This window comes from Pseudomonas sp. lyk4-R2A-10 (genome assembly GCF_030209075.1).
GTDB classification, from domain to species: domain Bacteria; phylum Pseudomonadota; class Gammaproteobacteria; order Pseudomonadales; family Pseudomonadaceae; genus Aquipseudomonas; species Aquipseudomonas glycinae.
The window spans coordinates 1-55841 of record NZ_JARVSR010000013.1 but is presented as its reverse complement, the minus strand read 5'-3'; the positions used below and the strand labels follow the sequence as shown (position 1 = coordinate 55841).

Sequence of the window (55841 nt, the reverse complement as noted above, 5' to 3'; positions counted from 1 at the left end):
TGTTTATGGTGGCGGTTTCTGTACCGTGACCGATCCGCGCTTCTTTTCCTATCGTCGTGCGCCTCGCACTGGTCGCTTCGCCTCTTTAGTCTGGCTTACCCGCTAAACTCTCTGATCTGCATCAACTCCCTGACGCTTGAATCTTCCAGAATCGACCGCATCTATAACGGTATCTGGCAGGTTTCTTTATTCAGGATGGTTTTTTAGGTCCGGCCTGCTCAAAAGGAAGGTGACCCATGCGTATAGACCGTTTAACCAGCAAATTGCAGTTGGCGTTGTCCGATGCCCAATCTTTGGCTGTCGGCCACGATCATCCTGCCATCGAGCCGGCGCATTTGATGCAGGCCATGCTTGAACAGCAGGGTGGTTCGATCAAACCCCTGTTGATGCAGGTGGGCTTCGACGTCAACAGCTTGCGTAAAGAGCTGACCAAAGAGCTCGATCAATTACCGAAAATCCAGAATCCGACCGGCGACGTCAACATGTCGCAGGATCTGGCGCGTCTGCTCAACCAGGCCGATCGTCTGGCCCAGCAGAAGGGCGATCAGTTCATTTCCAGCGAGCTGGTGCTGCTCGCCGCGATGGACGAGAACAGCAAGCTCGGGAAGTTGCTGCTCGGCCAGGGCGTGAGCAAAAAGGCTCTGGAAAATGCAATCAACAACCTGCGCGGTGGCGAGGCGGTCAACGACGCCAACCACGAAGAGTCGCGTCAGGCACTGGATAAGTACACCGTCGACCTGACCAAACGCGCCGAAGAAGGCAAGCTTGACCCGGTGATCGGCCGTGACGACGAGATCCGTCGCACCATTCAGGTGCTGCAACGCCGTACCAAGAACAACCCGGTGCTGATCGGCGAGCCTGGCGTGGGTAAAACCGCGATTGCCGAAGGTCTGGCCCAGCGCATCATCAATGGTGAAGTGCCGGACGGCCTGCGCGGCAAGCGTCTGCTGTCCCTCGATATGGGGGCGCTGATTGCCGGTGCCAAGTATCGCGGCGAGTTTGAAGAGCGCCTGAAAGCGTTGCTCAACGAGCTGTCGAAGCAGGAAGGGCAGATCATTCTGTTCATCGACGAACTGCACACCATGGTCGGCGCCGGCAAGGGCGAGGGCTCGATGGACGCCGGCAATATGCTCAAACCGGCCCTGGCCCGTGGTGAGCTGCATTGCGTCGGCGCGACCACGCTCAACGAGTACCGCCAATATATAGAGAAGGACGCGGCCCTCGAGCGACGCTTCCAGAAAGTGCTGGTAGACGAGCCGAGCGAAGAAGACACCATCGCGATCCTGCGTGGGCTCAAGGAGCGTTACGAGGTTCACCACAAGGTGGCGATCACCGACGGCGCGATCATCGCGGCGGCCAAGCTCAGCCATCGCTACATCACTGACCGGCAGCTGCCGGACAAGGCGATCGACCTGATCGACGAAGCGGCCAGCCGCATCCGCATGGAGATCGACTCCAAGCCGGAAGTGCTGGATCGTCTTGAGCGGCGCCTGATTCAACTGAAGGTGGAATCTCAGGCACTGAAGAAAGAAAGTGACGACGCGGCGAAGAAACGTCTGGAGAAACTCCAGGAAGAAATCGATCGCCACGAGCGTGAGTACTCCGATCTGGAAGAAATCTGGAACTCGGAAAAAGCCGAGGTGCAGGGCTCTGCGCAGATTCAGCAGAAGATCGAACAGTCCCGTCAGGAGCTGGAAGCCGCGCGCCGTAAAGGCGACCTGAACCGCATGGCCGAGTTGCAGTATGGGGTGATCCCGGATCTGGAACGCAGCCTGCAAATGGTCGACCAGCACGGCAAGAGCGAAAACCAGTTGCTGCGCAGCAAGGTGACCGAAGAGGAAATCGCCGAAGTCGTTTCGAAGTGGACCGGTATTCCGGTGTCGAAAATGCTCGAAGGCGAACGTGACAAGCTGATGAAGATGGAAAGCCTGTTGCATCAACGTGTGATCGGCCAGGACGAAGCGGTGGTGGCAGTAGCCAACGCGGTGCGGCGTTCCCGTGCCGGGTTGTCCGACCCGAACCGCCCGAGCGGCTCGTTCATGTTCCTCGGCCCGACCGGTGTCGGTAAAACCGAGCTGTGCAAGGCGCTGGCCGAATTCCTCTTCGATACGGAAGAGGCGATGGTGCGAATCGACATGTCCGAGTTCATGGAGAAACATTCCGTGGCACGGTTGATCGGGGCACCACCGGGCTACGTCGGCTACGAAGAGGGTGGTTACCTGACCGAAGCGGTACGGCGCAAGCCTTACTCGGTGATCCTGCTGGACGAAGTTGAGAAGGCGCATCCGGACGTGTTCAACATCCTGCTGCAAGTGCTGGAGGATGGACGTCTGACCGACAGCCATGGCCGCACGGTGGACTTCCGCAATACCGTGATCGTCATGACCTCCAATCTCGGTTCGATGCAGATCCAGGAACTGGTCGGTGATCGTGAAGCACAACGGGCAGCGGTGATGGATGCGATTTCCACCCACTTCCGTCCGGAGTTCATCAACCGCGTTGACGAAGTGGTGATCTTCGAGCCATTGGCGCGGGATCAGATCGCGGGCATCACCGAGATCCAGCTGGGCCGTCTGCGCAACCGTCTGGCCGAGCGCGAGCTGAAGCTGGAACTGAGCCCTGAGGGGATGGACAAGCTGATTGCCGTCGGTTACGACCCGGTCTATGGCGCACGGCCGCTGAAGCGGGCGATCCAGCGCTGGATCGAGAACCCGTTGGCGCAGTTGATCCTGTCGGGACGCTTCATGCCGGGCGAGACCGCAACCGGTGTGGTGGAGAACGACGAGATCACGTTCAACTGACACCTGCCGGTGGTGAAGTAAGGAAGGCCTCGCACTGCGAGGCCTTTTTTTTCGCCAGGCTGTTGAACTCAAAGGAAAAGGCTTGTAAAGTGCGCCCCGCAGTCAGTCACCAACACGGTTTCAGCTCACTGAGCAGAAATCTGAAATAAGTTGCAAATCATTAACTTGAAAGCAATTTAGGGGGTTGACAGAGGTGTTCTAGGTTGTAGAATAGCGCGCCTCAGACACACGAACGCAGCGATGCGAAAACGATGTCGAGAAGCTGCAAGTTTCACCGTTGTAAATTGAAATATGTAGTTCCGTGATAGCTCAGTCGGTAGAGCAAATGACTGTTAATCATTGGGTCCCAGGTTCGAGTCCTGGTCACGGAGCCAATTTCAAACCGGGGTATAGCGCAGTCCGGTAGCGCGCCTGCTTTGGGAGCAGGATGTCAGGAGTTCGAATCCCCTTACCCCGACCATTTTTGGGTCGTTAGCTCAGTTGGTAGAGCAGTTGGCTTTTAACCAATTGGTCGTAGGTTCGAATCCCACACGACCCACCATTTTTGAAACCAGGTAACACTGGGATCGAATCTTAAGATCAGAGGCCAAAAGCGCTGATCGAAGAAGGCGATCTTTGAAAGGTCGCCTTTTTTTTACCGGGGTATAGCGCAGTCCGGTAGCGCGCCTGCTTTGGGAGCAGGATGTCGGGAGTTCGAATCCCCCTACCCCGACCATATTAAAAATCCTCGTATCGAAAGATACGGGGATTTTTTTTGCCCTGCGGAAATGTTTCATTCAAGTCGTCATACAACTTGCCGATAGCCCGCTAACGAAAGGGGCCTGCCGCATCAAGCGCCCCTGAATTCTGCCAATACAAGAAAAAGGGCGTTCGTCATGTTGCTTCGTCAGTTGAATATTGCTCCCCGTGCCGCCTTGGGCTTCGCCCTGATCGCGGTGCTGGTGGCATTGCTGGGGGTGTTTGCGCTGGGGCAGATGTCGAGCATCCGCGACAGCGAAGTGGCAGTGGAGACTCAATGGCTGCCGAGCATTCGCGGCGGTGACGAGATTCGCGAGATCATGTTGCGCATTCGCACCATTTCCCTGCGCATGGCGCTGGATCAGGATCCGGCCAACATCGCCACCTACCGCAGTCAGATGGACACCCGCGACAGGGAACTGAGCGAGAAAATCGCCGCCTACGACCGGCTGGTGACCACCCCGGAAGGGCAGCAGTTGTACGATCAGTTCAAGAAAACCTTCGCTGCCTACCGCACCGGCATCGCCCAGTCGTTCACCCTCGCGGAGCAAGGCAAGCGCGATGAGCTGACCAAGCTGCTGCTGGTCGACATGAAAACCGTGGTCGACGGCTCCGGTAAACAACTCAATGACCTGGCAGACCTGTTCGCCCGTCAGGTCGCCGCTGAAAGCCAGAACTCTGCCGCCCACTACGAAACCTCGCGCACTATCGTGAGCTTGTTCATTGCTTTGGCGGCGCTGGCCACCGTCGCCTTGGCCATGTTGCTGACCCGCAGCATCGTCCGCCCCCTGAGCGCCGCCGTCGACGCCGCTGAGCACGTCGCCAGAGGCGATCTGACCCGTCCGATCGAAACTCACGGCAACGATGAGGTCAGCCGTCTGCTCAAGGCGTTGGCGACCATGCAGCAGAACCTGCGCGAAACCCTGCAGGGCATCAGTGGCTCGGCCACGCAACTGGCGACCGCTTCCGACGAACTGAGCGCGGTGACCCACGACAGCACGCAAGGGCTGCAGCAGCAGAACAACGAAATCGAACAAGCCGCCACCGCGGTCAACGAGATGACCACAGCGGTGGAGGAAGTCGCTCGCAATGCGGTGTCGACGTCCGACGCCACCCGCCAGTCCAGCGAGTCGGCGCAGTTGGGCCAGGAGCGGGTCAGTGAAACTGCTGGCGCCATCAACGCCCTGGCCAGTGAAGTCGAGCACACTGGTGAGTTGGTGCAATCGCTGGCCAATCAGTCGCAAGACATCGGCAAAGTGCTGGATGTGATCCGGGCGATCGCCGAACAGACCAACCTGCTGGCACTCAACGCCGCCATCGAAGCCGCGCGGGCCGGGGAGAGCGGACGCGGGTTTGCGGTGGTCGCCGATGAAGTCCGGGCGCTGGCTTATCGCACTCAGCAATCGACCCAGGAAATCGAGCAGATGGTGCAGGGCATGCGCAACGGTTCGAGCCTGGCGCTGGAGTCGATGCAGGCCAGTGCCTCGCGGGCGGCCACTACGCTGGTGCTGGCGGAGCGGGCCGGTGAAGCGTTGCAGACGATCACGGCCTCGGTAAACGAAATCCACGAGCGCAATCTGGTGATCGCCAGCGCCGCCGAAGAACAGGCGCAGGTGGCGCGGGAAGTGGATCGCAATCTGGTGAACATACGCGATCTGTCGGTGCGCTCGGCGGCGGGTGCCGATCAAACCAACGCGTCGAGCCATGAACTGTCGCAACTGGCCAACGCCCTGCAAGGCATGGTGCGACGCTTCCAGCTGTAATCGTGCAGGCGTGAAAAAGCCGCGCTTCTCGTCAGAGAAAGCGCGGCTTTGTTTTATCGGGCAGGCTGAGAAATCAGGCACCGTCCTGGTCTTTCAGGTGTTCGAACAGACCTTTGGGCATTTTCTTGCCGTTGGCTTCGAAGTTGGCTTTGACGTTGTTGTACGCCTCTTGCTCGTCGATGAAACCGTCGTGGTTGGTGTCGATCTTGTCGAAGTCGGACTTCGGAGCAACTTTCAGAAACTCGGCGCGCGAAACCTTGCCGTCGCCATCGGTGTCGGTCTTGGCCATCGACGCATCGCCGCATTTGCCTTCACCGCATTTGCCTTCCGGGGTTTTCACCGAGGTCTCGGCCGAAGCGACCATGTAGCCCTGGGCCAGCGGTTGCGCGGCGAATACCGAGCCGGACAGCATCAGGCCGCCAGCCAGTACGGCACCGACCAGGCCAAGGGAGTTTTTGCCGATTTTCGAAGTACGGGACATTGCATTCTCCTTCGGTTGCACAGCGCAACCACACGTTAAGGGCGATCAAGCCGGAGCAGGTGTGCTCGGGTGTGGCCATTAAGCTTTGGCGGTGTATCGCGTCTGTGTCGAGGAGCGGGGCGTTTGTAAGCGAAGGTGGGGAAAGCTGGGGCAGATACAGTAGAAAACAAAACACCGTGAGGGCGAGCCCGCCCCCACGGTGTTTTTACATCAGTGCAGCTTCAGGCGCGGCTCGGTGCCGCGTCCGATCTTGCTGCCGAGCATCAGCATCGCCGTGCGGAACGGCCCGTACAGCGCCATCTGGTGCATGCGGTACAGCGACACGTAAAACATCCGCGCCAGCCAGCCTTCGAGCATCACGCTGCCGGTCAGGTTACCCATCAAGTTACCCACAGCCGAAAAACGCGACAGCGAAATCAGCGAGCCGTAGTCGGTGTACTTGTACTCCGGCAAGGTTTTGCCTTCGATCCGCAGTTTCAGCGATTTGGCCAGCAGCGACGCCTGTTGGTGCGCAGCCTGGGCCCGTGGTGGAACGTTGCGATCGGAGCCCGGTTGCGGGCAGGCGGCGCAGTCACCGAAGGCGAAAATATTTTCATCGCGGGTGGTTTGCAGCGTCGGCAGCACTTGCAACTGGTTGATGCGGTTGGTTTCCAGCCCGTCGATGTCCTTGAGGAACGCTGGCGCGCGGATCCCGGCGGCCCAGACTTTCAGGCTGGCCTTGATCTCGTTGCCATCGGCGGTGATCAGGCTGTCAGCGGTGACCTGGCTGACCGAAGCGTTGGTCATCACGTTGACCCCGAGTTTCTCCAGAGTCTTGTGCACCGGCCCGCTGATACGTTCAGGCAGTGCTGGCAGCACCCGTGGCCCGGCTTCGATCAGGGTGATGTGCATGTTTTCCGGTTTGATCCGGTCCAGACCGTAGGCGGCCAGCTCATGAGCGGCGTTGTGCAGTTCTGCCGCCAGTTCGACGCCCGTGGCGCCGGCGCCGACGATGGCCACGCTGATCTGCTGGACCGCATCGGTCTGCCCGGCGTGAGCGCGCAGATAGTGATTGAGCAGTTGCTGGTGGAAACGCTCGGCCTGCTTGCGGGTGTCGAGGAACAGGCAGTGTTGCGCGGCGCCTTGGGTGCCGAAGTCGTTGGTGGTGCTGCCGACCGCGATCACCAGCGAGTCATAGGGCACTTCTCGCGCCGGCACCAGCTCAACGCCGTTTTCGTCGTAGGTGGCGGCCAGCTGGATCTTCTTCTGCTCACGATCGAGCCCGCTCATGCGCCCCAGCTGAAACTCGAAGTGGTTCCATTTGGCCTGGGCGACATAGTTGAGTTCGTCTTCGGAGGAGTTCAGCGATCCGGCGGCCACTTCGTGCAGCAGCGGTTTCCAGATGTGCGTGAGGTTCGCGTCGACCAGCATGATGCTGGCGGTGCCGCGTTTGCCCAGGGTCTTACCCAGACGGGTAGCCAACTCCAGACCGCCGGCGCCGCCGCCGACAATGACAATACGATGGGACATAGGGATAGCTCGCAAGGTTTTGAAAGGAAATCGGTGCAGCTACCCGAGCGAGCGCGATGCAGCTCATAGCGTCAGGTAACTGATTAAACGGCTCAACAGGCCCAGACCAATGGTCACTGCCAGCACCAGCACCAGGAGCATCCACGGCCGGAATGGCCGGCGCTCGACACGGTGTTGGGACAACTGCAGGTACTCTTCGACATGCTTCTGGTCTTCGGGGTTCAGGCGGCTGGTCATAAAGGCCTCGTCAGGTAGACGTTACTGAATGAGAACACGCTACAGCGGTTTTCAACCGGGATTGAACGCAGCATAGCCACTGTCCGGGACCGGTTCGACAGACACACTGTCCCCGAGGCGAATGATCCCGCTTTGTAACACTCGCGCGGTGATTCCGCCATGCCCGCGCACGGCCTGGAACGTTCCGGGGCCAAGGTTGTTTTGCAGACGCGCACACGGCTGGCACCAGCCTGTGGTTTCGAAAACTGCCTGACCAATGCGAAAGCGCCGCCCCTTGAGGCTGAACAGGTTGATCCCGCTTATAACGAGATTGCGCCGCAGATCTTCAGGCGTGACCGGTTGTTCGGCCGACCGGCCCATCAGGCCGCTGATCACGGCCAGATGTTCCCACTGAATCAGCGTCACCTGCCGCGCATTGCGCACACCGGTCCGCGCGTGGTCGCCGGTGAGCCCGGCTTCCAGCCGCGCTTCCACGGCGTCGAGCGCGAGCATCGGCCCCCGTGATTCGGGGCGCACGCCAATCCAGCGCACGCTTCCGGTCTGCGGAACATCCGCGATCAATTGTTGAAGTGGCGTCACAGGCTGATCCCTACATCGAACACGATACTGCGCCCCAGATTGCCGCGCAGGAAGTCCGGCGCGTCGGGATGGGCGAACAGCACCCGTGCAAAGGTCGGCCCGACCAGCGACAACGAGCGCCAGCCCTGACGCAGGTATTCGGTGGGCGGCGGAAAGTGGCTATTGAGGTCGAGCACTTCGCGCTTGAGGCTGGCGAAGGCAATGATGTCCAGCTCGCCGAGATCCATGCCGCGTTCCTTGTAGTTGTGCGCTTTCTTGCGCAAGGTCGGCGCCAGTCTCAGCAGAAATTCATTGGCCGGAATCCGCCGCGGCTTGGCTTCACGCCGCACCAGTTGGCTGAGGGAAAACGCACTGCGCCGACGTTGCAGCTCATCGCGCCATTCGTCGTTCAGCCGACGACCTTCGTCGAGGACGAAAAACACCTCGAAATTGGCGTCGCGAAACAGCACGTCCGGCGGCTCACCGGCCGGGGCGAATTCGTCGGCGCGATAAGGAATGTTCAAGCCTTGCAGCAGGCGCTGGCAGACCCAACGCTCACGCTCCCATTTGCGGGCATTGGACAGAAAGGCGTTGGCTTGCTCGGCCGCGATGGTCAGCAGGCGTAAATAATCTGAGTCATCCATAGGCCCAAGCTTAGCGTTCAATTGCGACAAGCAGAAAGCGTTCGCGCGGCAAAGTGCATCAGTAGGCAGTCCGGAGGGGCGGTGTAGACTGATGGCACCGTGTATCAACGTCGAATGAAAGGGGCTGAATGTGAAATTTCGCTGGCTGTTGTTGTTCGCTGTCGTTCCGCTGTGGGCCCATGCGCTGGAAATCGGCGAGCGGCTGGCACCCTGGACGCTGCTGGATCAGTACGATAAGTCGTTCACTCTCGATAACTCCACTACGACGCTGTTGGTGGCGCGCGACATGGACGGCGCGAAACTGTTCAAGCAAGCCATGGCGGATCAGCCCAAGGGCTATCTGGAGGCGCGGCATGCGGTGTTTGTCGCCGATATCCAGCGCATGCCGGCGCTGATCGCGAAGATGTTCGCCGTTCCGGCGATGCGTGACTACAGCTATCGAGTGCTGCTTGATCGCGAAAGTCGCGTGGCCTCTCGCTACCCCGGGGCCGAAGGTGCGGTGCTCTGGTTGCAGCTCAAGGACGGGCGCTTGCTGGCCCGGCACGAATACACCCAGGTGGCGGAACTGCGCGAGGCGCTGGAGCAGGCGCGCCCATGATCGGCGCCGAGTTGCTGTCGTCCGCAAGCCTGCTACTGGGGTGGCTGGTTTACTTGCCAGTGGTGATTTGGGCGATCTGCCGCGCACCGTGGGTCGAACTGTTCAGCGACAGCCGCCGTCAGCACTTGCTGTTCGGCACGGTGTTCGCGTTGTTTCTGCTGTGGCTGGTACGCAGGGATTTCGATACCGGCGTGTCTTACCACTTCATTGGCATGACGGCAGTGACGCTGCTGCTGGACTGGCCGCTGGCGATCGTCGGCGGACTGGTGGCGCAACTGGGACTGGTGCTGTTGGGGCGTCAGGATCTGGTGGCTGTCGGGGTCAACGGCGCCTTGCTGATCCTGTTGCCGGTGCTGATCACCGAGTGCGTGGCGATCCTGGTCGAGCGCGCCCAGCCGCGCAATCCGTTCGTGTACATCTTCTGTTCCGGTTTTTTCGCCGCGGCGCTGTCGGCGTTGTTCTGCCTGACGCTGAGCCTGACCTTGCTCTGGTACGACGGCCTCTTTGCCATGCCGGAATGGCTGGAAGATTTCATCGGTTACCTGTGGCTGCTGATATTTCCCGAAGCCTTCATCAACGGCATGGTGGTCAGCGCGTTGGTGGTGTTCTGCCCGGAATGGCTGGAGACCTTCAACCGCACCCGCTACCTTTCGGCGCCGTGGAAGGACGACGATCCCAAGTCTTGATCCACATCAAATCCACTCTGCGCGCGGCATTTCATGCTCGGCCAAATCCCTTCAGGAGCAGCGGCATGAGCGTGTACGAGTGGGCGAGGCAGGAAACCCGGCAGAGTCTGGAGATGGCGCAGGAGGTGGGGTTCGATCCGGGCCTGAGCCTGCGCGCCTTGCTCAGTGCGGTGGTGCAACAGAGCAAGGCGGTGCGCAACGCCGAAGACCTGGCCGACGAGTTGCGCTTTCTGGCGGAAAACCTCGACGACGATCAGGACTACGGCTTCATGCGGCCCTGAGCGCGATCAGTGACGCGGGTCGAAGTCGCCGGAAAACAGTTCGTCCTCGGCATCCGGGGCCACCGGAATCTTGTGTTCTTCCGACGCCCAGGCGCCGAGGTCGATGAGTTTGCAGCGGTCCGAGCAGAACGGACGGTATTTGTTCTCCGGGGTGAATTCCACGGGCGCGCCGCAAGTCGGGCAGTTGACGGTTGGGGTCTGGCTCATGATTGGCCTCCGGATAAAGTCAGGTAAAAGTGATGCAGGCGCTCGACCTCGCTGTGCAGCCAAGCGAGGTCGCGGTCGTTGACCACCACATCGTCGGCACGGCTGATGCGGTCTTCGCGGCTGGACTGGGCTTTGAGGATCGCCTGGACCTGCTGTTCGCTGGTCTGGTCACGCTGCAAGGTGCGTTCGATCTGCAGTTGTTGCGGTGCGTCGATTACCAGAATTCGCTGGGTCATCGCGTATTGCCCGGATTCGATCAGCAGCGGCGAAACCAGAATCGCATAAGGCGATTTTGCCAGCGCCAGGTGATGGGCGATTTCTTCGGCGATCAACGGATGCAATAAGGCTTCGAGCCAGCGCCGTTGCTCCGGCACCTCGAAGATCAGTTTGCGCAGGGCTGCACGATCCAGCGTGCCGTCGGCCTGCAACACGTCGGGGCCGAAGTGTTCGGCGATCTTCGCCAGCGCCGGACGGCCCGGTTCGACCACCCAGCGCGCCGCGTGATCAGCGTCCACCACGTGGATACCAAGATCGATGAAGTGCTGGGCGGCGGCGCTTTTGCCGCTGCCGATGCCGCCGGTCAGGCCGAGAATCCAGGGTTTTTCCACAGGGGTATTCATTTCAAACCGACAAACTGCCAATAGAAGCCGGTTATTTGACCACCCCAGAGCAAGGCAATCCAGCCGGCAATCGCCAGATACGGGCCGAAGGGGATCGGCGTCGAGGTTTTCTGGTCGCGCAGCTTGAGCAAAATCACCCCGAGCACGGCGCCCACCAGCGAAGACAGCAGGATGGTCAGCGGCAGAATCTGCCAGCCGCCCCAGGCCCCGAGCAGCGCCAGCAGCTTGAAATCGCCGTGACCGATGCCGTCCTTGCCGGTGATCAGTTTGAACAGCCAGAACACCGACCACAGCGCCATGTACCCAAGCACCGCGCCCCACAGGGCATCGTGCAGCGGCACGAACAGCTCGAAGCTGTTGACGATCAGCCCCAGCCACAGCAGCGGCAGCACCAGCACGTCGGGCAACAATTGATGTTCGGTGTCGATCAGGCTCATGGCCAACAGGCCCCAGGTCAGCACGATCAGCAGGCACGCCGGCCAGCCGAAACCCAGGTGCCAGGCGATGAACGCCGAGAGCAGGCCGCAGGCCAGTTCGGTCAGCGGGTAACGCTTGCTGATCGGTGCGCTGCAACTTGAACAGCGCCCGCGCAGAAACACGTAACTCAACACGGGAATGTTTTCCCAGGCCCGGATCCGGTGGCCACAGTGCGGGCATTGGGAGTGCGGCAGCATCAGGTTGTAAGTGGGTAACGGTGCTTCACCGGGCAGCCCCAAAACATCGTGAGCCTGCTGGCGCCATTCACGCTCGAGCATTTTCGGCAGGCGCCAGATCAACACGTTGAGGAAACTGCCGACCACCAGCCCCAGCAGCAGGGCGGTGAAGACAAAGGCCAGCGGATACAGGCTGAAGAGTTCGTCGATAGGCATGTCAGATCGCTGAGCCGAGTTGGAAGATCGGCAGGTACATCGCCACCACCAGACCGCCGACGATCACCCCGAGCACCACCATGATGAACGGCTCCATCAGGCTGGTGAGGTTGTCGACCATGTTGTCCACCTCGTCCTCATAGAAACCTGCGACCTTGTCGAGCATCTCGTCCAGTGCGCCGGACTCTTCGCCGATGGCGGTCATCTGCACCGCCATGTTCGGAAAGATGCCGGTGGAGCGCATCGAGAAATTCAGCTGCATGCCGGTGGAAACGTCCTGACGGATGCGCAACACGGCGCGCTTGAACACTACGTTGCCGGTGGCCCCGGCCACCGAATCCAGTGCTTCCACCAGTGGCACGCCGGCCGCGAAGGTGGTCGACAGGGTCCGGGCAAACCGCGCCACGGCGGACTTGTACATCAATGTGCCCACCAGCGGCAGCTTGAGAAACCAGGCGTCACGCCGGTCGCGCAGCGCCTGGGATTTTTTCAGGGCATGGCGGGTGCCGAAAAAACTGGCCACCAGCAAACCGAGAATCGCCCACCACCATTGCTGCATGAATTCGGACAGGCTGATCACCATCAACGTGAAGGCTGGCAGTTCGGCACCGAAGCCAGAGAACACCGACTGGAACTGCGGCACCACCTTGACCAGCAGAATCCCGGTAACCACCGCTGCCACCAGCACCACGGCCGACGGGTAGGTCATGGCCTTCTTGATCTTGGCCTTGAGGCTTTCGCTCTTTTCTTTGTAGGTCGCGACCCGCTCCAGCAGGGTGTCGAGGGCGCCGGACTGCTCGCCGGCATCCACCAGGTTGCAGTACAACTCGTCGAAATATTGCGGTTTCTTGCGCAGCGCGGCGGCGAAACTGTTACCGGCGGCGACCTCCTGTTTCACCTCGTCGACCAGTTTGCGCATGGCCGGGTTTTCGAAGCCTTCGCCGATGATGTCGAACGACTGCAACAGCGGCACGCCGGCCTTCATCATGGTCGCCATCTGCCGGGTGAACAGAGCAATGTCCTGGGCCTTGATGCGCTGGCCGAAGCTCAGCAACGAGGCGGATTTCTTGCGCACCTTGCCGGGGTTGATGCCCTGCTTGCGCAATTGGGCCTTGACCAGCGCGGGGTTCTGGCCGCTCAGCTCGCCGGTCACCTTGCTGCCTTTGCGGTCCGTGCCTTCCCAGGCATAGACACTGATTTTCGCTGCCTTGACGGCCATGTTCAGTCCTTGGTGACCCGGTTGATTTCTTCAAGGCTGGTGATGCCTTGCATGGCTTTGATCAGGCCCGAGGTGCGCAGGTCGTTGAAGCCGTCCCGGCGCATCCGGGTATCGATTTCCAGTGAGTTGCCCTCGGCCATGATCAGCCGTTGCAGCTCGGGGGTGTTCTTTACCACTTCATAAATCCCCACGCGACCCTTGTACCCGCCGTTGCAGTGATCGCAGCCGACGGGCTCATAGATTGTGAAACTGCCGATGCGTTCCTCGGGGAAGCCTTCCTTGAGCAAGGTTTCGCGGGGAATCTCGATGGCTTTCTTGCAGTGGCTGCAGAGTTTTCGCGCCAGACGCTGGGCGATGATCAGGCTCACCGACGTGGCGATGTTGAAGCCGGGAATGCCCATGTTGTGCAAGCGGGTGAGTGTCTCGGCGGCGCTGTTGGTGTGCAGCGTGGAGAGCACGAGGTGACCGGTCTGCGCTGCTTTGATGGCGATCTCGGCGGTCTCGAGGTCACGGATCTCGCCGACCATGATCACGTCCGGGTCCTGACGCAGGAACGAGCGCAGGGCCTGGGCGAAGTCCAGCCCCTGCTTCGGATTGACGTTGACCTGGTTGATGCCTTCCATGTTGATCTCCACAGGGTCTTCGGCGGTGGAGATATTGATGTCGACGGTATTGAGGATATTCAGCCCGGTGTACAGCGAGACGGTCTTGCCCGAACCGGTGGGGCCGGTGACCAGAATCATTCCTTGCGGCTGTTTCAGGGCGGCCATGTACAGATCTTTCTGCTCCGGCTCATAACCGAGGGCGTCGATGCCGATCTGCGCGCTGGAGGGGTCGAGGATCCGGATCACCACTTTTTCGCCCCACAGGGTTGGCAGGGTGTTGACCCGGAAATCGATCGATTTGGTCTTTGACAGGCGCATCTTCAGGCGCCCGTCCTGAGGTTTGCGGCGCTCCGAGATGTCGAGGCTGGCCATCACCTTCAGGCGTGCGGCGATGCGTCCTGCCAATTGAATCGGTGGCTTGGCCACTTCGCGCAGGATGCCGTCGGTGCGCACCCGCACCCGGTAGTTTTTCTCGTAAGGCTCGAAGTGCAGGTCGGAAGAGCCGCTCTTGATTGCGTCCAGCAGCATCTTGTGCACGAAGCGCACCACCGGCGCATCGTCGGCATCGAGCCCGCCGATGGCGTCCTGCTTGCTGTCATCGATGGACTCGACGTCCAGCCCGTCGAGGTCGACATCGGCCATGTCTTCCAGGCCGGAGGCGTGGGTGTCGAAGAATTTCTCGATGGCGTCGGTGAGCTTGTCGTCCTCGACCAGAATGGCTTCGGTGCTCAGCCCGGTGCTGAACTGGATGTCGTTGATCGCCTGATGATTGCTCGGGTCGGAGATCCCCACGAACAGCTTGTTGCCGCGACGCCACAGGGGCAGGGCATGGTGCTGGCGCACCAGTTTTTCACTGACCAAGCCCTTGGGCTGGGTTTCCCTGTCGAGACAGTTGAGGTCGAGGAACGCCATGCCGAAGTGCTCCGAGGCAATCTCGGCGACCTGCGCGCTCTTCACCAGTTTGTTTTGTACCAGATAGCTGACCAGCGACAGGCGATTGCGCTGGGCTTGCTGCCAGGCTTGCTGGGCGCTTTTTTCCGTGAGCAGTTCGGCCTGTACCAATTGCTTGGCCAGACCGCTCAGAGCGATGTCATTCATGGGAATCCCGGATGCAGACAGTTCATGACTTATAGCCTAGTCAAGTGACAGCGCCAAACACGCGGGGTGCAGGTGACAAAAAGTGTCAGATAGTGCGGTTACGGGTTGTAGGAATCGGCAGGGAGTCCGGGTCACGCCCAGCAGGCCGGGGCTGCGAGCGCTTGGCACGGGCTGTGCTGAGTCAATTTCAGATCATGAGATTCCGACTCATGCATGGAGCGTGTCTATGAAGAAACAACAAGGTTTCACTCTGATCGAGCTGCTGATCGTTGTGGCGATCATCGGGATTCTGGCGACGATTGCCTTGCCGCAGTACTCCAAATATCAGGCGCGGGCCAAGGTCACGGCGGGGATTGCCGAAGCGTCGGCGCTGAAGGTCAACTTCGAAGATGTCATCAATGCCGGCTCTACTGATCCGAGCATAACTAACGTCAATGCAGGTACGACTGCGACACAAAATTGCACGCTGGCGGCGAGCGGTAAAGTTGCCGACGGCACAGGGACCATCACCTGCACCTTGCTCAACGCTCCGGCGCCTGTGTTGGGGCAAACCGTCACCCTGACCCGTACGGCGGCAGCAGGTTGGTCGTGCAAGTTCTCTGGTTCGAAAGACTATTCGACCACCAGTTGCCCGGGCGTTTGATCCACACTGCTTAAAGCTGCTGCTCTATAAAGAATGCCCCGCACTGCGGGGCTTTTTTTTGGCTGACGGTTTAATAAAAGCTTCAATTATTTCAGCGAGTTAGGAACTTTCAGAAAAGCCGTAACTTGCACGTCTTTTTGCACAGGGTCATGCAAATTGCATGATTTCGGAGATTTTATTAATTTGTAAGTTGTTGATTTGTAAAGGTTTATTTGATTTTTAAAAGTTGGCACAGCGTTCGCAATATCTCCAGTAACCCTGCTGACAAGACAACCAGCAGACTTTCCAGAAAAACAGGAGTTACTCGTATGAAGAAGTTCGCTATCACTGCCGCTGCTGCTACCGCGCTGACCCTGACCATGGCTTCCGGTGCATTTGCTCAATCGACTCAGACTACTCAGGCTCCAATGACCCTGGCTGCCGGTGAAGTCACCAAGGCGAAAGAAGCTACTTCCGATACCTGGATCACTACCAAAGTGAAAAGCGATCTGGTAACCGAAAAAGGCATTCCTGGTACCGACATCAAAGTCGAAACCAACAAAGGTGTGGTTTCCCTGTCCTCTGATGTCGCGATCACCGAGGCTCAGAAAACTACTGCTGTAAACATCACCAAGAAAATCAAAGGCGTGAAAGCGGTCTCCGCTGACGGCCTGAAAGCCGAGTAAGGCAAGACTTCTCGCCTGGACAGGGAGAAGACGCGACAGGCGGGCCGAGCAATACGTCTGCCGCACTTTAGAGTTCATGCGACCGGCCACACGGAATGTGGCCATTACAGGCCCCGGCATTTATGTCGGGGCCTGTTCTATTTCTGGGGAGGAAAAAGTGCGGAGGTCAGTTGCCGCGTTTGCTGTTGATCTGCTTCAGGCGATTGCCTTCAAAACGCAGGTATTGGTACATGCCGTTGCTCGGGCCGTAGGTCCATTCCTCGACCTGAAACTCTTCCCGGCGGTTGACGCTGCGCTTGTAACCGAGCAGATCGCGACTGACCGGCTCACCGCATTTTTGCAGCACCTCGCTGGCACGGTCGCCAAGGCTTACCAGCTGGCTGCCGCAGCGCAGGGTATCGGACGCCGCAGCCTGGCTGGCGATCAACGCCAGCCCCATTGCAGTCAGCCAGTTTCGGTTCATCACTCGGCATCCAGATGCATTTGCGTCACCACCCGGCCGTCGCTCTCCGCTTCGCCGAGATTGGCGTCGATGAAGTACACGCGATCGTCGGCCAGTTGGCCCTTGTCCACCAGATAGTCCTTGATGCTGCTGGCCCGGTCCTGACCGAGCTGGCGCAGCAGCACGTCGCTGGAGCTCCAGAACTTGATCACGTCGGCGCGCATTTTCGCGGTGCGTTCTTCCTTGCCCAGATCCTTCCACTCGGCCGGTGGCTGGGTTTTCAGGCGAGTGCGATAGATGCCTTCAAGCAGCGGACCTTTTTCGTTTTCCGGTACCTGGATCAGCGAAGCCTGAGCCGGCACCTTGTCGCCGCGGCGCTGGAGCATCTTGTAGTAGTTGTACTGGTATTCACGTTCCAGGCGCTGTTCTGCGAGCAACGGACCGTCACTGCTTTTTGCCGCAGTGCCTTCGATTTCCAGGCGCAGGGCCGGACGCTCCTTCAGCGCTTGCGACAGTTTCACCAGCGCCGCTTCGGCGTCTTTGCTCAGGTCGCTGGAACCCGGTGCGAAGGACACGGTGCCGAGGTCTTCCGAGCCGCCACCGCTGACCAGACCGCCAATCAGCTTGAACGGTGCGGCGGCGGCTTTGACGATCAGGTTGCGCAGGGTCTGCCAGACAATCGGCATCACGCTGAATTGCGGGTTGTTCAGGTCACCGGTGACCGGCAGCTCGATGGAGATCTTGCCGTCGACGTCCTTGAGCAGGGCGATAGCCAGTTTCAGCGGCAGGCTCACGGCATCCGGGCTGTCGACTTTCTCACCCAGTTGCAGCTGCTCGACCACCACTTTGTTCTCGGCCTTGAGCTGGCCTTTGGTGATCAGGTAATGCAGGTCGAGGTTGAGCCGGCCCTTGCGGATCCGGTAGCCGGCGAACTTGCCGGAGTAGGGGGTCAGGGTGGTCAGTTCGACCCGTTTGAAACTGGTGGCGATGTCGAGGCTGGCCATCGGATCGAACGGGTTGACCGCGCCCTTGATGGTCACCGGTGCATAGCGGTCGACCTTGCCCTTGATGTCGACGCTGGCCGGTTTCGCCTGACGGCTGTCGATGGTGCCGATCTGGCCGTTGAGCTGCTGAATCGCGGTGGCGAAGTTGGGGGTCAGGCTGAAGTCGGCGAAGTTGGCCGAGCCGTCGTTGATCGCGATGCCACCGATGTGAATGCCCAGTGGTTTGTCATTGCTCGCCGGTTTCGCCGCAGCGGTCTTCGCCCCGGAGTCGGCCTGCTGCGGGATCAGCAGGTCGTCGATGTTGGTGGTGCGGTCATCGTTGATCATGAACCGTGCATACGGCTGGAACAGGTTGACCCTGTCGATCGACAGGCTGTCGCCGTGCTGATAGTTCAGGCCTTCGACCACCACTTGCTGCCACTTGAGGAAGTCGCGGGTTTTCAGGGTGTCGAGGGTGTGCAACTGATCGATCTGAGCACGACCGGTGACGCTGAGGGCCAGCGGGTCAGTGCTTTTCAGGTTCACTTTCAGGTCGCTGCCGAGCATGCCGCTGCGCAGTTCGAGACGAATGAACGGGTTGATGTAGGACTGCGCGACCCGCAGGTCGATGTCCTGGGTTTTCACGTTGAGCTGCGCGGTGACCGGGGCCAGGTTGACCACGCCGTCGGCGCTGATCTTGCCTTGCTTGCCCAGGCCGGTGTCGAGTTTGAGGTTGAAAGGTGAGCCGTTGAGGCTGTCGAAGTTTTGCAGATCGACGTTCAGCGGGGTGACGTCCAGAGTGACTTCGGGCTTCGCCGAACGATCGGCCAGATGCACTTTGTAGTCACGCAGTTGCACGTCCTTGAGCAGCACTTGCCACGGTTTGCTCGGCGCGGTCGGCTCGGGTTTCGGCGAGTCGGCGGCGGCCGGAGTGCTTTTGGGTTCCGCCGCAGCTTTTGCGGCGGGTTTCGACGGCTGGCTGGCGAACAGTTTTTGCCAATCCAGTTGGCCGTCCGCTTCCAGGGCTGCCCAGGTTTCCAGTTTCTGACTGCGGATCTTGCCAACCACCACTTGCTGCTTGGCCAGGTCCACCGTGGTGTCGCTGACGTCGAGACGCTCGAGTTTCGCCAGCGGGCGTCCGTCCGGCGCCTTGATGGCGAACGGCGCTATATTGACCGCCACGTTGTTCAGCAGCAGTTCGGTTTCCTTGGACAGGTTGAGCTTGTAGTCGGTGCTCAGGCTGACGACCCCGTTTTCCAGCACCAGTGGCACGGCATCACGCACGTAGGGCCAGAAGGCTTTCATCTGGCCGTCGGTGATCTTGAGCGTGCCTTCGGAAGCGATCGGGATCAGGCTGAAGTTGCCTTTCCAGTCGATCTGCCCACCGGCCGGGCCGATCGCGACGAGGGTCATGTCGGCGTTGTCTTCGGGCAGTGTGCTGAGGTTTTTCAGCTCGAAGTCGAGCTTGTCGTAGAGAAATTCGATCGGTTCGCTGGGGCGCGCATCCACGAAATGCAGGTTGCCGCCGGCCAGCTGGATCCGGTCGATGCGCAGCGGAAACGGTTTGGCGTCGGGATCGGCCGGGGTGGGCTCGCTGGCGGGGAGCTTGAACAGGCCGAGCAGGTTGAGCTGACCATCCTTGGCGAACAGGATTTCGGTTTTGGATTTTTCCAGTTCGATGTCGGACAGATGCAGGGCTTTGGTCCACAGGCTGTCGAGTTGCAGGTTGGCGTACAACCGTTCGAAGCCGACCTGTTCCTTGCCCGGCTCACCGATCACCAGGCCCCACAGCGTGAGTTCAAGGCTGAACGGGTTGAGTTCGATGCGCTGCAGATGAGCCGGCACCGTGGCGTAGTTGGCCAGTTGCTGATTCACCACCCTGAGCGCAATGCCCGGCAAAATCAGGAACCCCAGCAGGCTGTAGAGGGCCAGAGCAGTCAACAGGGCGCCAATCGCGCGAATCAATCCTTTGGGCATGTGCGGCTTCATCTGTCTGAATCGGAGTGCCTTGGAGTATGGCACGCGATTCCGGTTCCGAAGTACATCGCGCGAGACAGGATTGTTCAGATTTGTCTGCAATTTCTGTAGGAGCCTCCGAAGACTGCTCCTACAGGGGCAAAGATCAGAGCTGCAGAATCAGTGTCTTCAACGGCGGTTGTTGATCCCGCGAAGGGAAGTCGGCACCTGGCGTCATCACGCTCCATTCACGCACCGGCCGCCCGGCTTTTTCGGCGCAGCGCAGCACCTGTTCACGCCAGTCGTCCATGCTGACTTTCGCCAGGTTGTTGCAGCAGATCAGCACGCCATTCTCTGCGGTGGTCAGCAGGGCCGGCTTGAGCAGGCTTTGATAATCGCGCAGCAGATCGACGGTGCCGAACGCACTCTTGGCCCACGCGGGTGGGTCGAGCAGCACCAGATCGTACTGGCGCTGTTCGAGACGCTGATAGCTCGGCAATTTCTGCCCGCGACGCTGGCTGATCGGCAGGCCGGCCAGTTGGCGGATCGCCGGGAAATAGTCGGACTGGATGAATTCCATGGCCGGCAGGTGTGGATTGAGCTGACCATTCTCGCGGCCGACAGCCAGATTGCCCTCGGCGAAATCCAGGTTGCACACTTCGCGCGCACCGCCGGCCGCTGCGCTGAGACCGACGCCGCAGGTATAGGCGAACAGGTTGAGCACACTTTTGCCCTTGGCATGATCCTTGACCCAGCCGCGGGTGTTGCGCAGGTCGAGGAACAGCAGCGGATCCTGTCCGGCGTGGCGCCCGCGCACGCGATAGTTCAGACCCCATTCGTGGCCGACCAGATCGGCCAATGCCGCGTCGTCGGCGCGGTAGACGCTGTCTTCACGGTCGATCCGCGAATTGCCACGGGAGCGGTCGTTGTAGACCAGCAGGGTTTCCAGACCAAGAGTCTGGTTGACCATGGTGTGCAGTTGCAGCAGGTCTTCACGCGCCAGGGTCTGGTGGAAACTTTGCACCATCAGTTGCGGGCCGTAGCGGTCGATGGTCAGGCCGCCGGCACCTTCCTGGCTGCCGTGGAACAGCCGATAGCAGTCGGTGCCCTGACTGTGCAGCTCGGCGAGCAGATCCTGGCGTTGATCGAGAGCGGCGCGCAGCGCCAGGTTCAAGGAAGACATGCGGGCGCCTTGCTGGAGAGAATCGGGGCGCGGGAGTTTAGCAGTTTGGCAGGCAATCGAGGGGGTCCCATCGTGAGCAGGCTCGCTCCCACAGTCGATCATAAGTCCCTGAGGGAGCGAGTCTGCCCGCGATGCTTTTGCAGCCTTACTGGTTCAAGCGTTTATCGATCAAACCCTGCACCACGCTCGGATCCGCCAGCGTCGAGGTGTCGCCAAGGCTGTCGAGCTCGTTGCAGGCGATCTTGCGCAGGATCCGCCGCATGATCTTGCCCGAGCGGGTCTTCGGCAGGGCCGGGGCCCACTGGATCAGGTCCGGTTTGGCGAAGCTGCCGATTTCCTTGCTGACGTGGGCCAGCAGTTCTTTCTTCAGCTCATCGTTGGGTTCGGTGCCATTCATCGGTGTGACGAACGCATAAATCCCCTGACCTTTGACGTCGTGGGGATAACCGACCACGGCGGCCTCTGCAATGCTGTCGTGCAGCACCAACGCACTTTCCACCTCGGCGGTGCCGATGCGATGGCCGGAGACATTGATCACGTCATCGATGCGCCCGGTGATCCAGTAATCGCCGTCCTCGTCACGACGGGCACCGTCGCCGGTGAAGTAGTAACCGGGGTAGGGCTTGAAGTAGGTGTCGACCATGCGCTGCGGATCGCCGTAAACGCTGCGGATCTGCGCCGGCCAGCTCGACTTGATCGCCAGTACGCCACTGCCGGCGCCCTTGATTTCCTTGCCGTGCTCATCGAGCAGCACCGGTTGCACGCCGAACATCGGCCGGGTGGCGCAGCCTGGTTTGATCTGCTGAGCGCTGACCAACGGGCTGAGCATGATGCCGCCGGTTTCGGTCTGCCACCACGTATCGACAATCGGGCAGCGCTGTTCGCCTACGACGTTGAAATACCATTCCCACGCTTCCGGGTTGATCGGCTCACCGACACTGCCGAGCAATCTGAGGCTTTGTCGCGACGTTTCCTGCAAGGGCCCGGCGCCTTCACGCATCAATGCGCGCAGGGCGGTGGGGGCGGTGTAGAAGATGTTGACCTTGTGTTTGTCGATCACCTGCCAGAACCGCGAAGTGCTCGGGTAGCTCGGCACGCCTTCGAAGATCAGTGTGGTGGCGCCGTTGGCCAGCGGGCCGTAGACGATATAGCTGTGGCCGGTAACCCAGCCGACGTCGGCGGTGCACCAGAACACTTCGCCATCGCGGTAGTCGAGGAAGTACTTGAAGGTCATCGCCGCTTGCAGCAGGTAACCGCCGGTGGTGTGCAGCACGCCTTTGGGTTTGCCGGTGCTGCCGGAGGTGTAGAGGATGAACAGCGGGTCTTCTGCGTCCATCGGTTCCGGCGGGCATTCGTCGCTGACGTCGCGCACGGCCTGGTGATACCAGAGGTCGCGGCCTTCGACCCAGTCGACTTTGTTCTGGGTGCGCTCGACCACCACGACGGTGCTGACATTCGGACAACTCTGCAGGGCTTTGTCGACGTTCTGTTTCAGCGGCACGAATTTGCCACCGCGCACGCCCTCGTCGGCGGTGATCACGGTGCGGCAGTCGGCGTCGAGAATGCGGTCGCGCAATGAGTCCGGGGAGAAACCGCCAAACACTACCGAGTGAATCGCGCCGATCCGCGCGCAGGCCAGCATGGCGTAGGCCGCTTCGGGGATCATCGGCATGTAGATGCACACCCGGTCGCCTTTTTTTACGCCACGGCTTTTCAGCACGTTGGCCAGGCGGCAGACGTGGTGATGGAGTTTGCTGTAGGTGATTTGCGTCGATTCGGCAGGGTCGTCGCCTTCCCAGAGGATGGCAGTCTGATCGCCGCGCGTTTCCAGATGGCGGTCGATGCAGTTGTAGCTGACGTTCAGCTTGCCACCGGCAAACCAGGCGGCGTCGCCGGTCTTCAGGTCATAGCGCTGGACGGTCTGCCACGGCGTGCTCCAGTCGAGGAAGCGGGTGGCCTGTTCGGCCCAGAAGGTGCTGGGGTGTTCAATGGATTCGCGGTACAGGCGCTGGTAGTCGTCCTGACTCAACTGTGCAGCCCGGCGGACGGCATCGGCTTTGGGGAACGTGCTGATATCGAACATGACGGTTCCTTATTCTTGTTGTGCGACAAGGATAAAGATGCGCCGAGAGCGGAGAGGGTTCAATACCTGTGAACAAACACCCCCTCATGGCGAGGGGGTGTGTTCAGGGCGGGATCAGCCGCGGTGACGGCCGCGGAAGTAGTTGATCAGGCCTTGGGTGGACGCGTCTTCAGCGGCGGTTTCTTCGCTGCCGACCAGACGGTTGTACACGCCCTTGCCCAGTTCCTTGCCCAGCTCCACGCCCCACTGGTCGAAGGCGTTGATGCCCCAGACCACGCTTTGCACGAAGACTTTGTGTTCGTACATCGCCACCAGTGCGCCGAGACGACGCGGGCTGATGCGCTCGACCACCAGGGTGTTGCTCGGACGGTTGCCCGGGATCACCTTGTGCGGTGCGAGTTTCTGCACCTGGTCTTCGCTCATGCCCTTGTCGCGCAGTTCCGCTTCGGCTTCCGGCAGGGTCTTGCCGAGCATCAGCGCCTGGCTCTGCGACAGGCAGTTGGCGTACAGCCACTGATGGTGGTCGGAGACCGGGTTGAAGCTGACGATCGGCACGATGAAGTCGGCCGGGATCAGTTGGGTCCCTTGGTGCAGCAACTGGTGATAAGCGTGCTGACCGTTGCAACCGACGCCGCCCCAGATCACCGGGCCAGTGTCGGTCGACACCGGGGTGCCGTCCTGACGCACGCTCTTGCCGTTGGATTCCATGTCCAGCTGTTGCAAGTGCTTGGTGATGTTACGCAGGTAGTGGTCGTACGGCAGGATCGCGTGGCTTTGCGCGCCCCAGAAGTTGCCGTACCACACGCCGAGCAGGGCCAGCAGCACCGGCATGTTCTGTTCGAACGGCGCGCTCTGGAAATGCTGGTCCATGGTGTAGGCACCGGACAGCAGTTCCTTGAAGTTGGACATGCCGATGGCCAGCGCGATTGGCAGGCCGATGGCCGACCACAGCGAGTAACGACCGCCGACCCAGTCCCACATCGGGAAGATGTTTTCTTCGCGGATACCGAAGGCCACGGCGGCGGCATTGTTGCTCGATACGGCGATGAAGTGGCGATACAGCTCGGCTTCCGAACCACCCTGGGCCAGGTACCAGGCGCGTGCGGCCTGGGCATTTTTCAGGGTTTCGAGGGTGTTGAACGATTTCGACGAAACGATGAACAGCGTGGTCTCGGCGCGCAGTTTTTGCGTCAGCTCGTGGAATTCGCTGCCGTCGATGTTTGCCAGGTAATGGCAACGCACGCCTTTCTGGGCGTAGGACAGCAGGGCTTCGGAGACCAGCTCGGGGCCGAGGAACGAGCCGCCGATGCCGATGTTCACAACGTCAGTGATCGGCTTCTCGGTGTAACCGCGCCACAGACCGTCGTGGATGCGGCCCACGAGATCGGTGATCTGGTTCAGCACCTTGTGTACCTCAGGCATCACGTTGACACCGTTGACCGACAGCTTGTCGCCGACCGGGCGACGCAGGGCGGTGTGCAGTGCCGGGCGGCCTTCGGAGGAGTTGACGATTTCGCCGTCGAACAGCGCCTTGATCGCGCCTTTGAGATCGACTTCATTGGCCAGACCCACCAGCAGGTTGCGGGTCTCGGCGTTGATCAGATTCTTCGAATAGTCGAGAAACAGTCCGCAGCTGCTGAGAGTGAACTGATTGAAGCGCTGCGGATCGGCGTTGAAGGCTTCGCGCATGCTGAAATCCTGCATGGCTTGGCGGTGATCTTTCAACGCTTGCCAGGCAGGCAGAGCGGTAACGTCATGAGGAGTGCGGTAGTACGCCATCGCTGCGGTTTTCCTTTTTACTTGAACGGCCTTTTGAACACTGAAAAGACCTCCCCGCCATGTTTGGGCGAGGGGGCAACTGCGTCGACACGATTACTTTGGCGCAGGGCGAATACAGTAAACCCAGCGCCGCGATCTGTCTTGGCTTTGTCTGACCTGTTTTCGGTACTTTTTTAACATTGATAACAGACGGGGCCGACAAACGGCGGGTAATGCGAGCAGTCCCTGCTATTGGTGTCGAGTCGAACGGCGGGCAGTTTGCCCGATGGGCAGGTGCTCAGCAATACAGTCTGGAAGTGCGTGCAGACGCTGTGGGAGCGGGGTCGCCTCCACAGCGTCTGCCGGTGTTCAGGCGGGGGTATCGAGATTCAGATGCAGGTTGTCGATCAACCGGGTGGTGCCGAGAAATGCCGCGACCAGAATCACCAGATCACGATCTTCCGCCGTTGCCGGACGCAGGGTCAGGGCGTGGCGGATTTCCAGATAATCCGGACGCAGCCCGGCGGCTTCCAGTTGCTGGCGTTGCGCCTGGATCAGGGCAGGGAAGTCGCGTTCGCCCTGCTTGATCGACTCGGCAATGCTGCTCAGGGTGCGATAGACCACTGGCGCCACGGCGCGTTCTTCTTCACTGAGGAAACCGTTGCGCGAGGACAGCGCCAGACCGTCGGCGGCGCGTACGGTCGGCTCGCCGATGATCTGGATCGGCATGTTCAGGTCGTGCACCAGTGCGCGGATCACCGCCAGTTGCTGGAAGTCTTTCTGGCCGAAGATCGCCAGGTCCGGCTGGACCATGTTGAACAGCTTGCTGACCACTGTCGCCACGCCTTCGAAGTGCCCCGGACGGCTGGCGCCGCAGAGGCCTTCGGACAGTTGCGGAACGCTGACCCGGGTCTGCCCGGCCATGCCGTCGGGATACATTTCTTCGACAGTCGGGGCGAACAGCAGATCGCATCCGGCTTCCAGCAGTTTTTCCTGATCCGCCGCCAGGGTACGCGGGTATTTGTCGAGGTCTTCGCCGGCACCGAACTGCAGCGGGTTGACGAAAATGCTCGCGACCACGAAGTCCACGCGCTGGGTGGCCTTGGTGATCAGGGCAATGTGGCCGCTGTGCAGGTTGCCCATGGTCGGCACGAAGCCGATGCGCTTGCCTTCACTGCGGGCGCGCGCCACGGCGGCGCGCAGTTCACGTACGGTTTTGACGGTGTTCATGCAGAGAATCCGTGTTCGATCCCGGGGAAAGTGGTGGCTTTGACTTCACTGACGTAAGCCTTCAGCGCGGACTGGATGCTGTCCTGACCCTGCATGAAGTTCTTCACGAATTTTGGCACACGGCCGCTGATCGACAGGCCGAGCATGTCGTGCAGTACCAGCACCTGGCCGTCGGTGTCGCTGCCGGCGCCAATGCCGATCACCGGAATCTTCACCGCCTGGGTGATTTCAGCCGCCAGTTCGCTCGGCACGCATTCGAGCAGCAGCATGGCCGCGCCGGCCTGCTCCAGGGAGATCGCGTCGGCGCGCATCTGGCGTGCCTGGTTCTCGTTGCGACCCTGCACTTTATAGCCACCGAGAATGTTCACGGCTTGCGGGGTCAGGCCCATGTGAGCGCAGACCGGCACGCCGCGTTCGGCCAGCAGGCGGATCGAGTCCGCCAGCCACAAGGCGCCTTCGACCTTGACCATGTGCGCGCCGGCCTGCATCAGCAGGGCACTGTTGGTCATGGTTTGCTCGAGGGTGGCGTTGGCCATGAACGGCAGGTCGGCCAGGATCAGGGCATCAGAGTTGCCGCGTTTGACGCTGGCAACGTGGTAGGCCATTTCTGCGGTGGTCACCGGCAGGGTGCTGTCGTGACCCTGCAGGACCATGCCGAGGGAGTCGCCCACCAGCAGCACTTCGACACCGGCCTCATTGCAGGCGTGGGCGAAGGTCGCGTCATAGCAGGTCAGCATGGTGATCTTTTCACCTTTCTGCTTGAGGCTCTGGAGCGTGGTCAGGGTGATGGCTGGCATGTAAGAAATCCTCGTTCAGGCGCTCTGGAAACTACTGCGAGTAACGCGCGTGATTCGTCATCTATTCAGGCGCACGCTCTTTTGTCGTGCTTATAAGGCCTGGATTGCGCCCTTGTATGCCGGGTTGGCGGCAGCGGGACGCCTATAGTCGTGATGAGGCCTCAGGAAGTCAATTGCATGTGTTACCGCATTGTTACGAGGGGAGTGTTACCGTCGTTACTGATGCGATTCAGCGGGCCGGCGGGCCTGATCTGCGGGTTTTTTGTCCTACAAGAACGCAAAATGCGGGAGCCGATGAGCTCCCGCATCAGCGGTTTTTGTCAGGCGTGAGAGAGGCGTTCGAGGCCGACGAACGGGCAGGCTGCGAGAAGATCGGCAAGGGTGCGGCCATCGGCCAGACGCAGATCATCGGGAGCCAGTTCGGCCAGGGGATAGAGAACGAACGCGCGTTCCTGCATGTGGTAATGCGGGACTTTGAGGCGCGGCTCGTCGATCAGGCGATCACCGAACAGCAGAATGTCCAGATCCAGCGTGCGCGGGCCCCAGCGCTCCAGGCGTTCGCGGCCCTGATCGTTTTCGATCGCCTGCAAGGCATCGAGCAGATCCAGCGGGGCGAGCGCGCTGTCGAGCGCGGCAACCGCGTTGGTGTAACGCGGTTGGCCCGGCAGCAGCGAGTCGCTTTGGTAGAAGGCAGATACACCGACCAGTTCGGTGTCGGGCAATTGCTTCAGTGCGTCGACCGCGCTGCGCAATTGTTCGGCCGGGTCAGCCAGGTTGCTGCCCATGCCAATGTAGATGCGTTCCATGCCTTATTCGCCCGTGGCGCTCGGTGCGCCGGCACGTTTGCGCTTGGAACCGCTGCTGCGGCGACGTTTGCGCGGTGCGCCACTGGCGTCATCACCCTTGCCGCTGAGGTCGCGGATCATGTCGCGACGTTCGCTGTCGTTGGCGTCCTGATAATCGGTCCACCATTCGCCCAGGCCATCGGTCTGCTCTCCGGCGCTTTCACGCAGCAGCAGGAAGTCGTAGCCGGCGCGGAAGCGCGGATTGTCCAGCAGCAGATCGGCGCGTTTGCCGCTGCGGCGTGGCAGGCGTTCCTGCATGTCCCAGATTTCGCGGATCGGCATGGTGAAACGTTTTGGAATCGCAATGCGTTGGCACTGTTCGGCGATCAGTTCGTGAGCGCCTTCCTGCATCGCCGGAATCGGCGGCATGCCACGCTCTTGCAGACGCAACACGCGGGCCGGCAGGGCAGGCCACAGCAGCGCGGCGAACAGGAACGCCGGGGTCACCGGTTTGTTCTGCTTGATCCGCAGATCGGTGTTGGTCAGTGCTTCGCTGATCAGCGTGTGGGTGTATTCCGGGTTGTGTTCCAGCGCATCGGCACTGGCCGGGAACAGCGGGGCGAACAGTTGCAGGTCGACCAGCATCTCGAAGGTGATGGCACCGTGACCGGAGAGGAACAGCTTGAGCACTTCCTCGAACAGGCGGGCCGACGGGATCTCGCGCAGCATCGGCGCCAGTTCGCGGATTGGCTGGACGGTGTGCTTCTCGATACCGAAATTGAGCTTGGCGGCAAAACGCACGGCCCGCAGCATCCGCACCGGGTCTTCCTGGTAACGCTGCTTCGGGTCGCCGATCAGACGGATCAGGTGATTGCGGATGTCGTGCACGCCGTTGGCGTAGTCGAGGATGCGCTCGCTGACCGGATCGTAATACAGGGCGTTGATGGTGAAGTCGCGGCGTTGCGCGTCTTCTTCCAGGGTGCCGTAGACGTTGTCACGCAGAATGCGCCCGCTCTCGTTGCGCGAAGACTGGTTGCTGTCTTCGTCGTCTTCGTTTTGCGGGTGATTGGCGCGGAAGGTCGCGACTTCGATGATTTCGCGACCGAAATGGATGTGTACCAGCTTGAAGCGGCGGCCGATGATCCGCGCGTTGCGGAATTCGGCACGAACCTGCTCGGGGGTGGCGCTGGTGGCGACGTCGAAGTCTTTGGGCGTGATGCCCAGCAGCATGTCTCGCACACAACCGCCAACCAGGTAGGCCTGGTAGCCGGCGCCCTGCAGACGTTCGACGATGTTGACCGCGTAACGGCTGAATTGCGCCTTCTGCAGCGAATGTTGGCCGCTGTTGAGGACTTCAGGCGTGCTACGGATGTGTTGCGTACGACGCAGGGGAGTTCGGAATGACTGGAACAGCTTCTTCAGCATGGGATGCACTGTTTGAAGGAATGTTCGGCCATACCAGAGAATGACCGCATGATGGGCCGGGATTCTAGCATTTAGTCGAGGGATGGTGTAGGACGCTGCCGTTTTGCGCTGCAAGCCGCAGGCTAGAGGGGGTGGGGATGCGTCAGAAGGGGGGATTTGCCGGAAAGAAGAAACTACAAGGGGAGCCGAAGCTCCCCAAGAAGTAGTTGCGTGCTCTTTTTATTATTGATTCGGGCTTCTTGTTTTTGTTGAGTGCCCTCGCCATGAAGCTTTTCCTTCATGACCCTCCCAATCGGGAGCCAAGAGCAAACGGATTGCTTTGGTCGCTGTGTTGCAGTGATCTTGCGATCCAACCAGTACAGGCTCTGTCTTAAGACAGTTTTTGTTGTTCTCGGCCTGGTCGTGGGGCTAGCCCCAAATACAACGCCTCTCCAAAAGAATCAGTTAGCTGCGCCTCTCGCCGTCTTGTTTTTATTGTGCGTGAGTCGATTCGTCTTATTTTTATTGTCTTGTGCATTGCTTGTTATTGTTCTTGTACCAAACATATAGCAGGTGCCGTGCCAACTTTTGCGAGCCCCAATAAAACAAGGGGTTAGGTCGATATAACCGTTTTCGCAGGCCAAAAAAAAGCCGGGGTTTCGTTACCGATAACCCCGGCTTCTGTTACGTGAAAAGACTGAGGTAACAGTTTTTTCACCTCTTCAACGGTAACCCGCACACTCGACAGGTAACGTTCAGCTCTCGCTGGCGACCCCGGTCTTGCGCCGTGGAATGCCCAGACGCTGACGACGCTCCCACAGGCATTTGCGGCTGACGCCCAGTTTGCGCGCCAGTTCGGTCTCGGTCATGTGATCCTGATGCTCGAGCACGAAATGCTGGAAGTAGTCTTCCAGTGATAGGTCTTCGGTCGGCTCGTGGCTGCTGTTGCTGGCGTTACCGGCCGGTTGCGCCGGCAGGCCGATGAATTCGTCGTCCTCCAGATCACCCAGCTCGATGTCGATGCCCAGCAGGTCGGCAGAGATTTCCGGGCTTTCGCTCAGAATCACGGCGCGCTCGACGGCGTTTTCCAGCTCCCGTACGTTACCCGGCCAGGAATAGTGCCGGATCGCCTGTTCGGCATCGGCGGCAAATTTCAGGTCGGTGCGGTTGATGCGTGCGCTCTGGCGAGCAAGGAACGCATTGGCGATTTCGTTGACGTCGGCGCCTCGCTCGCGCAGGGCCGGCAGTTTCAACGCGATCACATGGAGGCGGTAGTACAAGTCTTCACGGAACTGGCCGATTTTCGCCAGGCTCTTGAGGTCGCGGTGGGTCGCGGCGATCAACCGGACATCGACTTTCTGCGACTGAACCGAGCCAACCCGGCGAATTTCGCCTTCCTGCAAGACACGCAGCAAACGAGCCTGAGCTTCCAGTGGCAACTCGCCAATTTCGTCGAGGAACAGCGTGCCGCCGTCCGCCGCTTCCACCAGACCGGCGCGACCGGCGCTGGCACCGGTGAACGCGCCTTTCTCGTGGCCGAACAGTTCGGACTCGATCAGGCTTTCCGGAATGGCGGCGCAGTTCACCGAGATCATCGGTGCCTTGGCGCGTTTCGACAGGTTGTGCAGGGCACGGGCCACCAGCTCTTTACCGGTACCGGACTCACCCTGGATCAATACGTTGGAATCGGTCGGCGCGACTTTACGGATCTTGCCGTAAAGATCCTGCATCGGCGGACACGAACCGATGATGCCGATCTCGCCATTGCTGTTGTCGATGGCGGATTTGCCGCTGCCATTGGCCGATTTCGCGGGAGCTGCTTCGCCGGCAGCAGGCGCCGACTGGCGATCGCGCAGGATCCGCGCGACAGCCTGAAGCATTTCATCGTGGTCGAAAGGCTTGGCGATGTAATCCACCGCGCCCATCTTCATCGAGTCGACCGCCGAGCGCAGGCTGGCGTAGCTGGTCATGATCAGCACCGGCGTGCCCTGGCCGAGCTTGATCAGCTCGGTGCCCGGAGCACCCGGCAGACGCAGGTCGCTGACGATCAGATCGAATGTGGGAATACTGAAGCGTTCTTGTGCTTCCTGCACTGAACCGGCTTCGCTGACCTGGTACTGGTTGCGTTCCAGCAGGCGGCGCAAGGCGGAGCGGATAATGGTTTCGTCTTCGACGATCAAAATGTGCGGCATTGATTCGATACTCTCGACGGTCTCAGTTCACAGCGGACGTCGCTTCGACATGGCGCGGCAATGTCACCCGGATACGGGTGCCGCGCTGGCTCTGAACATCAGCCGGGCTGTCGATGGTGATTTGTCCATAATGCTCTTCAACGATGGAATAGACCAGTGCAAGGCCCAGACCGGTGCCTTCGCCAGGATCCTTGGTGGTGAAGAAGGGTTCGAACAATCGATCCATGATGCTCGACGGAATTCCGCTGCCTTCGTCTTCGACGATCAGATCGACCGTGTGTTCGCCGGCTTCGCTCTTGACCCGCACCGCACTGCCGGCAGGCGAGGCGTCACGGGCGTTGGAGAGCAGATTGATGAGCACCTGGGCGAGCCGCTGCGGATCGCCTTCGACCCAGTGATCGGGATCGCACAGGTTGTAGAACTGCACTTCGAAATTGCGCCGGTTGAGGGCCAGCAGGCCGATGGCGTCCTGGGCGACTTCCGCCAGACAGACGGGCTCGTCGCTGTGCTGATGGCTGCCGGCGTGGGCGAAACTCATCAACGACTGGACGATGCGTGACACGCGTTTGGTCTGTTCGAGGATCTGGCCGCTGATTTCCGTCAGCTCACCATCGTCTTCGCGCTCTTCGCGCAGGTTTTGCGCGAGACAGGCGATACCGGTGATCGGGTTGCCGATTTCGTGGGCAACACCCGCCGCGAGGCGACCGATGCTGGCCAGGCGCTCGGAGTGCACCAGTTTGTCTTCGAGCATCTGGGTTTCGGTCAGGTCTTCCACCAGCAGCACCAGGCCGCTATTGCCCGGTGCTAGGGGCTCGTCGATGGCCGCCTTGTGCAGGTTCAGCCAGCGGGTCTGGCCGTCGAGGGCCAGGTGCTGCTTGTGCAAGTGCTCGTCGGGCAGGTGGATGAAGCCTTGCAGCAGATCTTTCCACGGATTGGCGATGGTGCTCAGGCGCGAGCCGACCACCCGTTGCGCGGCAATCCCGGTCAGTTCTTCCATGGCCTTGTTCCACATCAGGATCTCCTGATCCTTGGCCAGCGAGCAGACGCCCATCGGCAGTTCCTGCAGGGTCTGGCGGTGGTAGCGGCGCAAGGCGTCGAGCTCGGCCGCCAGACCGGTCAGGCGCGAGTGGTAATCCTCGAGGCGGCTTTCGATGAAATGGATGTCTTCGGTGACGTAGTTTTCGCCGCCGGCCTTGTACGGCAGGAAGGTTTCCACCATGTCCTGGGCGACGCTCGGGCCCATCAGGCCGGAGAGGTTGGCTTCGATCCGGTCACGCAGGCGGCGCAATGCATAGGGGCGGCGCTCGTCGAACGGCAGATAAAGGTCGCGCAGGGCCTGTTCGACTTCTTTCTGCGCAGCCTTGGCACCCAGTGGCTTGGCCAGTTGCGTGGCGAACTCCTGCGGAGAAGCGGCGTGCAATTCGCGGCGCTGCGGACGGCGTACGTTATCCACAGCGCAAGCTTCGGCGGCGCTGGCCTCTTCGGGGCTGGCATTGGTGAACAACGAAATCAGGGTGAACATCAGGACGTTGGCCGCCAGCGAGGCGATGGCCGCCATGTGCCAGCTGGTGTCGTCCAGTACGTAGATCATGTTCAGTAACGGAATATAGAAACCCTGCAGATTGCCGACCAGCGGCAACAGCATGGTCACGACCCACACCACGATCCCCGCCAGCAGACCAGCGATAAAGCCGCGGCGATTGGCGGTCGGCCAGTACAGCACCGACAGCACGCCCGGCAGGAATTGCAGGGTCGCGACGAAGGCGACGATGCCGAGGTTGGCCAGGTCCTGCTCGGCGCCGAGCATCAGGTAGAAGCAGAAACCGGCCATGATGATCGCGACGATCAGCGCCCGGCGGGTCCATTTCAGCCAGCGATAGATATTGCCCTCGGCCGGTGGCTGGTAGAGCGGCAGCACCAGGTGGTTCAGGGCCATGCCCGACAGCGCCAGCGTGGTGACGATGATCAGGCCGCTGGCCGCCGACAATCCGCCGACATAGGCCAGCAACGCCAGCGACTTGCTGTTGGCGGCGATACCGATGCCGAGGGTGAAGTATTCCGGATTGGTGGTGGCGCCGAGTTTCAGGCCGGCCCAGAGAATCAGCGGCACGGCCAGGCTCATCAACAGCAGGAACAGCGGCAGGCCCCAGCTCGCGCTGACCAGCGAGCGCGGGTTGAGGTTTTCGGTGAAGGTCATGTGATACATGTGCGGCATCACGATCGCCGAGGCGAAAAACACCAGCAGCAACGTGCGCCACGGGCCTTCCTGCAACGGTGTGTGCAGAGCGGCGAGGGCGGTCTGATTCTGCAGCAGCCACAGTTCAAGCTGTTGCGGGCCGTCGAATACGCCGTACAGCGCGTAGAGGCCAACGCCGCCGAGGGCCGCCAGTTTGATCACCGATTCGAAGGCAATCGCGAATACCAGCCCTTCGTGCTTTTCACGGGTGGCGATGTGGCGCGAGCCGAAGAAGATCGTGAACAGGATGATCAGCGCACAGAACGCCAGGGCCACGCGATTCTGCACCGGTTCGCCGGTGAGGATGCCGATGGAGTCGGCCACGGCCTGGATCTGCAACGCCAGCAACGGCAGTACGCCGATCAGCATGAAAATCGTGGTCAGCGCACCGGCCCAGGTGCTGCGAAAGCGAAAGGCGAACAGGTCTGCCAGCGACGACAGTTGATAAGTGCGGGTGATCTTGAGGATCGGATACAGCAGCACCGGCGCCAGCAGAAACGCGCCGGATACCCCGAGATAACTGGACAGAAAACCGTAGCCGTACTGATAGGCCAGACCCACCGTACCGTAGAACGCCCATGCACTGGCGTAGACCCCCAGCGACAGGGTGTAGGTCAACGGATGGCGAATGATCGCCCGCGGGATCATGCCCCGTTCACTGATCCAGGCCACGCCGAACAACGCGGCCAGGTAGGCGGCGCTGATCAGCAGCATCTGGGTCAGGCTAAAGCTCATCGGCATCTTTTTGGCTCTGCAGGATGAAGGTCACGACAATCAGGATCAGCCAGAGCAGATAAGGGCGATACCAGGCGCCCGTAGCGTCGATCCACCAATCCATGATGGCGGGAGAAAACAGATAGATCCCCACGACCAGAAGCAGGACCAAGCGATAGATGTACATCCCGGCCTCTCTTTTTTATGCGCGTGCCCGAAAACGTGCGGCGATGGTAACGGATGGGCGCGCCACTGCAAGTGTCGTCACAGCAGTTGCGCTTCGGGCAGGGTCAGTGTGCGCGGGATTTTCAAGGCATCCCAGTGGGCGCTGCCCCAGTTCAACAGTTCCTGCGGCGAGGCGTGGACCAGTTCGTGCCCCGGGTTTTGCCCCAGTGCACGCAAGGCCCGCAGCAGCAATGGCGTGGCCTGATCGGCTTCAAGCGGTGGCGAGCGGTATGACTTGCCGAGCTTGTTGCCGTCCGGCTGGGTAATCAGTGGCAGATGCAGATAGCGCGGTTGGCGCAGGCCGAGCAACTCCTGCAGATAGAGCTGGCGCGGCGTGGAGTCGAGCAGATCGGCGCCGCGCACGATGTCGGTGATGCCCTGCCAGGCGTCGTCGAGCACCACCGCCAGTTGGTAGGCGTAGAGGCCGTCGCGGCGGCGGATCACGAAATCACCCACGTCGCGGCCCAGATGCTGGCGGTATTCGCCCTGCACCCGGTCGATGAAGTGGTATTCGAGCTCTGGCACGCGAAGACGGATCGCGGCGTCTTCCTGACCGTGGCCGGCATTGCGGCACAGTCCTGGATAAATGCCGTGGTACGGCTCCAGTTGTTTGCGCGAGCAGGTGCAGGCGTAGGCGAGGCCGTGATTGAACAGGCTGTCGAGCACTTGCGCGTAGGCTTCGTGCCGATCGCTCTGGCGAACCATTTCGCCGTCCCATTCGAAACCGTAGCTTTCCAGTGTCTTGAGTATCGCCGCTTGCGCGCCCGGCTCTTCGCGAGGCGGATCGAGGTCTTCCATGCGCACCAGCCAGCGGCCGCCCACCGAGCGTGCGTCCAGATAAGAGGCCAGGGCGGCAACCAGCGAACCGAAGTGCAGGTGCCCGCTGGGGGTCGGGGCAAAGCGGCCAATGTAGGCGGGGGAGGAGTTGGCAGTCATGAGGGCGATGTTACTTGAAGAGTAAAAAATGGCAGAAACAAAAACGGAGCGTTCGCACGCTCCGTTTTTCGTTCAGGCCGGGATTATTTACCGACCTGCTTTTCCTTGATTTCCGCCAGGTTCTTGCAGTCGACGCACATGTCGGCAGTCGGACGGGCCTCGAGGCGCTTGACGCCGATCTCGATGCCGCAAGAGTCGCACCAGCCGTACTCTTCGTCTTCGATCAGTTGCAGGGTCTTGTCGATCTTCTTGATCAGTTTGCGCTCGCGGTCGCGGGCGCGCAGCTCTAGGGCGAACTCTTCTTCCTGGCTGGCACGGTCGGCCGGATCAGGAAAGTTGGCCGCTTCGTCTTTCATGTGATCAACAGTGCGGTCGACTTCCTGCATCAAGTCCAGTTTCCACTTGGTCAGGATCTTGGTGAAGTGCGCGCGCATTGGAGCGCCCATGTACTCTTCGCCCGCTTTCGGGACGTAGGGTTCGAAACCGCTGAGTGTCTGACTTGCCTGTTGCTTTGCTTGGGTGGGCATGAAATGGACCGCCTCTACTCTTGTAATCCATTGCGCAGGATTGCTCCATCACCGACACCTGCCGGCCCTGCGGCTGCAAGCGGGCGAACTTACCAGATCAATTCGGCCCGCGCTACTCCCGGATGTCGAGCGCGTGGCCGTTGGGGCTTGCAAATGTTTGCCAAGCCATGCCCGGTGATGTTGCAGACCTGCTCAATCACTGATTTTAGTCAATCCTGGAGCGTACGCTCGGGTCGTTACAGTCCAGTGTTCTTGTGGCTGTGACCGCTGCGGGTTCTCGCTCGTTCCGGCAGATGGGTAGAATCGTTTCTTTTCCCTCGTTGAAGGAAGGCCAATGGCTCAGCCCTACAGTGCGCGCAGTCGTGCGATCGAACCGTTCCATGTCATGGCGTTGCTGGCGCGGGCCAATGAATTGCAGGCCGCCGGCCACGACGTGATCCACCTGGAAATCGGCGAACCGGACTTCACTACCGCCGAACCGATCATCCGCGCCGGCCAGCAAGCCCTGACAGCCGGGAAAACCCGTTACACCGCAGCCCGTGGCATTCCCGAACTGCGCGAGGCGATTTCCGGCTTCTATCAGACGCGCTACGGCCTGAACATCGATCCGCGCCGGATTCTCATCACCCCCGGTGGTTCCGGCGCGTTACTGCTGGCCAGCGCGTTGCTGGTGGATCCGGGCAAGCACTGGCTGCTGGCCGACCCCGGCTACCCTTGCAACCGACACTTTCTGCGTTTGGTCGAAGGCGCGGCGCAGCTTGTGCCGGTTGGCCCGGACGTGCGTTATCAACTGACGCCGGACCTGGTGGCGCGCCACTGGGATCACGACAGCGTCGGTGCGCTGGTCGCTTCGCCGGCCAACCCGACCGGTACGATTCTGACCCGCGATGAACTGTCCGGGTTATCCACAGCCATCAAGGCGCGTCACGGGCATCTGGTGGTGGACGAGATCTACCACGGCCTGACTTACGGCACCGACGCCGCCAGTGTGCTGGAAGTGGACGACAGCGCCTTTGTCCTCAACAGTTTCTCCAAATATTTCGGCATGACCGGATGGCGTCTCGGCTGGCTGGTGGCGCCGGATGCGGCGGTCAGTGAACTGGAAAAACTCGCGCAGAACCTCTATATCAGTGCGCCAAGCATGGCCCAACATGCGGCGCTGGCCTGTTTCGAGCCCGACACCATCGCGATTCTCGAAGAGCGCCGCGCCGAATTCGGCCGTCGCCGTGACTTCCTGCTGCCGGCACTGCGGGAGCTGGGCTTCAACATTGCCGTGGAGCCAGAAGGTGCGTTCTATTTGTATGCCGATATCAGCCAGTTCGGCGGCGATGCCTTCGCGTTCTGCCGGCATTTCCTTGAAACCGAACATGTCGCGTTCACGCCGGGGCTGGATTTCGGTCGCTATCAGGCCGGTCATCACGTGCGCTTTGCCTACACGCAAAACCTCCCACGCCTACAGGAAGCGGTAGAGCGTATCGCCCGTGGCTTGAAGAGCTGGCAAGGCTGATGCGCTTTCATCCTCCTCTTGAAGAAGGCCGGTTGATCCGGCGTTACAAGCGTTTTCTCGCCGATATCGAAACCGTTGGCGGCGAGTTGCTGACCATTCATTGCCCCAATACCGGCTCGATGCTCAATTGCCAGGTCGAGGGCGGGCAGGTCTGGTTCAGCCGCTCCAATGATCCGAAGCGCAAGCTGCCCGGTACCTGGGAAGTCGGCGAAACCCCGCAGGGCCGGCTGTTTTGCGTGAATACCGGACGCGCCAACGCACTGGTCGAAGAAGCCTTGCAGGCGGGTGTCATCAATGAGTTGAACGGTTTCACCGGGCTCAAGCGCGAAGTGGCGTATGGACAGGAAAAGAGTCGGATCGATTTTCGCCTCGACTATCCGACGGGCCCGGCCTACGTGGAAGTGAAGAGTGTCACGCTGGGTTTCGACGGAACGGCAGTGGCGGCGTTTCCCGATGCGGTGACAGAGCGCGGCGCCAAGCATTTGCGTGAGCTGGCGCATCTGGCGCGGGACGGGATTCGTGCGGTGCAGTTGTACTGCGTCAATCTCACGGGAGTCGAGGCGGTGCGTCCAGCCGAGGAAATCGACTTCGCCTACGCCGCTGCGCTGCGTGAGGCGGTGGCGTGCGGGGTCGAAGTCCTGGCGTACGGCGTGCGGTTGAGCCATGAAGAGATGGTGATCGACCGGCGGCTGGACGTGCTGCTCAACGGTTAGACATCGATCCACAGCCCTTGCGCGTCTTCACGGCAAGGGATGGCCGTCAGCGATTGCCCGGTGCAGGGGCCGGCGACGCATTCTCCGTCCTCGATCAGAAACAGTGCGCCGTGGGTCGCGCACTGGATCAGGCTGTTGCTCGGGTCGAGAAACTGGTCGGTGTGCCATTCCAGGCCGACGCCCCGATGTGGGCAGCGATTGAGATAGACGTAAGCCTGCCCCGCGCGGCGCACGGCCAACAGTTTTTTCCCGTCGATATCGAAACCGCGACTGCCGCCTTCAATCAGATCGGCACCCGCGCAAAGAAACTTCATGGTTATCCTCAAGTGTCGGCTCGTGTCCGGATATGTCCGAGCTTGACGTTCAAATGCAAACAATTATCAAATGGCCGCCTTCGCCCGTGGCGAGGTGAGCGCTGCCGAGGATACTTGGCCTGCCGTTCCGATGCCCGGGAAAACCTTTCAAGGAAGCTGTCTATGCGCCTGAGTACCCGCGTTGCCGTGCTGTGTGTCGGACTTTGGGTCAGCCACCAGGCTGCAGCGGCCGAGTTGCCGCAACGTTGGGTCAGCGCTGGCGGCGCCTTGTCGGAGTGGGTGAGTGCACTGGGGGGTGAAGCCAAACTGGTGGGGGTCGACACCACCAGCCAGCATCCGCAGTCCCTGAAGTCGCTGCCGAGCATCGGCTACCAGCGCAGCCTGTCGGCCGAAGGCATTCTCAGCCTGCGACCGGACATCCTCATCGGCACCGAAGAAATGGGCCCGCCGCCAGTGATCTCGCAGGTGCGCAGCGCCAAGGTGCGGGTGGAATTGTTCTCGGCTCAGCCGGATCTGCCGACACTGGAGAAAAATGTCACTCATCTGGGGCAGTTGCTGGGCGCCGAAAGCCAGGCCGCGCAATTGCTGCAAAGTTATCAACAGCAACTCGATACGCAAAAGGCTCGTGTAGCGCAGGCCCAGACCCAACAGAAAGCGCCGGGCGTGCTGTTGCTGCTCGGACATGCCGGCGGCAAGCCGCTGATCGCCGGCAAAGACACCGCTGCCGATTGGCTGCTGCAACAGGCGGGCGGGCATAACCTTGCGACCCACACCGGTTACAAGCCATTTTCCGTGGAGTCCCTGGCCAGTCTCGATCCTGAAGTGCTGGTGTTCGCTGACCGTGCGCTGACCGGCGAGGCGGCGAAAGCGGCGCTGTTCAAGGAAAACCCGATCCTCAATTCCAGCCGTGCCGCCAAGACCGGCCGGGTGCTGGAACTGGACCCGACGCTGCTGGTCGGCGGGCTCGGGCCGCGTTTGCCGGCTGCGCTGAAGACCCTGTCTGACGGTTTCTATCCGGCCCAGAGCAGCCAATGACCACGCTGGTCAAACCCCGCGATTTGTTCATCGGCCTGATCCTGCTGTGTCTGCTGGCGATCTGGCTGTCGCTGGCGTTGGGGCCGGTGAGTCTGCCGTTGTTCGATACCTTGCGCGCTGCCCTGCGCATGATCGGTGTGCCGCTGGCGCCGGACGGGCTGGAGCAGTCTGAACTGATTCTCGGGCAGATTCGTCTGCCGCGTACGCTGCTCGGGTTGGCAGTTGGCGGTGTGCTGGCGCTGTCCGGGGTGGCGATGCAGGGGCTGTTTCGCAATCCGCTGGCGGATCCAGGTTTGGTTGGCGTCTCGAGCGGCGCGGCGTTGGGCGCGGCGGTGGCGATTGTCGGTGGTTCGTTTTTTGGCGGACTGCCAGAGTGGTTCGGGCCTTATCTGCTGTCGGTTTGCGCGTTTCTCGGTGGCCTTGGCGTAACTGCGCTGGTCTATCGACTCGGCCGCCGTAACGGGCAGACCAATGTGGCGACCATGTTGCTGGCGGGGATTGCCCTGACGGCGCTGGCCGGTTCGGCAGTGGGGCTGTTTACCTATCTGGCCGACGACGCGACATTGCGCACGTTGACGTTCTGGAACCTGGGCAGCCTCAACGGCGCAAGTTACGCGCGGTTGTGGCCGCTGCTGATCATCACCGCCGGTGTTGCGCTTTGGCTTCCACGTCGGGCGAAGGCGCTCAATGCGTTGCTGCTCGGCGAATCGGAAGCCGGGCATCTGGGAATCGATGTCGAACGGCTCAAGCGTGAGCTGGTGTTCTGCACGGCGCTGGGCGTCGGTGCGGCAGTGGCCGCGGCGGGCATGATCGGTTTTGTCGGGCTGGTGGTGCCACATCTGGTGCGCTTGCTCGTGGGGCCGGATCACCGGGTGTTGCTGCCGGCATCGGTGCTGGCCGGAGCCAGTCTGTTGCTGTTGGCTGATCTGGTGGCGCGGCTGGCGCTGGCACCGGCGGAGCTGCCGATTGGCATCGTCACCGCGTTCATCGGTGCGCCGTTCTTCCTTTATCTGTTGCTGCGAGGGCGTGTCTGATGCTGCGTGCGCACAACCTGCACATCCGCCGTGGCCGCAAGACCGTTCTGGCCGACGTCAGCCTGCAACTCGAACCGGGAGAAGTGCTGGGTGTACTGGGGCCGAACGGCGCCGGTAAAAGTACCTTGCTCAGTGCGCTTTGCGGAGAGTTGAGTGCCAGCGACGGGGAAGTGCTGCTGGACGGTGAGGCCTTGAGCCATTGGAGTGGTTCTCAGCGTGCCCAGCGGCTGGCGGTGTTGCCACAGGTATCGACGCTGGACTTTGCCTTTCCTGTCGAAGAAGTGGTCGGCATGGGGCGTCTGCCTTATCAGAGCGGACGGGTGCGCGATGACCAGATCGTCGCTGCCGCATTACGGGCCGCCGATGCCGGACACCTGAGTGGCCGCAGTTATCTGGCCTTGTCCGGCGGCGAGCGTCAGCGGGTGCATCTGGCGCGGGTGCTGGCGCAACTTTGGCCGGGGCAGGCGGGGCAGACTCTGCTGCTTGATGAGCCGACCTCGATGCTCGATCCGTTGCATCAACACACGACGCTGCAAGCGGTGCGCGAATTTGCCGATCGCGGCGCGGCGGTGCTGGTGATCCTGCATGATCTGAATCTGGCGGCGCGTTATTGTGATCGCATCCTGCTGCTGGAGGGCGGCCGGCCGGTCGCACTGGATACACCGCAGCAGGTCTTGCGCCCGGAATCGCTGAAGGCGGTTTTCGGTCTGGAAGTGCTGGTGCAAACGCACCCGGAGCGCGGGCATCCGCTGATCATCGCCCGCTGATTTCATCATCGAGGGTGAGGGTATGCGCGGGATTTTGCTGTTGGCGGTGTTGTGGCTTGCGGGTTGCCAGCATGTTGCGGCGCCGCCGGTCGTGGGCGAGATCCGTGATTTGCGAAGCGGCGAGCGTCTGACGGCGCAGCAATTACTGACGCAACTGAGCAGACCGGCGCGGGTGATTATTGGCGAGCAGCATGACAACGCCGATCACCATGCCCTTCAATTGTGGTTGTTGCAGAACCTCGAAGAAAAGCGCCCCCAAGGCAGTCTTCTGCTGGAAATGCTGACGCCCGATCAACAGTCGCGGGTTGATGACGTGCGCCATGCCGCAACGCTACCTGCCGATCTCCCTGCTGCATTGGCCTGGCAGGACGGTTGGGACTGGAATCTCTACGGCCCGATTGTGCGGTTCGCCCTGACGCAATCCTGGCCGTTGCTGGCAGCCAACCTCGATAACATCGAAATTCGCGCGTTCTATCGCGATCCTCCGGTTCTGAGCGGGGAGCGCAGCAACGCTAAATTTGTGAAAGAAACGCTGTTGGAGCAGATCGGCGATTCTCACTGCGGCTTGCTGCCGTCAGCACAAATGCCGGCGATGCTGGCTGTTCAGCAGCAACGGGATCGGCGAATGGCATCGCGTTTATTGGCGGCCCCCGCGCCTGCCTTGTTGTTGGCGGGTGCTTATCACGCGCGCAAGGACGTGGGGGTGCCGCTGCATGTGCTGGATCTGGGCGCGCCCGAGGCGCCGACGGTGCTGATGCTGGCGGAGCAGGGCAGTCAGATTACGGCGGCGATGGCTGATTATGTCTGGTTCACAGCGACCAAGCCGAAACCGGATTATTGCGCCGAGATGCGTAAGCAGTTCGGCAAGAAATGACTTTTCCACAGGCAAAAAAAGACCCGGTAAAAACCGGGTCAAATAACCGTGATTAGCCTGATGAGGAGATAATCTGAGAGTCCGAACCAAGGGCTTTTCAGAATATCGACTGATCTCGCGATCAGTTGTGATAATCATAGCGATTCTCATTACCAAGTCAACTGCTGTTTTTTCATTTCTGTCGTTTTGTCCCGGCAATGGCGTAAACGCCCCGTGAATACCGGCGTCAGGTCTGGCTGTTAAATCCCGTGAGCTGCTTGTTGAGCTGGTCGATACGCCGCGCCATGCTTTCGATCAGGCTGTGGGCGATTTTCGGATTGGTGCGGGTCATGCTCAGAAACTGATCGCCGGGAATCAGCATCACCGTGCTCGCTTCCCGGGCAATGACCGTTGCGTTGCGCGGTTCGCCAGTGAATACAGCCATTGCGCCGAAGATCTCATCCTTGGGCACATCGCCTACCTTGTGCCCATTAACAAACGCTTCGGCGTGTCCTTCGATAATCACGAACACATGGTCGGCGTCATCGCCCTCGCGGATCAGAATGTCTCCGGCGTCGACCCGCTTGAAACCATTGGTGCTGCGAAACTCACGCGGCTTGAACTCGGCTACCGCGTGCGCCAGTAGTGCCATTTGTCCGAGCAGATAGCGCAGAAATTGCTCAGAGCGCGAGGTTTCTCCATACACATGTTGAAACAAATCGCTTCGGCGATAGGGCAGTAATGTCAGCGGGTTGTCTGAGTACAGCGTGCAATCCGCCCATTCCGGACCCTGTTGCAGGCCGATCAAATCGCCCTCATGCCAATAGAACAGACCACGTCCACCCAGCCGGCCGGTGATGACACCCTGCGTGAGTAAGAACAAATGGTCGTCCGGCAAACGTGCCAACAGATCATCCGTGGCTTCCAGTTCCAGGGCCAGCCCGCACGGCGCCAGGCCTTCGAGCCATTGCGCAGGCAAGCTCTGCAAGTGGTTGATCAGTGCATCGGCCTGGGCCGATTGTTCCCCGAGCAGGTACATGGCGGTCAGTGCCCGTCAGTTCTTGTGGCGAGAGGAAATGGCTTCGAGCTGCTTGTTCAAAGCATCCTTGCGTTCGGCGGGAATGTCGTTCCAGTGCACATCCATCAGCGCCCCTTCGATCGCGTACAACAACACCTTCGACGCCCGAAACCCGCGAGTGCGCACGGCCCGGTAGGCATCCACCGCGCCCAGGCGACGCAGATCCGAGGCGCTATGGATGCCCACGGCATGCAGCCATTGCGCCGACGTCTTGCCAAGATTCTTCAGGTGTTGCAGTTCATCATTCATCAAGCCTCCTTGCGACGGCCGAATGGTGCGTGGGCGAGCTTCTCAGGAGTGTAGCCATCAGTAGGAAAAGCGTGGTTGTTTGGTCGGATTCAACGCAAACGCTTCTAAGAAACGTCAGTTTTTGCTGATGAATAACGGGAGGAGGGCGAGGGAGGATTACGAATGGCACGCAGTCCAGCGCAAAGCGGGGGCGCTGGACGAGTTTGGGGGGGGCCGAGACTCAGCGAGTGCGATAACGCAGGCGCGTACCGAAATTCATCGACATCAGGATTTCGTCCGCACTCAGCTCCGGCGGGAAGTAGGCCCCGGAGATCTGCGCATGAGCCAGGCTCGCGCCTTCCAGCGAAGCGTTGCGAAAGTCGATGCCGCGCAGGTCGGCGGAACGGAAGTAGGCGTCCCGGAAGTCCACGCCATCGGCGTTCAGTTCGCGCAGGTCGAGGCCGCGAAAGTCACCGCCCACCATGTCGATCGGGCCGTCTTTCGGGCGTTCATTGTTGAAACCTGTGATGTCGTCTTTGTGCAGCAAGGCATAAAGCGGGGTGTCGAGAAGTTTCGGCTGGCTCATGTCAAATCACCTGTTGGTTTTATGACGCCAGTATAGTGCCACTATTTGACGGCCGTGAAGCGGGCGAGGGCTTCACGGCCGAAATAGTTTCTTACAGACCTGGCAGGCGCTGGCGGATCTGCGCCACAACGGTGTCCAGGGTGCCGGACTCATTGGTCTGCACGCGTTTGCTGCGCAGGATTTCTTCCGGCGTCAGGGCTTCGCGGTTGGCCTGTTGTGCTTCGATCACGGCAAGGGTCGCGTCGGACGGATCCTTTTTGTCTGCCTGACGAATCGCCAGCCAGCTCTCGATCACTGCCTGCGGAGCGTTGCAGTCAAGGATCAGGAAAGGCGTGCCAGTGGCTTCAGCGACTTTGGCGGCGTTGTCGCGTTGTTCGCGCTTGAGGTAAGTGGCATCGATCACCACCGGGAAACCGGCGTGCAAAATCACTTCGGCAATTTCATGCAGACGCGCATAGGTTGCAGTGCTGGCGTCGGTGCTGTAGATCCCGGCCTGAACATCATTGGCAACGGTTTGCTCACCGAACAGGCGCTTGCGCTCGACATCGGAACGCAGGCGGATCGCGCCCAGTGCTTCGACCAGACGCATGGCAACGTGGCTTTTACCGACAGCGGAAACGCCATGGGTGATCGCCATGAAGCGCGAAGGAATGGTGCTGTAGCTTTCCGCCAGGTTGGCGTAGTTGCGGTACTGGCGCAGGGTGGTGGCGCGCTGCACCGGTGTCGCGTCGGCCGGCATGCTGAACAGTGCGACTTTCGCACGCACCAGCGCACGGTACGCTTTGTAGAAGTTCAGCACTTCCAGGCCTTGATAGTCGCCGGTCAGTTCCAGGTATTGGCTGATGAAACGACGGGCCAGGGATTTCAGGCCACGGTCTTCAAGGTCCATCGCCAGGAAGCCGGTGTCGGCCCATACGTCGGTGAAGCGGAACGGTTCGTTGAATTCGATGCAGTCGAAGATCACGACCTTGCCGTCGATCAGCGTGGCGTTGCCCAGGTGAATGTCACCGTGGCATTCGCGAGTGAAACCGTCGGTCTTGCGTTGGGCGAACAGCGGCTTGAGGCGATCGAAGCTGCTTTCAGCCCATGCTTGCAGAGCGTCGAGTTGCAGCAGATCGTTCTTGTCGCTGAGGAACGGCAGGATCTGTTCGAAGTTCTGGCGTACCGGCGCCATCACGCTTTCAGGCGTGCCGGCATCGTGCTCGGCCGGGACTTTCGGCGCGTTGAGGTGGAAGCGGGCGATTTGCTCGGCCATCGCGTCGATGTGCGCGGTGGTCAGCTCGCCGTTGGCTTGCAGGGTGCTGAGCAGGCCGGACTGCGGGAACTGACGCATTTTCAGCACGTACTCGATGGCCGGGCCGTCGCCACCCAGTTGCGGGGCTTCGGCGCTGCCGGTCACTGGAATCACTTCCAGATACAAATCTTCGGTCAGGCGCTGGTTCAGGCGCAGCTCTTCACCGCAGAAGTGCTCACGGGATTCGAGGCTGGTGAAGTCGAGGAAACCGAAGTTCACCGGTTTCTTCACTTTATAGGCGTAGGGACCGGTGAGCAGTACCCACGAGATATGGGTTTCGATGACCTGGAACCCTTCGACGGGATGCGGGTAGAGGGCCGGGTTTTGCAGGGCAGCGATCAGGGACTGGCTCACGGACGATCCTTCAGAGACTGGGGGAAGTTCAAGGCGCTCATTATGGCCGCTCGCCAGCCCGACGCAAACCTCGGAGCGCTCCTGTTGAGTATGAATAAAGTGCGTATAATCCGCCGCCATGACTCGTACTCGATCCCCCCGTACCCCTAAAAAACCAGCTTCCCGGGGCCTGCGCCCATGGTTGGGCTGGGCCCTTAAACTCAGTCTGGTCGGCCTTGTGGTGCTGGCCGGCTTCGCCGTTTACCTCGATGCGGTGGTGCAGGAGAAGTTCTCCGGCAAGCGCTGGACCATCCCGGCCAAGGTATACGCGCGTCCGCTCGAGCTGTTCGTCGGACAAAAGCTGAGCAAGGACGATTTCCTCACCGAACTCGATGCCTTGGGCTATCGCCGCGAAGCTGTGAGCAACGGTCCCGGCGCGGCGGCGGTCAATGGCAACACGGTTGATCTGAACACCCGTGGCTTCCAGTTCTATGAAGGCCTCGAGAAACCGCAGCCGGTGCGCGTGCGTTTCTCCGGCGATTACGTGGCCGAACTCTCGGCGACCAACGGTTCGAAGCTTTCCGTGGTGCGCCTGGAGCCGCTGATGATCGGCGGTATCTACCCGAAAAACCTTGAAGACCGGATTCTGATCAAGCTCGATCAGGTGCCGCCGTATCTGCTGGAAACCCTGGTCGCCGTGGAAGACCGGGATTTCTACAGCCACTGGGGCGTATCGCCGAAATCGATTGCCCGCGCCGTCTGGGTCAACACTTCGGGCGGCAAGATGACTCAGGGCGGCAGTACGCTGACCCAGCAACTGGTCAAGAACTTCTACCTCACCAACGAACGCAGCCTGACCCGCAAGCTCACCGAAGCGATGATGGCGATGCTGCTCGAGCTGCATTACGACAAAAAGGAAATCCTCGAGGCTTACCTCAACGAAGTCTTTGTCGGTCAGGACGGTCAGCGTGCGGTGCACGGTTTCGGTCTGGCCAGCCAGTTCTTCTTTGCTCAGCCTTTGTCCGAGCTGAAGCTGCACCAGGTCGCGCTGTTGGTCGGGATGGTCAAAGGCCCGTCCTATTACAACCCGCGCCGCAATCCGGAGCGGGCGCTGGAGCGACGCAATCTGGTGCTCGACGTGCTTGAACAGCAGGGCGTCGCTTCCGCCGAACAAGTGGCTGCCGCGAAGAAAATGCCGCTGGGCGTAACCACGCGCGGCAAGCTGGCCGACAGTTCGTTTCCGGGTTTCATCGATCTGGTCAAGCGCCAGTTGCGTGAAGACTACCGCGACGAAGACTTGACCGAAGAAGGCCTGCGGATTTTCACCAGCTTCGATCCGATTCTGCAGATGAAAGCCGAAGCGTCGGTCAACGACACTTTCAAGCGCCTGTCCGGTCGCAAGGGTTCCGACGACGTGGAAGCGGCGATGGTCGTTACCAACCCGGAAACCGGCGAAGTCCAGGCCATGATCGGCAGCCGTCAGGCGAGTTTTGCCGGGTTCAACCGGGCACTGGATGCGGTGCGGCCGATTGGCTCGCTGATCAAACCGGCGGTTTATCTGACGGCGCTGGAGAAGCCGAGCCAGTACACGTTGACCAGTTGGCTGTCGGACGAGCCGCTTTCAATCAAGGGTGCGGATGGTCAGGTCTGGAAACCGCAGAACTATGACCGCCGCTCCCACGGTACGGTGTTCCTGTATCAGGGGCTGGCACATTCCTACAACCTGTCGACCTCGCGCCTCGGTCTGGCGGTTGGCGTTCCGAATGTCCTCAAGACGCTGGGTCGCCTGGGCGTGACCCGCGAGTTTCCGGCGTTCCCGTCGATGCTGCTCGGTGCGGGCGGAATGACCCCGATTGAAGTCGCGACCATGTACCAAACGCTTGCCAACGGTGGTTTCAATACGCCGATGCGCGGGATTCGCAGCGTGCTGACTGCCGACGGCGAACCGCTCAAGCGTTATCCGTTCCAGATCGAGCAGCGTTTCGATCCGGCCTCGATCTATCTGATCCAGAACGCCATGCAGCGGGTCATGCGTGAAGGCACCGGCAGTTCGGTTTATAACGTGTTGCCAAGAACCCTGACGCTGGCGGGCAAGACCGGCACCAGTAACGATTCGCGCGACAGCTGGTTCGCCGGCTTCAGCCAGGATCTGCTGGCGGTGGTCTGGCTCGGCCGCGACGACAACGGCAAGACGCCGTTCACCGGGGCCACCGGTGCGTTGCAGGTCTGGACCAGCTTCATGCGCAAGGCCGATCCGCTGCCGCTGGACATGCCGCAACCGGATAACGTGGTGCAGGCCTGGGTCGATTCGCGTACCGGCCAGGGATCTGATGCCAACTGTCCGGGCGCCGTGCAGATGCCGTATATTCGCGGCAGCGAACCGCCACCCGGCGCCTCCTGCGCGGGCGAAAGCCCGGCCTCGGGCGAGTCGGTGATGGATTGGGTCAAGGGCTGGATGAATTAAGCAAAGAGGGTTTCAAGTGAACAAGTGGTTGATTCCAGCGGTGACCGCCGTGGCTTTGCTCAGCGGCTGCTCCACCGTACAGCGTGGTTCGATCCCGGTTGTGGACTCCGGCACCGCCGTGTCCAACAGCGAGCGGATTTCGGCCAATGGCGGTTTCCGTCAAACGACGGTGAAACGTCCTGCACAGGCCCAGGCTCAGGCGATCCCGCAAGGCGATACCGGTGTGGTAGTGATGGTGCCGGGCGGCGCAGCGGCTTCGGCGCCGATCAGCACTTCGCCAATCGTTCCGGGCCCGGCGTCCGGTGGCATCACGCCGGGGCCGTATAACCCTTCGCCGGTCGAGTCGGCGCCGATCAGCTCCGGCAGTTACAGCATGCCTTCGACGCCGAGCGGCATTCCTTCGGCCAGCAGCGGTGGCGGTCTGTCTGCCGATGAGCAGCTGGACGGCCCGGTTCTCGCACTGTTGACCACTGCGCAACAGCAGCAGGCCGGTGGCGACCTCAATGGTGCGTCCTCCAGCCTGGAACGCGCCCAGCGTGTAGCGCCGCGCGAGCCGCAAGTGCTTTACCGTCTGGCGCAGGTGCGCATGGCCCAGGGCGATGCGCCGCAAGCCGAGCAGACCGCTCGTCGCGCACTGACCATGGCCAATGGTCGTCCGGACTTGCAGGCCAGTCTGTGGGAATTGATCGCTCAGGCACGTGAGAAGCAAGGTGATTCCGCCGGCGCCACTCTGGCCCGTCAGAAGGCCAAGGTTTCGCTGTGATGGACAGTCGTTTCTCCAAGGTCGCCGATCAATTGCTGTTGATCGAGCGTGAACTGCGCGCCCAGGGCTGGTGGGATGACGTCCAGCCCTCGGTCGAAGCCCTGAGCAGCGTCGAGCCGTTTTCGGTCGACACCCTCGATTTCGAGCAGTGGCTGCAATGGATCTTCCTGCCGCGGATGAAGATTATTCTTGAGCAGAATCTGCCATTGCCCAATGCCTCGGGCATTCAGGAAATGGCTGAGATGGTCTTCGCCCAGCGCAATCTGCAGGGCAAGGATCGGCAGCTTCAGGTGTTGCTCAAAGAGTTCGACCTGCTGATCACCGCTTCACGCTGAACCGGGAGCTGCCAGTCGTTACTGGCAGTTTTCCGCTATCTGTTTCTTTGCCTCTTCAGTACGTTGCTGGCGCTGCTCGTCATTCAGCCGCCGCAATTCTCCCTCCACTTCCTCCCTCAAGCGCGGATTGTTCTGCAGTTGCGCGAGATTCGTTCGCGCCTGTTCGCAAAATGCCTTGAGTTGGTTCTGCTGCTCCGCCACTTGCTTCTTGACCTTGTCATCGATGGCTTTCTGATCGCCCAGCGCGCCGCTGCCAGGCAGTGCCGCTGGTTTGGGTGCGGTAGAGGAGGGCGTCTTCACGGCGGTGGATGACTGCCCTTGTGGTGGCTGTTGATCGAAATGGGTGACCCCCTGGGCATCGACCCATCTGTAGATCTGACCGGCCATACACCATGGGCTGACGCTGATTAGCAGAGTTAAGAGAAGCGTTCGCATGCTGATTCCTTGGCAAAACTGCGCAATTGAAGCTAACAGAGTAGCGGTTTCCGGGTTTTTTCTTGCGTTCTCATGTGCTTACCCACAATTAAGCACATTGACGGCTTGACTTGCAGAGGGCGAAACAGAAGAATCCAAAGTCCGCTGTACAGGGACTGCCAGAAGCAGACCCTCTCGGCAGATCATGAGGCGCATATCCGCGTCGACCTGTTACACCCGCAACGCGTTACCTCGCGCTGGGTGGGAAAGGCCCGCAACACTTGGGACGATCCCAATACTTGCTCAGTCAGTGCTGACGTAGTCGGCGACCACCGTCGCTCATGCTCTGCCGAGAAGTAAACCTATTAAGACCCGTTCGCTTTTTTGTGGACGGTATTCTGGCGTTTTAGAGGTGAACAACGTGGAGCTTTTATCTGGCGGTGAGATGCTCGTCCGCTTTTTGCGTGACGAAGGCGTCAAATATATCTACGGGTACCCGGGTGGTGCTCTCCTTCATGTTTACGATGCCCTGTTCAAAGAGCCGGAAGTGACTCACATCCTGGTTCGCCACGAACAAGCGGCTACCCATATGGCTGACGGCTACGCCCGTGCCACCGGTAAAGCCGGCGTGGTATTGGTGACTTCCGGTCCAGGCGCCACAAACGCCATCACCGGTATCGCCACCGCCTATATGGACTCGATTCCAATGGTGATCATTTCCGGTCAGGTGCCAAGCACCATGGTCGGCACCGATGCGTTCCAGGAAACCGACATGATCGGTATCTCACGGCCGATCGTGAAGCACAGCTTCATGATCAAGCACGCTTCGGAAATCCCGGAAGTCATGAAGAAAGCCTTCTACCTGGCGCAATCCGGTCGTCCGGGCCCGGTCGTGGTCGATATCCCGAAAGACATGACCAACCCGGCCGAGAAGTTCGAATACATCTTCCCGAAGAAAGCCAAACTGCGTTCCTACAGCCCGGCCGTTCGCGGTCACTCCGGGCAAATCCGCAAAGCGGCAGAAATGCTCCTGGCGGCCAAGCGTCCCGTGCTGTACTCCGGCGGTGGCGTGATCCTCGGCAACGGCTCCGCGCCGCTGACCGAACTGGCAAAAATGCTCAACCTGCCGGTTACCAATACCTTGATGGGCCTGGGTGCCTATCCTGGCACTGATCGTCAGTTCATCGGCATGCTCGGCATGCACGGCAGCTATACCGCCAACCTGGCGATGCACCATGCCGACGTGATCCTGGCGGTCGGTGCGCGTTTTGACGATCGCGTGATCAACGGCGCGCCGAAGTTTTGCCCGAACGCCAAGATCATCCATATCGACATCGACCCGGCTTCGATTTCCAAGACCATCAAGGCCGACGTGCCAATCGTTGGTCCGGTGGAGAGCGTCCTGACCGAAATGGTCGCGATCCTCAAGGAAATCGGCGAAACCCCGAACAAGGAAGCCGTTGCCAGCTGGTGGAAGCAGGTTGATGAATGGCGCGGTGATCGTGGCCTGTTCCCTTACGACAAGGGCGACGGCAGCAAGATCAAGCCACAGACCGTGATCGAGACCCTGTGCGAAGTGACCAAGGGCGATGCCTTTGTGACCTCGGACGTGGGCCAGCACCAGATGTTTGCTGCGCAGTACTACAAGTTCAACAAGCCTAACCGCTGGATCAACTCCGGTGGCCTGGGCACGATGGGCTTTGGTCTGCCGGCCGCGATGGGTATCGCTTTGAGCTTCCCTGACACCGATGTTGCGTGCGTCACCGGTGAAGGCAGTATCCAGATGAACATCCAGGAACTGTCGACCTGCCTGCAATATGGTTTGCCGGTCAAGATCGTCATCCTGAACAACGGTGTTCTGGGCATGGTTCGTCAGTGGCAGGACATGAGTTACGGCAGCCGTCACTCGCACTCCTACATGGAATCCTTGCCTGACTTCGTCAAGCTGGCTGAAGCCTATGGCCACGTCGGCGTGCGCATCACCGAATCGAAAGATTTGAAGTCGAAGATGGAAGAGGCGTTCGCCATGAAAGATCGCCTGGTGGTGATCGACATTTCGGTCGACACCAGCGAGCACGTCTATCCGATGCAGATCAAAGACGGCTCCATGCGCGATATGTGGCTGAGCAAGACGGAGCGTACCTAATCATGCGGCACATTATTTCCTTGCTTCTGGAAAACGAACCCGGTGCTTTGTCTCGCGTAGTCGGCCTGTTCTCGCAGCGCAACTACAACATCGAAAGCCTGACCGTGGCGCCAACCGAAGACCCGACCCTGTCGCGTCTGACGCTGACCACCGTCGGTCACGATGAAATCATCGAGCAGATCACCAAAAACCTGAACAAGCTGATCGAAGTGGTCAAGCTGGTGGACCTGTCGGAAAGCGCTCACATCGAGCGCGAACTGATGCTGGTCAAGGTCAAGGCCACTGGCGCTCAGCGCGCCGAGATCAAACGCACCACCGATATTTACCGTGGACAGATCGTCGACGTCAGCGCCAGCGTGTATACCGTTCAACTGACCGGTACCAGCGACAAGCTCGACAGCTTCATTCAGTCCATCGGCACCGCATCGATTCTGGAGACCGTCCGCAGTGGCGTCACCGGTATTGCCCGCGGCGACAAAGTACTCAGCATCTAAACCAAATTAGCGAATGGCCTGAACGGCCTGGATATAAAGGGGAAATTCATGAAAGTTTTCTACGATAAAGACTGCGACCTGTCGATCATCCAGGGCAAGAAAGTTGCCATTATCGGTTACGGCTCCCAAGGCCACGCCCAGGCGTGCAACCTGAAAGATTCCGGTGTCGACGTTACCGTCGGTCTGCGTAAAGGTTCGGCTACCGTTGCCAAGGCTGAAGCCCACGGCCTGAAAGTGACCGACGTAGCTGCCGCTGTTGCCGGTGCCGACCTGGTCATGATCCTGACCCCGGACGAGTTCCAGTCCCAGCTGTACAAGAACGAAATCGAGCCGAACATCAAGAAAGGCGCCACCCTGGCCTTCTCCCACGGCTTCGCGATCCACTACAACCAGGTTGTTCCGCGTGCCGACCTCGACGTGATCATGATCGCGCCAAAAGCCCCGGGCCACACCGTGCGTTCCGAGTTCGTGAAAGGCGGCGGTATCCCTGACCTGATCGCGATCTACCAGGACGCCTCGGGCAACGCCAAGAACGTTGCGCTGTCCTACGCCGCTGGCGTTGGTGGCGGTCGTACCGGCATCATCGAAACTACCTTCAAGGACGAGACCGAAACCGACCTGTTCGGCGAACAAGCCGTTCTGTGCGGCGGTACCGTCGAGCTGGTGAAAGCCGGTTTCGAAACCCTGGTTGAAGCTGGCTACGCGCCGGAAATGGCCTATTTCGAGTGCCTGCACGAACTGAAACTGATCGTTGACCTCATGTACGAAGGCGGTATCGCCAACATGAACTACTCGATCTCCAACAACGCTGAATACGGCGAGTACGTGACGGGTCCGGAAGTGATCAACGCCGAATCCCGTCAGGCCATGCGCAACGCCCTGAAACGTATTCAGGACGGCGAATACGCCAAAATGTTCATCAGCGAAGGCGCAACCGGCTACCCTTCGATGACCGCCAAGCGTCGTAACAACGCCGCTCACGGTATCGAAATCATCGGCGAGCAACTGCGCTCCATGATGCCGTGGATCGGTGCCAACAAGATCGTCGACAAAGCCAAAAACTAAGTCGTCGAACCTTGTATGAAAAAAACGCGGCCTCGGCCGCGTTTTTTCGTATGGGCGTGCGGTTCTGGTATAAAGCTGCATCGTTTGTGGCCGAACCGTCGTCCCAGACACCTGTCGAAAATGTCCAATCCGTTGCAAGGTACTGTCCATGAGCGAACGTCCCGAAGAGCCGAACCAGGCTTCCGACGCCGAAAGCCTGCTGCCCATCGATGAGCACATCGAAGAAGGGCATGACGCAGAAGGCCGTAAAGTCCGGCATCGTGGTATCTATCTTCTGCCAAATCTGTTCACCACTGCGAACCTGTTCGCAGGGTTCTATTCCATCATCAATTCGATGAGTGCCCAGGCTGCGTTGAGCGCCGGTGACTCGGCGAATGCGAGCAAGTACTTTGCCTTTGCCGCCATCGCGATTTTTGTCGCCATGGTGCTCGACGGTCTTGATGGTCGCGTAGCGCGCATGACCAATACCCAAAGTGCCTTCGGCGCCGAGTACGACTCGCTGTCGGACATGGTCGCCTTTGGTGTCGCGCCGGCATTACTGGCATTCGGCTGGGCGCTGGGTGACATGGGCAAGGTCGGCTGGATGGTTGCCTTCATCTATGTGGCGGGTGCGGCGTTGCGTCTGGCGCGCTTCAACACTCAGGTGGGTACCGCCGACAAGCGCTACTTCATCGGCCTGGCCAGCCCGGCTGCTGCCGGTGTGGTCGCGGGGATTGTCTGGGCGTTCAGCGATTACGGGATCCAGGGTTCGAAGATGTCGTTCTTGGTCGCGTTGATGGTGGCGGCCGCCGGCATGCTGATGGTCAGCAACATCAAGTACAACAGCTTCAAGGAGCTGGATCTGAAGGGGCGGGTGCCTTTCGTGGCGATCCTTGCAGTGGTGCTGGTGTTTGCTGTGGTGTTCAGCGATCCGCCTCGCATTCTGCTGCTGGTGTTCCTCGCCTATGCCGCTTCGGGCCCGGTGCAGTATCTGTTGCATCTTCGTCGTCACAAACACGCCGATTGATGTAATTTCCCTCATACTCCGCAGTCTATGGTGCATCTGTCCTCCAAAGCTGCGGAGTTGCCATGCTGATCAAAGTCCCCAAAGCGTCCGATTGCCATGAGTCGGACGTCACGCCTGAATCCATTTATCTCTCTCGCCGGCAATTGCTCGGAGCGACCGCGGCTGGTTTGGCCATGAGCAGTCTGCCGCGCTGGGCCAGTGCCGAAGAGGCTGCCCGCTATGCCGATGTCGAGGCCGGAAAGGCGCCCGCCTGGTTCACCGAGAAACTGCCCTCTGTCAAATGGGGCGCGGTGAGCGTCAAGGATGAGGCGATCACACCTTTCAAAGACGCGACCCATTACAACAACTTCTATGAATTCGGCACCGACAAGGGCGACCCGGCGGCCAATGCCGGTTCGTTGAAAACCGAACCGTGGAGTGTTGTCGTGGACGGGGAGGTCGGTAAACCGGGGCGTTATGCCCTGGAAGACTTCATGAAACCGTACCAGTTGGAGGAGCGTATCTATCGCCTTCGTTGTGTCGAGGCGTGGTCGATGGTGATTCCCTGGATCGGTTTCCCCATTTCGGCGTTGTTGAAGCAGGTTGAGCCCACTTCCAATGCCAAATACATTCGCTTCGAAACCTTGCAGGATCCGAAGAGCATGCCCGGACAGCGTTCGGGATTTGCCTTGATCGATTGGCCATATGTAGAAGGCTTGCGTCTGGATGAGGCGATGAATCCCTTGGCGATTCTGGCGGTGGGTATGTATGGCCGTGAATTGCCAAACCAGAACGGTGCGCCGTTGCGTCTGGTGGTGCCGTGGAAGTATGGCTTCAAGAGCGTCAAATCCATCGTGCGGATCAGTCTGGTCAGCGAGCAGCCGAAGACAACCTGGCAAAGCATTGCGGCGGATGAGTACGGGTTCTATGCGAATGTGAACCCCACGGTCGACCATCCTCGTTGGACTCAAGCGCGGGAGCGGCGACTGCCTAACAGTCTGTTCAAACCGAATGTGCGTGATACGCAGATGTTCAACGGTTATGCGGACGAGGTCGCTTCTTTATATACAGGGCTCGATTTGCGGAAGAACTACTGATGCGATATCCGATCTGGCGCGTAGGTGTTTTCCTGGCTGCGGCGATCTGGCCGCTGTTGTGGTTCTATCAGGCCTTTGCGGATCTGCTTGGGCCTGATCCCGGGAAAGTCCTGGTTGATCGGCTGGGACTTGGGACATTGGTGTTGCTGTTGATCACCCTGAGTATGACGCCGCTGCAGAAAATTACCGGCTGGGCCGGGTGGATTGCTGTGCGTCGGCAGTTGGGGCTCTGGTGTTTCGCCTATGTGGTTCTGCATCTTTGCAGCTATATGGCGTTCATCCTCGGTTTTGACTGGTCGCAACTGGGTGTCGAGTTACGTAAGCGTCCATACATTATTGTGGGTGCTCTGGGTTTTCTGGGGCTACTGGCATTGGCGGTTACCTCCAACCGATATAGTCAGCGTCGTTTGGGTACGCGCTGGAAAAAGTTGCACCGGCTGGTGTACGTGATTCTGGGGTTGGGACTGCTGCATATGTTGTGGATTGTGCGTGCTGATCTTAAGGAGTGGGCAATCTATGCCTTTATAGGTGTTTTCCTTTTGGCGCTGCGTATTCCTCCCTTGACCCGCCGGATCCCGCGTTTGATGGGTAAAAAGCAGGTTTTTCAGGAAAAGCGAAATTAAGGGTTGACGGCAGATTCTGAGTCTCTATAATTCGCCCCAC

General features: G+C 60.2%; 53 protein-coding genes and 4 tRNA genes (1 of these 57 running past the window's edge). 27 read left to right on the top strand and 30 right to left on the bottom strand.

Translation table 11 applies throughout. From position 1 onward, the window contains the following. The 7 genes from pgeF to QRN46_RS23845 form a co-directional block, all read left to right on the top strand. A protein-coding gene (gene pgeF / locus QRN46_RS23875; RefSeq protein ID WP_285357647.1) for a peptidoglycan editing factor PgeF crosses the window boundary here: on the top strand, window positions 1-106 show its 3' portion. Its footprint begins 617 nt before the window's first position; the window shows 106 of its 723 coding nt (coding positions 618-723); its start codon lies off the left edge, out of view; it ends in the stop codon at window positions 104-106. A gap of 130 nt (window positions 107-236) precedes the next feature. Then, complete coding sequence (gene clpB, locus QRN46_RS23870; RefSeq protein ID WP_285357645.1) at window positions 237-2801, top strand: ATP-dependent chaperone ClpB; 2565 nt, start codon at window positions 237-239, stop codon at window positions 2799-2801. 298 nt (window positions 2802-3099) lie between these two features. Next, window positions 3100-3175: transfer RNA gene (locus tag QRN46_RS23865), tRNA-Asn, on the top strand. 9 nt (window positions 3176-3184) lie between these two features. Further along, window positions 3185-3261, top strand: a tRNA-Pro gene (locus tag QRN46_RS23860). 5 nt (window positions 3262-3266) lie between these two features. Further along, window positions 3267-3342 (top strand) — tRNA-Lys (locus QRN46_RS23855). 97 nt (window positions 3343-3439) lie between these two features. After that, a tRNA-Pro gene (locus QRN46_RS23850) sits at window positions 3440-3516 on the top strand. Between the two features lie 160 nt (window positions 3517-3676). Continuing rightward, entirely contained in the window at window positions 3677-5302 is a 1626-nt protein-coding gene (locus tag QRN46_RS23845; protein ID WP_011335988.1) for a methyl-accepting chemotaxis protein, read from the top strand. A 73-nt stretch (window positions 5303-5375) separates the two neighbouring features. Here the strand turns inward: QRN46_RS23845 and QRN46_RS23840 are convergent, their stop codons facing one another. The 5 genes from QRN46_RS23840 to QRN46_RS23820 all read right to left on the bottom strand — a co-directional run bounded on the left by QRN46_RS23840 (window position 5376) and on the right by QRN46_RS23820 (window position 8731). Then, complete coding sequence (locus tag QRN46_RS23840; RefSeq protein ID WP_007959573.1) at window positions 5376-5783, bottom strand: HvfA family oxazolone/thioamide-modified RiPP metallophore; 408 nt, start codon at window positions 5781-5783, stop codon at window positions 5376-5378. 210 nt (window positions 5784-5993) lie between these two features. Further along, window positions 5994-7292, bottom strand: coding sequence for an NAD(P)/FAD-dependent oxidoreductase (locus QRN46_RS23835; protein ID WP_011335987.1), 1299 nt, complete (start codon window positions 7290-7292; stop codon window positions 5994-5996). Between the two features lie 63 nt (window positions 7293-7355). Beyond that, a complete protein-coding gene (locus QRN46_RS23830; protein ID WP_003228304.1) occupies window positions 7356-7529 on the bottom strand; it encodes a DUF3094 family protein in 174 nt (57 codons plus the stop codon). A 51-nt stretch (window positions 7530-7580) separates the two neighbouring features. Beyond that, window positions 7581-8108: an MOSC domain-containing protein gene (locus QRN46_RS23825; RefSeq protein WP_285357641.1), complete on the bottom strand. Its 528-nt coding sequence runs from the start codon at window positions 8106-8108 to the stop codon at window positions 7581-7583. Further along, window positions 8105-8731, bottom strand: coding sequence for a DUF1780 domain-containing protein (locus QRN46_RS23820; RefSeq protein WP_007959580.1), 627 nt, complete (start codon window positions 8729-8731; stop codon window positions 8105-8107). Before QRN46_RS23820 ends, QRN46_RS23825 begins: the two co-directional genes overlap by 4 nt. 130 nt (window positions 8732-8861) lie before the next feature. Between QRN46_RS23820 and QRN46_RS23815 the strand changes: the two genes are divergently transcribed. The 3 genes from QRN46_RS23815 (at window position 8862) to QRN46_RS23805 (ending at window position 10296) form a co-directional block, all read left to right on the top strand. Further along, window positions 8862-9329: a hypothetical protein gene (locus QRN46_RS23815; protein ID WP_011335985.1), complete on the top strand. Its 468-nt coding sequence runs from the start codon at window positions 8862-8864 to the stop codon at window positions 9327-9329. Continuing rightward, on the top strand, window positions 9326-10015 hold the full coding sequence (locus tag QRN46_RS23810; protein WP_011335984.1) for an energy-coupling factor ABC transporter permease: 690 nt from the start codon (window positions 9326-9328) through the stop codon (window positions 10013-10015). Before QRN46_RS23815 ends, QRN46_RS23810 begins: the two co-directional genes overlap by 4 nt. Window positions 10016-10080: 65 nt before the next feature. Beyond that, window positions 10081-10296: a hypothetical protein gene (locus tag QRN46_RS23805; protein ID WP_007959584.1), complete on the top strand. Its 216-nt coding sequence runs from the start codon at window positions 10081-10083 to the stop codon at window positions 10294-10296. Window positions 10297-10302: 6 nt separating this feature from the next. On the opposite strand, the gene yacG is transcribed toward QRN46_RS23805, so the two are convergent. Genes yacG through pilB form a run of 5 tightly spaced genes read right to left on the bottom strand, consistent with a single transcriptional unit; the run spans window position 10303 to window position 14914 of the window. Further along, the gene (yacG, locus tag QRN46_RS23800; protein WP_011335983.1) at window positions 10303-10503 is read right to left on the bottom strand and encodes a DNA gyrase inhibitor YacG; all 201 of its coding nucleotides are present in this window, start codon (window positions 10501-10503) and stop codon (window positions 10303-10305) included. Next, window positions 10500-11123: a dephospho-CoA kinase gene (gene coaE / locus QRN46_RS23795; RefSeq protein WP_011335982.1), complete on the bottom strand. Its 624-nt coding sequence runs from the start codon at window positions 11121-11123 to the stop codon at window positions 10500-10502. Before coaE ends, yacG begins: the two co-directional genes overlap by 4 nt. Next, window positions 11120-11992, bottom strand: coding sequence for a prepilin peptidase (locus tag QRN46_RS23790; RefSeq protein WP_011335981.1), 873 nt, complete (start codon window positions 11990-11992; stop codon window positions 11120-11122). Before QRN46_RS23790 ends, coaE begins: the two co-directional genes overlap by 4 nt. A gap of 1 nt (window position 11993) precedes the next feature. Then, window positions 11994-13211 (bottom strand): type II secretion system F family protein, encoded by a 1218-nt coding sequence (locus QRN46_RS23785; protein ID WP_285357632.1) that lies wholly within the window; start codon window positions 13209-13211, stop codon window positions 11994-11996. 2 nt (window positions 13212-13213) lie between these two features. Then, window positions 13214-14914: a type IV-A pilus assembly ATPase PilB gene (gene pilB, locus QRN46_RS23780; RefSeq protein WP_285357630.1), complete on the bottom strand. Its 1701-nt coding sequence runs from the start codon at window positions 14912-14914 to the stop codon at window positions 13214-13216. 226 nt (window positions 14915-15140) lie between these two features. Here pilB and QRN46_RS23775 point away from each other — a divergent pair, with 226 nt between their 5' ends. After that, the gene (locus QRN46_RS23775) at window positions 15141-15557 is read left to right on the top strand and encodes a pilin (protein WP_011335978.1); all 417 of its coding nucleotides are present in this window, start codon (window positions 15141-15143) and stop codon (window positions 15555-15557) included. Between the two features lie 308 nt (window positions 15558-15865). Beyond that, the gene (locus QRN46_RS23770) at window positions 15866-16222 is read left to right on the top strand and encodes a BON domain-containing protein (RefSeq protein WP_011335977.1); all 357 of its coding nucleotides are present in this window, start codon (window positions 15866-15868) and stop codon (window positions 16220-16222) included. A 166-nt stretch (window positions 16223-16388) separates the two neighbouring features. Here the strand turns inward: QRN46_RS23770 and QRN46_RS23765 are convergent, their stop codons facing one another. The 14 genes from QRN46_RS23765 to dksA all read right to left on the bottom strand — a co-directional run bounded on the left by QRN46_RS23765 (window position 16389) and on the right by dksA (window position 35673). Next, window positions 16389-16685: a DUF2845 domain-containing protein gene (locus QRN46_RS23765; protein ID WP_011335976.1), complete on the bottom strand. Its 297-nt coding sequence runs from the start codon at window positions 16683-16685 to the stop codon at window positions 16389-16391. Then, window positions 16685-19636 carry a DUF748 domain-containing protein gene (locus QRN46_RS23760; protein WP_011335975.1) on the bottom strand — a complete coding sequence of 984 codons (2952 nt, stop codon included), beginning with the start codon at window positions 19634-19636 and terminating at the stop codon, window positions 16685-16687. Before QRN46_RS23760 ends, QRN46_RS23765 begins: the two co-directional genes overlap by 1 nt. A gap of 133 nt (window positions 19637-19769) precedes the next feature. Beyond that, window positions 19770-20786 (bottom strand): class I SAM-dependent rRNA methyltransferase, encoded by a 1017-nt coding sequence (locus QRN46_RS23755; protein ID WP_011335974.1) that lies wholly within the window; start codon window positions 20784-20786, stop codon window positions 19770-19772. Window positions 20787-20931: 145 nt separating this feature from the next. Continuing rightward, window positions 20932-22869 (bottom strand): acetate--CoA ligase, encoded by a 1938-nt coding sequence (acs, locus tag QRN46_RS23750; protein ID WP_285357621.1) that lies wholly within the window; start codon window positions 22867-22869, stop codon window positions 20932-20934. 114 nt (window positions 22870-22983) lie between these two features. Next, entirely contained in the window at window positions 22984-24648 is a 1665-nt protein-coding gene (pgi, locus tag QRN46_RS23745) for a glucose-6-phosphate isomerase (protein WP_011335972.1), read from the bottom strand. 348 nt (window positions 24649-24996) lie between these two features. Then, on the bottom strand, window positions 24997-25857 hold the full coding sequence (gene panC, locus QRN46_RS23740) for a pantoate--beta-alanine ligase (protein ID WP_011335971.1): 861 nt from the start codon (window positions 25855-25857) through the stop codon (window positions 24997-24999). Beyond that, window positions 25854-26654 carry a 3-methyl-2-oxobutanoate hydroxymethyltransferase gene (panB, locus tag QRN46_RS23735; RefSeq protein ID WP_011335970.1) on the bottom strand — a complete coding sequence of 267 codons (801 nt, stop codon included), beginning with the start codon at window positions 26652-26654 and terminating at the stop codon, window positions 25854-25856. Before panB ends, panC begins: the two co-directional genes overlap by 4 nt. Before the next feature lie 320 nt (window positions 26655-26974). Then, window positions 26975-27460 (bottom strand): 2-amino-4-hydroxy-6-hydroxymethyldihydropteridine diphosphokinase, encoded by a 486-nt coding sequence (folK, locus tag QRN46_RS23730; protein WP_221615871.1) that lies wholly within the window; start codon window positions 27458-27460, stop codon window positions 26975-26977. A 3-nt stretch (window positions 27461-27463) separates the two neighbouring features. Continuing rightward, window positions 27464-28864 (bottom strand): polynucleotide adenylyltransferase PcnB, encoded by a 1401-nt coding sequence (locus QRN46_RS23725; RefSeq protein WP_007959609.1) that lies wholly within the window; start codon window positions 28862-28864, stop codon window positions 27464-27466. A 734-nt stretch (window positions 28865-29598) separates the two neighbouring features. Further along, window positions 29599-31035 (bottom strand): sigma-54-dependent transcriptional regulator, encoded by a 1437-nt coding sequence (locus QRN46_RS23720; protein ID WP_011335968.1) that lies wholly within the window; start codon window positions 31033-31035, stop codon window positions 29599-29601. Window positions 31036-31057: 22 nt separating this feature from the next. Continuing rightward, a complete protein-coding gene (locus QRN46_RS23715) occupies window positions 31058-34012 on the bottom strand; it encodes a sensor histidine kinase (protein ID WP_181457900.1) in 2955 nt (984 codons plus the stop codon). Continuing rightward, window positions 33996-34172 carry a hypothetical protein gene (locus QRN46_RS23710; protein WP_003176118.1) on the bottom strand — a complete coding sequence of 59 codons (177 nt, stop codon included), beginning with the start codon at window positions 34170-34172 and terminating at the stop codon, window positions 33996-33998. The genes QRN46_RS23715 and QRN46_RS23710 overlap by 17 nt, the downstream gene beginning before the upstream one ends. A gap of 77 nt (window positions 34173-34249) precedes the next feature. Further along, the gene (gene gluQRS, locus QRN46_RS23705; RefSeq protein ID WP_285357611.1) at window positions 34250-35146 is read right to left on the bottom strand and encodes a tRNA glutamyl-Q(34) synthetase GluQRS; all 897 of its coding nucleotides are present in this window, start codon (window positions 35144-35146) and stop codon (window positions 34250-34252) included. Between the two features lie 83 nt (window positions 35147-35229). Continuing rightward, complete coding sequence (gene dksA, locus QRN46_RS23700; protein WP_007959616.1) at window positions 35230-35673, bottom strand: RNA polymerase-binding protein DksA; 444 nt, start codon at window positions 35671-35673, stop codon at window positions 35230-35232. A 334-nt stretch (window positions 35674-36007) separates the two neighbouring features. Between dksA and QRN46_RS23695 the strand changes: the two genes are divergently transcribed. Beyond that, window positions 36008-37180: a pyridoxal phosphate-dependent aminotransferase gene (locus tag QRN46_RS23695; protein ID WP_011335965.1), complete on the top strand. Its 1173-nt coding sequence runs from the start codon at window positions 36008-36010 to the stop codon at window positions 37178-37180. Then, a complete protein-coding gene (gene sfsA / locus QRN46_RS23690) occupies window positions 37180-37893 on the top strand; it encodes a DNA/RNA nuclease SfsA (protein WP_011335964.1) in 714 nt (237 codons plus the stop codon). The genes QRN46_RS23695 and sfsA overlap by 1 nt, the downstream gene beginning before the upstream one ends. Here the strand turns inward: sfsA and QRN46_RS23685 are convergent. Beyond that, the gene (locus QRN46_RS23685) at window positions 37890-38207 is read right to left on the bottom strand and encodes a Rieske (2Fe-2S) protein (protein WP_221615870.1); all 318 of its coding nucleotides are present in this window, start codon (window positions 38205-38207) and stop codon (window positions 37890-37892) included. The genes sfsA and QRN46_RS23685 overlap by 4 nt on opposite strands. Window positions 38208-38369: 162 nt before the next feature. On the opposite strand from QRN46_RS23685, the gene QRN46_RS23680 reads away from it, so the two are divergent. From QRN46_RS23680 to QRN46_RS23665, 4 genes are read left to right on the top strand one after another with little or no spacing between them, the layout of a single operon-like run. Continuing rightward, window positions 38370-39242 (top strand): heme/hemin ABC transporter substrate-binding protein, encoded by an 873-nt coding sequence (locus QRN46_RS23680; RefSeq protein ID WP_285357610.1) that lies wholly within the window; start codon window positions 38370-38372, stop codon window positions 39240-39242. Window positions 39243-39292: 50 nt separating this feature from the next. Further along, entirely contained in the window at window positions 39293-40276 is a 984-nt protein-coding gene (locus QRN46_RS23675) for a FecCD family ABC transporter permease (RefSeq protein WP_285357945.1), read from the top strand. After that, entirely contained in the window at window positions 40276-41043 is a 768-nt protein-coding gene (locus tag QRN46_RS23670; protein ID WP_285357609.1) for a heme ABC transporter ATP-binding protein, read from the top strand. Before QRN46_RS23675 ends, QRN46_RS23670 begins: the two co-directional genes overlap by 1 nt. A 22-nt stretch (window positions 41044-41065) precedes the next feature. Next, a complete protein-coding gene (locus QRN46_RS23665; protein WP_285357608.1) occupies window positions 41066-41917 on the top strand; it encodes a ChaN family lipoprotein in 852 nt (283 codons plus the stop codon). Between the two features lie 226 nt (window positions 41918-42143). Here QRN46_RS23665 and QRN46_RS23660 read toward each other — a convergent pair whose 3' ends face one another. From QRN46_RS23660 to QRN46_RS23645, 4 genes are all read right to left on the bottom strand, one after another. Continuing rightward, window positions 42144-42935 (bottom strand): Crp/Fnr family transcriptional regulator, encoded by a 792-nt coding sequence (locus tag QRN46_RS23660; protein WP_285357607.1) that lies wholly within the window; start codon window positions 42933-42935, stop codon window positions 42144-42146. 15 nt (window positions 42936-42950) lie between these two features. Continuing rightward, window positions 42951-43223: a TfoX/Sxy family protein gene (locus QRN46_RS23655; protein ID WP_003228231.1), complete on the bottom strand. Its 273-nt coding sequence runs from the start codon at window positions 43221-43223 to the stop codon at window positions 42951-42953. Between the two features lie 220 nt (window positions 43224-43443). Beyond that, window positions 43444-43788 (bottom strand): pentapeptide repeat-containing protein, encoded by a 345-nt coding sequence (locus tag QRN46_RS23650; RefSeq protein ID WP_007959639.1) that lies wholly within the window; start codon window positions 43786-43788, stop codon window positions 43444-43446. 91 nt (window positions 43789-43879) lie between these two features. Continuing rightward, complete coding sequence (locus QRN46_RS23645) at window positions 43880-45436, bottom strand: bifunctional aminoglycoside phosphotransferase/ATP-binding protein (protein WP_011335957.1); 1557 nt, start codon at window positions 45434-45436, stop codon at window positions 43880-43882. A 118-nt stretch (window positions 45437-45554) separates the two neighbouring features. On the opposite strand from QRN46_RS23645, the gene mrcB reads away from it, so the two are divergent. The 3 genes from mrcB to QRN46_RS23630 are packed head-to-tail and all read left to right on the top strand — an operon-like array spanning window position 45555 to window position 48977. After that, the gene (gene mrcB, locus QRN46_RS23640) at window positions 45555-47879 is read left to right on the top strand and encodes a penicillin-binding protein 1B (protein WP_011335956.1); all 2325 of its coding nucleotides are present in this window, start codon (window positions 45555-45557) and stop codon (window positions 47877-47879) included. A gap of 16 nt (window positions 47880-47895) precedes the next feature. After that, a complete protein-coding gene (locus QRN46_RS23635) occupies window positions 47896-48642 on the top strand; it encodes a tetratricopeptide repeat protein (RefSeq protein ID WP_011335955.1) in 747 nt (248 codons plus the stop codon). After that, complete coding sequence (locus QRN46_RS23630) at window positions 48642-48977, top strand: YqcC family protein (RefSeq protein ID WP_011335954.1); 336 nt, start codon at window positions 48642-48644, stop codon at window positions 48975-48977. Before QRN46_RS23635 ends, QRN46_RS23630 begins: the two co-directional genes overlap by 1 nt. A gap of 18 nt (window positions 48978-48995) precedes the next feature. Here QRN46_RS23630 and QRN46_RS23625 read toward each other — a convergent pair whose 3' ends face one another. Next, window positions 48996-49412, bottom strand: coding sequence for a DUF4124 domain-containing protein (locus tag QRN46_RS23625; protein WP_011335953.1), 417 nt, complete (start codon window positions 49410-49412; stop codon window positions 48996-48998). Between the two features lie 400 nt (window positions 49413-49812). On the opposite strand from QRN46_RS23625, the gene QRN46_RS23620 reads away from it, so the two are divergent. From QRN46_RS23620 to msrQ, 6 genes are all read left to right on the top strand, one after another. Further along, complete coding sequence (locus QRN46_RS23620; RefSeq protein ID WP_011335952.1) at window positions 49813-51537, top strand: acetolactate synthase 3 large subunit; 1725 nt, start codon at window positions 49813-49815, stop codon at window positions 51535-51537. A 2-nt stretch (window positions 51538-51539) separates the two neighbouring features. Next, window positions 51540-52031: an acetolactate synthase small subunit gene (ilvN, locus tag QRN46_RS23615; RefSeq protein ID WP_003205610.1), complete on the top strand. Its 492-nt coding sequence runs from the start codon at window positions 51540-51542 to the stop codon at window positions 52029-52031. Between the two features lie 48 nt (window positions 52032-52079). Beyond that, complete coding sequence (ilvC, locus tag QRN46_RS23610; RefSeq protein ID WP_007959661.1) at window positions 52080-53096, top strand: ketol-acid reductoisomerase; 1017 nt, start codon at window positions 52080-52082, stop codon at window positions 53094-53096. 148 nt (window positions 53097-53244) lie between these two features. Then, entirely contained in the window at window positions 53245-54102 is an 858-nt protein-coding gene (gene pssA / locus QRN46_RS23605) for a CDP-diacylglycerol--serine O-phosphatidyltransferase (RefSeq protein WP_285357606.1), read from the top strand. A gap of 62 nt (window positions 54103-54164) precedes the next feature. Then, complete coding sequence (gene msrP / locus QRN46_RS23600; RefSeq protein ID WP_221615869.1) at window positions 54165-55178, top strand: protein-methionine-sulfoxide reductase catalytic subunit MsrP; 1014 nt, start codon at window positions 54165-54167, stop codon at window positions 55176-55178. Next, window positions 55178-55801, top strand: coding sequence for a protein-methionine-sulfoxide reductase heme-binding subunit MsrQ (gene msrQ / locus QRN46_RS23595; RefSeq protein WP_221615868.1), 624 nt, complete (start codon window positions 55178-55180; stop codon window positions 55799-55801). The genes msrP and msrQ overlap by 1 nt, the downstream gene beginning before the upstream one ends. The last annotated feature ends 40 nt before the right edge of the window (window positions 55802-55841 follow it).

Bases quoted from the DNA above. Each gene is read 5' to 3' on its own strand.
- panC (WP_011335971.1), bottom strand. From the start codon at position 25,857: ATGAACACCGTCAAAACCGTACGTGAACTGCGCGCCGCCGTGGCGCGC.
- gluQRS (WP_285357611.1), bottom strand. From the start codon at position 35,146: ATGACTGCCAACTCCTCCCCCGCCTACATTGGCCGCTTTGCCCCGACC.
- QRN46_RS23685 (WP_221615870.1), bottom strand. From the start codon at position 38,207: ATGAAGTTTCTTTGCGCGGGTGCCGATCTGATTGAAGGCGGCAGTCGC.
- QRN46_RS23680 (WP_285357610.1), top strand. From the start codon at position 38,370: ATGCGCCTGAGTACCCGCGTTGCCGTGCTGTGTGTCGGACTTTGGGTC.
- QRN46_RS23650 (WP_007959639.1), bottom strand. From the start codon at position 43,788: ATGAGCCAGCCGAAACTTCTCGACACCCCGCTTTATGCCTTGCTGCAC.
- QRN46_RS23670 (WP_285357609.1), top strand. From the start codon at position 40,276: ATGCTGCGTGCGCACAACCTGCACATCCGCCGTGGCCGCAAGACCGTT.
- QRN46_RS23665 (WP_285357608.1), top strand. From the start codon at position 41,066: ATGCGCGGGATTTTGCTGTTGGCGGTGTTGTGGCTTGCGGGTTGCCAG.
- msrP (WP_221615869.1), top strand. From the start codon at position 54,165: ATGCTGATCAAAGTCCCCAAAGCGTCCGATTGCCATGAGTCGGACGTC.
- coaE (WP_011335982.1), bottom strand. From the start codon at position 11,123: ATGAATACCCCTGTGGAAAAACCCTGGATTCTCGGCCTGACCGGCGGC.
- QRN46_RS23810 (WP_011335984.1), top strand. From the start codon at position 9,326: ATGATCGGCGCCGAGTTGCTGTCGTCCGCAAGCCTGCTACTGGGGTGG.
- pgi (WP_011335972.1), bottom strand. From the start codon at position 24,648: ATGGCGTACTACCGCACTCCTCATGACGTTACCGCTCTGCCTGCCTGG.
- QRN46_RS23790 (WP_011335981.1), bottom strand. From the start codon at position 11,992: ATGCCTATCGACGAACTCTTCAGCCTGTATCCGCTGGCCTTTGTCTTC.
- acs (WP_285357621.1), bottom strand. From the start codon at position 22,869: ATGTTCGATATCAGCACGTTCCCCAAAGCCGATGCCGTCCGCCGGGCT.
- mrcB (WP_011335956.1), top strand. From the start codon at position 45,555: ATGACTCGTACTCGATCCCCCCGTACCCCTAAAAAACCAGCTTCCCGG.
- QRN46_RS23845 (WP_011335988.1), top strand. From the start codon at position 3,677: ATGTTGCTTCGTCAGTTGAATATTGCTCCCCGTGCCGCCTTGGGCTTC.
- pssA (WP_285357606.1), top strand. From the start codon at position 53,245: ATGAGCGAACGTCCCGAAGAGCCGAACCAGGCTTCCGACGCCGAAAGC.
- sfsA (WP_011335964.1), top strand. From the start codon at position 37,180: ATGCGCTTTCATCCTCCTCTTGAAGAAGGCCGGTTGATCCGGCGTTAC.
- QRN46_RS23765 (WP_011335976.1), bottom strand. From the start codon at position 16,685: ATGAACCGAAACTGGCTGACTGCAATGGGGCTGGCGTTGATCGCCAGC.
- clpB (WP_285357645.1), top strand. From the start codon at position 237: ATGCGTATAGACCGTTTAACCAGCAAATTGCAGTTGGCGTTGTCCGAT.
- QRN46_RS23715 (WP_181457900.1), bottom strand. From the start codon at position 34,012: ATGCCGATGAGCTTTAGCCTGACCCAGATGCTGCTGATCAGCGCCGCC.
- ilvC (WP_007959661.1), top strand. From the start codon at position 52,080: ATGAAAGTTTTCTACGATAAAGACTGCGACCTGTCGATCATCCAGGGC.
- QRN46_RS23725 (WP_007959609.1), bottom strand. From the start codon at position 28,864: ATGCTGAAGAAGCTGTTCCAGTCATTCCGAACTCCCCTGCGTCGTACG.
- dksA (WP_007959616.1), bottom strand. From the start codon at position 35,673: ATGCCCACCCAAGCAAAGCAACAGGCAAGTCAGACACTCAGCGGTTTC.
- QRN46_RS23710 (WP_003176118.1), bottom strand. From the start codon at position 34,172: ATGTACATCTATCGCTTGGTCCTGCTTCTGGTCGTGGGGATCTATCTG.
- QRN46_RS23760 (WP_011335975.1), bottom strand. From the start codon at position 19,636: ATGAAGCCGCACATGCCCAAAGGATTGATTCGCGCGATTGGCGCCCTG.
- QRN46_RS23835 (WP_011335987.1), bottom strand. From the start codon at position 7,292: ATGTCCCATCGTATTGTCATTGTCGGCGGCGGCGCCGGCGGTCTGGAG.
- pilB (WP_285357630.1), bottom strand. From the start codon at position 14,914: ATGAATGACATCGCTCTGAGCGGTCTGGCCAAGCAATTGGTACAGGCC.
- panB (WP_011335970.1), bottom strand. From the start codon at position 26,654: ATGCCAGCCATCACCCTGACCACGCTCCAGAGCCTCAAGCAGAAAGGT.
- QRN46_RS23625 (WP_011335953.1), bottom strand. From the start codon at position 49,412: ATGCGAACGCTTCTCTTAACTCTGCTAATCAGCGTCAGCCCATGGTGT.
- QRN46_RS23775 (WP_011335978.1), top strand. From the start codon at position 15,141: ATGAAGAAACAACAAGGTTTCACTCTGATCGAGCTGCTGATCGTTGTG.
- QRN46_RS23830 (WP_003228304.1), bottom strand. From the start codon at position 7,529: ATGACCAGCCGCCTGAACCCCGAAGACCAGAAGCATGTCGAAGAGTAC.
- msrQ (WP_221615868.1), top strand. From the start codon at position 55,178: ATGCGATATCCGATCTGGCGCGTAGGTGTTTTCCTGGCTGCGGCGATC.
- folK (WP_221615871.1), bottom strand. From the start codon at position 27,460: ATGGAACGCATCTACATTGGCATGGGCAGCAACCTGGCTGACCCGGCC.
- QRN46_RS23720 (WP_011335968.1), bottom strand. From the start codon at position 31,035: ATGCCGCACATTTTGATCGTCGAAGACGAAACCATTATCCGCTCCGCC.
- QRN46_RS23770 (WP_011335977.1), top strand. From the start codon at position 15,866: ATGAAGAAGTTCGCTATCACTGCCGCTGCTGCTACCGCGCTGACCCTG.
- yacG (WP_011335983.1), bottom strand. From the start codon at position 10,503: ATGAGCCAGACCCCAACCGTCAACTGCCCGACTTGCGGCGCGCCCGTG.
- QRN46_RS23820 (WP_007959580.1), bottom strand. From the start codon at position 8,731: ATGGATGACTCAGATTATTTACGCCTGCTGACCATCGCGGCCGAGCAA.
- QRN46_RS23660 (WP_285357607.1), bottom strand. From the start codon at position 42,935: ATGTACCTGCTCGGGGAACAATCGGCCCAGGCCGATGCACTGATCAAC.
- QRN46_RS23840 (WP_007959573.1), bottom strand. From the start codon at position 5,783: ATGTCCCGTACTTCGAAAATCGGCAAAAACTCCCTTGGCCTGGTCGGT.
- QRN46_RS23655 (WP_003228231.1), bottom strand. From the start codon at position 43,223: ATGAATGATGAACTGCAACACCTGAAGAATCTTGGCAAGACGTCGGCG.
- QRN46_RS23755 (WP_011335974.1), bottom strand. From the start codon at position 20,786: ATGTCTTCCTTGAACCTGGCGCTGCGCGCCGCTCTCGATCAACGCCAG.
- ilvN (WP_003205610.1), top strand. From the start codon at position 51,540: ATGCGGCACATTATTTCCTTGCTTCTGGAAAACGAACCCGGTGCTTTG.
- QRN46_RS23785 (WP_285357632.1), bottom strand. From the start codon at position 13,211: ATGGCCGTCAAGGCAGCGAAAATCAGTGTCTATGCCTGGGAAGGCACG.
- QRN46_RS23695 (WP_011335965.1), top strand. From the start codon at position 36,008: ATGGCTCAGCCCTACAGTGCGCGCAGTCGTGCGATCGAACCGTTCCAT.
- QRN46_RS23805 (WP_007959584.1), top strand. From the start codon at position 10,081: ATGAGCGTGTACGAGTGGGCGAGGCAGGAAACCCGGCAGAGTCTGGAG.
- QRN46_RS23630 (WP_011335954.1), top strand. From the start codon at position 48,642: ATGGACAGTCGTTTCTCCAAGGTCGCCGATCAATTGCTGTTGATCGAG.